This is a genomic window from Pseudomonas sp. QC2 (assembly GCF_002859085.1).
GTDB lineage: Bacteria > Pseudomonadota > Gammaproteobacteria > Pseudomonadales > Pseudomonadaceae > Aquipseudomonas > Aquipseudomonas petroselini.
The window spans coordinates 112,389-168,746 of the sequence record NZ_PKKS01000018.1; the positions used below are offsets into that span (position 1 = coordinate 112,389).

Below are 56,358 nucleotides of genomic sequence, written 5' to 3' on the forward strand. Positions count from 1 at the left end.
GGTTTTCTTCGCCATCAGGTCGGCCAGCAAACGACCGGAACCACACGCCATGGTCCAACCGAGGGTGCCATGGCCGGTATTCAGGAACAGGTTCTTGAATGGGGTGGCACCGACAATCGGCGTGCCGTCGGGTGTGGTCGGGCGCAGGCCGGTCCAAAAGGTGGCTGCGGACAGATCGCCGCCCTGAGGATAAAGGTCGTTGACGATCATCTCCAGGGTTTCGCGCCGACGCGGGTTAAGCGACAGGTCAAAACCGGCTATTTCAGCCATGCCACCGACGCGAATGCGGTTGTCGAAGCGGGTGATTGCGACCTTGTAGGTCTCGTCGAGGATGGTCGACGTCGGCGCCATCGCCGAATGAGTAATCGGCACGGTCAGCGAGTAACCCTTGAGCGGGTATACCGGTGCCTTGATTCCCAGCGGCTTGAGCAGCTTCGGCGAGTAGCTGCCGAGGGCCAGCACGTAGCGGTCGGCGGTTTCCAGCTTGCCGTCGATCCACACGCCGTTGATGCGGTCGCCCGCGTAGTCGAGGCGCTGGATGTCTTGTTCAAAGCGGAATTCAACGCCCAATTGCTTGCACATATCGGCCAGGCGGGTGGTGAACATCTGGCAGTCACCCGTCTGGTCGTTGGGCAATCGCAGGGCACCGGCGAGGATATCGGTCACACTGGCCAGGGCCGGCTCAACGCGGGCAATGCCGGCGCGGTCGAGCAGCTCGAACGGCACACCGGATTCCTTCAACACGGCGATGTCTTTAGCGGCACCGTCGAGCTGAGCCTGTGTGCGGAAGAGTTGGGTAGTCCCGAGGCTGCGGCCTTCGTAGGCAATGCCGGTCTCGGTGCGCAATTCGTCGAGGCAGTCACGGCTGTACTCGGACAGGCGCACCATCCGCTCCTTGTTCACCGCGTAACGGCTGGCGGTGCAGTTGCGCAGCATCTGCGCCATCCACAGGTATTGGTCGATATCGGCGGTGGCCTTGATCGCCAGCGGCGCGTGACGCTGCAGCAGCCATTTGATGGCCTTGAGCGGCACGCCCGGTGCAGCCCATGGCGAGGCGTAGCCTGGGGACACCTGGCCGGCGTTGGCGAAACTGGTTTCCATGGCAGCGGCGGGTTGACGGTCGACGACGACCACTTCAAACCCGGCCCGCGCCAAATAGTAGGCACTGGTCACCCCAATGACACCGCTACCCAAGACCAGAACGCGCATTTTTATATCCTCATCGCGGGCATGGCCGCTGACGTGTGTTATTCGAGCAATGATGAGCGCAGTGTAAAAAACAATTGCCAGTGCATTTCACTATATAACTGCCTATATTTGGCGACAATTCTCGGCAAAAACCCTTTTCACAGAGGCGTATCCCCTATGCGTACCAACACCCAGACCAAGCGCGAGCTGGACAAGATTGATCGCAACATCCTGCGCATCCTGCAAACCGATGGACGTATTTCGTTCACGGAGTTGGGGGAAAAGGTCGGGCTGTCGACCACGCCGTGTACCGAGCGCGTGCGTCGGCTGGAGCGTGAAGGGATCATCATGGGCTACAACGCGCGGCTCAACCCCCAGCATTTAAAGGGCAGTTTGCTGGTATTTGTCGAGATCAGCCTCGATTACAAATCCGGCGACACCTTTGAAGAGTTCCGTCGTGCGGTGCTGAAACTGCCGCACGTGCTGGAATGCCACTTGGTGTCGGGGGACTTCGACTACCTGGTGAAGGCGCGGATTTCCGAGATGGCCTCGTACCGCAAATTGCTTGGCGATATCCTGCTCAAACTGCCCCATGTGCGGGAATCGAAGAGCTATATCGTGATGGAAGAGGTGAAGGAGAGCCTGAACCTGCCGATCCCGGATTGAATCGAGCACAACCGTTAGACGAGTACCTGCCGGGTGCTGGCCATGTATTCATGGATCTGTTTTTCCACCCGCGGGTGAATCAGCTCAACAGGCCCACGCCCATTGGGGCACGGCAGGGTCTTTGTCGTGCCGAACAGCCTGCAGATCAGCGGACGCTCGTCATACACGGTGCAACCATTGGGCCCCAGGTGCACGCAATTCAACTCGTCCATGGCCGCGTCCTGCTCGGCCGCCGTCTTACGCGGCAGGCGCGACATTTCCTCGGGCGAAGTCGTCACTGGCCCACAGCAATCGTGGCAACCGGGAACGCACTCGAACGAAGGAATCTGCCTGCGCAGCGCGCTGACTTTCTGGCTGTTGCAACTCATCGAAACACGTACCGAACGGCGAATAGACGTGGATTCTGCCGCAAAACGCCCTGCGCAGACAGCTTCGTCCGACCGCTGTATCCTGCGTCAAATTTTCCAAACAGGGATTTTCCCCATGACCGCCAGCGCCCGGCACACCACTTCCTACTACGCGGCCAGCAGCGTGCCGCACCCCGATTACCCGGTACTGACCGGCGAGAACACAGCGGATGTGTGCGTGGTAGGCGGTGGTTTTTCCGGGCTCAACACGGCTTTGGAGCTGGCCGAACGCGGTTTCAGCGTGGTGTTGCTGGAAGCGCGCAAAGTCGGCTGGGGCGCCAGCGGGCGTAACGGCGGCCAGTTGATTCGCGGCGTGGGCCACGGCCTGGACCAGTTCGCCAACGTGATCGGGACCGAGGGCGTGCGCGAGATGAAGCTGATGGGCCTGGAAGCCGTGGAGATCGTGCGCGAGCGCGTCGAGCGCTTTCAGATCCCTTGCGACCTGACCTGGGGTTACTGCGACCTCGCCAACAAACCTCGCGACCTGCAAGGCCTGGCCGAAGATGCCGCAGAACTGCGCGGCCTCGGCTATCGCCATGAAGTGCGCCTGCTGCAGGCCAGCGAGATGAGCAGCGTAATCGGCTCCGCCCGCTACGTGGGCGGTATGATCGACATGGGCTCCGGCCACTTGCACCCGCTCAACCTGGCCCTCGGCGAAGCCGCTGCAGCGCAGCAATTAGGCGTTAAGTTGTTCGAACAGTCCGAAGTCACGCGCATCGACTACGGCCCCGAGGTCAACGTGCATACCGCTCAGGGCAATGTACGCGCCAAGACCCTGGTACTCGCCTGCAATGCCTACCTCAATGACCTCAACCCACACCTGAGCGGCAAAGTGCTGCCCGCCGGCAGCTACATCATCGCCACTGAGCCGTTGAGCGAAGCCCAGGCCGCCAACCTGCTGCCACAGAACATGGCGGTGTGCGACCAGCGCGTCACGGTGGACTACTTCCGACTGTCTGCCGACCGCCGATTGCTGTTCGGCGGCGCGTGCCACTATTCCGGTCGCGACCCCAAGGACATCGGCGCGTATATGCGTCCGAAGATGCTGCAGGTGTTCCCGCAACTGGCCGATGTAAAAATCGATTACCAATGGGGCGGCATGATCGGCATCGGCGCCAACCGCCTACCGCAGATTGGTCGACTGGCCGACCAACCCAACGTGTATTACGCCCAGGCCTACGCCGGCCATGGCCTCAACGCCACGCACCTGGCGGGCAAGCTGCTGGCCGAAGCCATCAGTGGCCAACAACAGGCGCGCTTTGATCTGTTCGCCCAGGTGCCGCACCTCACCTTCCCCGGCGGCAAGCACCTGCGCTCGCCACTGCTGGCATTGGGGATGCTCTGGCACAGGCTCAAAGAGCGGGTGTGAATCAACTGCGCCAGAACGGTTTCACCCCTTCCTGGCGCGCCTGCTCCTCGGTCAGCCCGACGTCACGCAACTGCTCGCGGGTCAGGTGCAGCAACGCCCTGCGCGTGTGACGGCGGTGCCAGAACAGGCTCCAGCGGCTGATATCCCGCGGCGCCGTCACGCGCGCTTGCCCTGCCTCCAACTCCTGACTGTGTAACGCCAGCCGCACATCGCTCATACCGCTCATGGTGTTGCCCCTCGATTGCTTGTTGCTACGAGTAACAAGCATGAGCGCAGGGGCAAAAGCATTACAGATTCAACTTAACCTTATTAAATCCATACAGACACTGCCTGCGGACGCCTGAATCCTGTATTTTCCCCCTATCTGTACTGGTCCCTCGGGAGCGACCGCCATGACCCTCTACGTCAACCTTGCCGAACTGCTGGGTACACGCATCGAACAAGGCTTCTACCGCCCCGGCGATCGATTGCCTTCCGTACGGGCCCTGAGCGTGGAGCACGGGGTCAGCCTGAGCACCGTGCAACAGGCTTATCGATTGCTGGAAGACAATGGCCTGGCGATGCCCAAACCCAAGTCTGGCTATTTTGTGCCGGTCGGCCGAGCGCTGCCGGCCCTGCCCGAAATCGGTCGACCCGCCCAGCGCCCGGTGGAGATATCGCAATGGGACCAAGTGCTGGAGCTGATTCGCGCCGTCCCCCGCAAAGACGTCATACAGATGGGCCGTGGCATGCCGGACGTATTGTCACCTACGATCAAGCCTCTGCTGCGCAGCCTGGCCCGTGTAAGCCGGCGCCAGGACTTGCCGGGGCTGTACTACGACAACATCATGGGCTGTATGGAATTGCGCGAACAAATTGCGCGACTGTCATTGGATTCCGGCTGCCAACTGACCGCCGACGATATCGTCATCACCACCGGCTGCCATGAGGCGCTGTCCGCCAGCATCCATGCCATTTGCGAGCCGGGTGATATCGTCGCGGTGGATTCACCGAGCTTCCACGGCGCCATGCAGACCCTCAAAGGGCTGGGCATGAAAGCCCTGGAAATCCCTACCGACCCCATCACCGGCATCAGCCTCGAAGCCCTGGAGCTGGCACTGGAACAGTGGCCGATCAAGGTCATCCAGCTCACGCCCAACTGCAACAACCCCTTGGGCTACATCATGCCGGAAGCGCGCAAACGTGCGCTGCTGACCTTGGCCCAGCGCTTTGACGTGGCGATCATCGAAGATGACGTATACGGCGAACTGGCCTACAGCTACCCACGCCCGCGCACCATCAAGTCCTTCGACGAAGACGGCCGAGTATTGTTGTGCAGTTCGTTCTCGAAAACCCTGGCGCCCGGATTGCGCATCGGCTGGGTTGCTCCCGGCCGCTACCTGGAGCGGGTGCTGCACATGAAGTACATCAGCACCGGATCAACCGCCACGCAGCCGCAGATCGCAATAGCCGAATTCCTCAAAGGCGGCCACTTCGAGCCCCATTTGCGGCGGATGCGCACGCAATACCAGCGTAATCGCGACTTGATGCTTGACTGGGTCAGCCGTTATTTCCCGGCAGGTACGCGGGCGAGTCGCCCCCAGGGCAGTTTCATGCTGTGGATCGAACTGCCGGAAGGCTTTGATACGTTGAAGCTCAACCGTGTGCTGATGGAACAAGGCGTGCAGGTGGCCGTAGGCAGCATCTTTTCCGCATCGGGCAAGTACCGCAACTGCCTGCGCATGAACTACGCTGCCAAGCCAACCGCACAGATTGAAGAAGCCGTGCGCAAGGTCGGTGCCGCCGCCAGCAAAATGCTCGCTGAGGTAGCCGACTGACCTTTCGCGGGAAATTGCCGTCATATGCCGACAACCGCCCTGATCTGGAAGCAACTCCCTTGATGATTCAACGGCTATTACCGTTTTTCCTGTTGGGAGCCCTGGCCCTGGGTGGCTGCGCCACTGTGAGCGTACCGCGCATCCCCAGCGACGCCCTGCCCGCCGCGCAATCGTCGTTCGGCCGGTCGATCCAGGCCCAGGCCGCGCCCTATCAAGGGCGCTCCGGTTTTCGCCTGCTGCCCAACAGCAGCGAGGCGTTCATGGCACGTGCCGAGCTGATCCGTAACGCCCAGACCAGCCTCGACCTGCAGTACTACATCGTGCACGACGGCATCAGCACCCGCATGCTGGTGGACGAACTGCTCAAGGCCGCTGACCGCGGCGTGCGCGTGCGTATCCTGCTGGACGACACCACCAGTGATGGCCTGGACCAGATCATCGCCACCCTCGCCGCCCACCCCAAGATCGAGATTCGCCTGTTCAACCCGCTGCACCTAGGGCGCAGCACCGGCGCGACACGGGCCATGGGCCGCTTGTTCAACCTGTCGCTGCAGCATCGGCGCATGCACAACAAGCTGTGGTTGGCGGACAACAGCGTGGCCATCGTCGGCGGGCGCAACCTGGGGGATGAATATTTCGACGCCGAGCCCAACCTGAACTTCACCGACATCGACATGCTCAGCGTAGGGCCGGTGGCTGAGCAGCTCGGCCACAGCTTCGACCAGTACTGGAACAGTGCCCTGAGCAAGCCCATTGATGACTTCGTGTCTATTGCGCCGACCCGAGGCGACCTGGCCGCCGCACGCGTGCAACTGGAAGCCTCGCTGGCCGAGTCGCGCCAGCAGAATCACGCGCTGTACAACCGCTTGCGCACCTACCAGACCCAACCGCGCATGGACATCTGGCGCCGCGAGCTGATCTGGGCCTGGAACCAGGCGCTCTGGGATGCGCCGAGCAAGGTGCTGTCCAAGGCCGACCCAGACCCTCGGCTGCTGCTCACGACGCAACTGGCGCCGGAACTCGAAGGGGTCAACCACGAGCTGATCATGATCTCAGCCTACTTCGTGCCGGGGCAACCGGGGCTGGTGTACCTGACCGGGCGCGCCGACGCCGGCGTGTCGGTCAGCCTGCTGACTAACGCGCTCGAAGCCACCGACGTGCCGGCTGTGCACGGCGGTTACGCGCCCTACCGCAAGGCCCTGCTGGAACATGGCGTGAAGCTCTATGAGCTGCGCCGCCAACCCGGGGACGGCGGCGGCAGCGGCCCACACCTGTTTCGACGCGGTACCTTCCGTGGTTCGGACTCCAGCTTGCACAGCAAGGCGATGATTTTTGATCGGACGAAATCGTTTATCGGCTCCTTCAACTTCGACCCGCGCTCGGTGCTGTGGAACACCGAAGTGGGTGTGCTGGTCGACAGCCCGGAGCTGGCGGAACACGTGCGTAACCTGGCGCTGCAAGGCATGGCCCCGGCCTTGAGCTATGAGGCGAAATTGCAGGATGGCCAGATCGTGTGGGTCACCGAGGACAACGGCCAATTGCACACCCTGACCCGCGAGCCGGGCAACTGGTGGCGGCGGTTCAATGCGTGGTTCGCCACCAGCGTTGGCCTCGAGCGGATGCTTTAAGAAAGACGAAGCCCCACACGCGATTGCATGTCAGGTCAGGCTGGCTGTGCTGCGCCGAAGGCGCCTTGGCGCAGCAACAGCACCACCAGCCCCAGCGCGCCCGCCGCCATCAGCCACGGCAGCGCATGGCCGCTGACCCACTGGCTGCCGGCACCGGCAACCAACGGGCCGATCAGGCAGCCGATACCCCACAACTGCGCCACATGGGCATTGGCACGCACCAGCGCATCGTCACGGTAACGCTCGCCGATCAGGATCAGCGACAGGGTGAACAAACCGCCGGCACTGGCGCCGAACAGCACCCACACCGGCCAGATCAACGGCGTGTGCATCAACGGCGCAATGGCCAGGCTCGATGCCAGCAACAGCAGCGCACAGCCCAGGAACAACGTGCGTCGCGGCAGGTAGTCGGCCAGCGCACCGATGGGCAGTTGCAGCAGCGCATCGCCGACCACCACCGTGCTGACCATGGCCAGGGCAACTTCGGCGGTGAAGCCTTGCTGCAGGCAATACACCGGCAGCAACGTGAGGATCATCGCCTCGAATGCGGCGAACAGCGCCACCGCCCAGGCAATCGCGGGCAGGCTCAGGCAGAAGCGCCACAGTTGCGCGAAGGTCACGCTGAAGGACTCGGCGCTCGGTGCGCCGGAGCGTCCCAGCAGCAACAGCGGCGCCACCATCAGCAGGGCTACGCCCACCCAGAAACCATAATCATGGTCGGTACCGATCAGGCCCAGCAGCAACGGGCCCGACAGTTGGCTCAAGGCATAACTGCAGCCATACAGGGCCACCAGCCGGCCGCGCCACTGCTCCACTACCAATTGGTTTATCCAGCTTTCGCCGAGGATAAATACGATGGTGAGGATCACGCCGATCATCAGCCGCAACACCAGCCAGACCGGATAGCTGGGCAGGATCGCCAACAAGCCGATGGACACCGCGCCCGCCCACAGGCACAGGCGCATGAGGTTGGCCGTGCCGAGCCAGGAGGCCATGCGACTGGAGACCTTGGCGCCCAGCAGCACACCAAACGCGGGCATAGCCGCCATCACACCAATGGCAAAGCTGCCGTAGCCCCAGCTTTCAAGGCGCAGGGACACCAGCGGCATGCTGACACCCAGCGCCAGGCCGACGCTGAGTACCGAGGCCAGGACGGCGAAATAAGTCGCCCAACGCATTGCCACGCTCCTGTGGATAAGTTTTCGGGCTTGCAAAACGAACTGTAGGAGCGAGCTTGCGTGGGAGTCAGGCTTGCCCGCGATGCAGGCACCTAAGCGTGTCAGGCACACCTAGGTGATGCTATCGCAGGCAAGCCAGCCCCACACAAGCTCGCTCCTACAGGGGATCAGCGGTGTGGCTTAGAGCTTGATCCAGGTCGACTTCAGCTCGGTGTACTTGTCGAACGCATGCAGCGACTTGTCGCGACCGTTACCCGATTGCTTGAAGCCACCAAACGGCGCAGTCATGTCGCCGCCGTCATATTGGTTGACCCACACGCTACCGGCGCGCAGGGCCTTGGCGGTCAGGTGCGCCTTGGAGATATCGGCTGTCCACACGGCGGCGGCCAAGCCATAGACGGTGTCGTTGGCGATCTTGACCGCTTCCTCGGCGCTGTCGAAGGTGATCACCGACAGGACGGGACCAAAGATCTCTTCCTGGGCGATCTTCATCGCATTGGTCACGCCGTCGAAAATCGTCGGCTCGACATAAGTACCGCCGGTTTCTTCCAAGGTGCGCTTGCCACCGGCGACCAACTTGGCGCCATCGGCATGCCCGGCTTCGATGTACGAGAGCACGGTGTTCATCTGCTGGGTGTCCACCAACGCGCCGACGTTAGTGGCCGGGTCCAGCGGGTTGCCTGGCTTCCAGCCCTTGAGGGCCTCGATCACCAGTGGCAGGAATTTATCCTTGATGGAACGCTCCACCAGCAGGCGCGAACCGGCGGTGCAGACTTCGCCCTGGTTGAAGGCGATAGCGCCGGCGGCGGACTCGGCGGCGGCTTGCAGGTCCGGTGCATCGGCAAACACGATGTTGGGGCTCTTGCCGCCCGCTTCCAGCCATACACGCTTCATGTTCGACTCGCCGGAGCGGATCAACAGTTGCTTGGCGATCTTGGTCGAACCGGTGAACACCAGGGTGTCGACGTCCATGTGCAGCGCCAGCGCGTTGCCCACGGTGTGGCCGTAGCCCGGCAGCACGTTGAACACACCTTTTGGAATACCGGCCTCAACGGCCAGGGCCGCGATACGGATGGCGGTCAGTGGGGATTTTTCGGACGGTTTGAGGATCACCGAGTTACCGGTGGACAGCGCCGGGCCGAGTTTCCAGCAGGCCATCATCAGTGGGAAGTTCCACGGCACGATGGCGCCGACGACGCCGACCGGCTCACGGGTCACCAGGCCCAGTTGGTCGTGCGGAGTGGCGGCGACTTCGTCGTAGATTTTGTCGATGGCTTCGCCGCTCCAGCTCAGGGCATTCGCCGCGCCGGGTACGTCGATGTTCAGGGAGTCGCTGATCGGCTTGCCCATGTCCAGGGTTTCAAGCAGCGCCAGCTCTTCGGCATTGGCCTTGAGCAACGCGGCGAAACGGATCATGGTGGCTTTGCGTTTGGCCGGCGCCAGGCGCGACCACACACCGGAGTTGAACGTGGCACGCGCGTTTTCAACGGCGCGCTGGGCGTCGACGGCGTCACAGCTGGCAACAGTGGCCAGCAGGCGACCATCGACCGGGCTGATGCACTCGAAGGTGTCACCGGAAACAGCGGCGGTGTACTCGCCATTAATGTAGGCGCGGCCTTCGATCTTCAGATCCTTGGCGCGTTGTTCCCAGTCGGCACGGGTCAGGGTGGTCATGCGAGTGTCCTCCTCTTATGGAATACAAGGGCCAGGCGATGTGCCCCGGCAGCCTCAAAGAATGCGTGCCCCGCCAGCCAGCTGTTCGGCTCAAGGCAGCTGCCACCCTAAACCAGCGGCTGGGGATGTTTCAATATATTTGACATAACGTAGGAAAACGCCCTTGCGATGTTCATTTTAATAAACATAGACTTTGGGCTCTCCAACCGCAGGCCAGACGGGACACGCACATGAGCATCCAGGACATCGTCGACTTCAGCCAAGCCAGCACCGCCCCAGACCGCTACCGCCCCGCCGCCGAAAAAATCCTCAAGGGTGATCCCGAGCAAACGATCTACAACCACTACAACAGCCCGTGCGGCCAGATGAGCGCCGGGGTGTGGGAAGGTGAGGTCGGGCAATGGAAGGTCAACTACACCGAGCATGAGTACTGCGAGATTGTGCAAGGTGTGTCCGTGCTACGTGATGCCGACGGCAATGCCAAGACCTTGCGCGCGGGTGATCGCTTCGTGATCCCCGCCGGCTTCAGCGGCACCTGGGAAGTGCTGGAGCCTTGCCGCAAGATCTACGTGGTGTTCGAACAGAAAGCCTGACCGGCAAATCGCAGGCAAAAAAAAGCCCGGATCGTGAGATACGGGCTTTTTTTCACAAGGAGGAAAATCAATTACTTGATTTTGCCTTCTTTGTAGATCACGTGCTTGCGAACGCGCGGGTCGAACATTTTCTTTTCGAGCTTGTCCGGGGTAGTACGCTTGTTCTTGTCGGTAGTGTAGAAGTGACCAGTACCGGCGCTAGAGATCATTCGAATCAATTCACGCATGATAGAGCTCCTTAGATCTTGCCAGCGGCACGGATTTCGGCCAGCACGACAGTGATGCCACGCTTGTCGATAATGCGCATGCCTTTAGCGGATACGCGCAGACGGACGAAACGTTTCTCTTCTTCAACCCAGAAGCGGTGATGCTGCAGGTTCGGCAGGAAACGACGACGGGTTTTGTTATTTGCGTGGGAAATGTTATTCCCAGTCACCGGACCCTTACCGGTAACTTGACAGACTCTCGACATGCCTCAGCCCTCTAAAACCACATGCCCAACCCGGCATGGGTTGGCCGCTTAATCTCTCAGTCATTTGGCGCCAGGCGCCGCGTTTCTTTAGGGTCTTACCGGCTACACCTACAAGCGAAGGAACCGGGCCCCTAGAAAAGAGCGCTGCTTTATACCAGAAAGACCCCAGTGCAACAACAGCCCGCGTGTTTTTACTGGCGTAAATCTTGGCGACAGACGCCTGAACCGCTGCCAGGAGGGGCCGCTGTCATAGCCGACCGCTCGTCGCACAGAATGATTTACAGCGCGCGCGAACACCGTGAAGTGCTCGACGAAACGCGATGAGGCGCCATCAAAACAGCATTTGGGGCAAAAGCACAGCCAAAAATGGGCTAGTCATTTACCTATCAGACCACTACGGTAGGACTTTTCCAGACTGCACTCGCAGATGGGCCTTCGATCTGCAAAGGAAACCGAACATGCGCCTCGCTGCCCTACCGCTATTGCTAGCCCCTCTATTCATCGCCCCGCTGGCCTCTGCCGCCAGCAATTTGAGCGTCTGCACCGAGGCCAGCCCCGAAGGGTTCGATGTGGTGCAATACAACTCGCTGACCACCACCAACGCCTCGGCCGATGTGCTGATGAACCGCTTGGTGGACTATGACGCGACCAGCGGCAAACTGGTGCCCAGCCTGGCAGACAGTTGGGACGTCTCGCCGGATGGCCTGACCTATACCTTCAAGCTGCACCCGGATGTGAAATTCCATCGCACCGATTACTTCACCCCAAGCCGCACCCTGACCGCCGAAGACGTGCGCTTCAGCTTCGAGCGCATGCTCGACCCGGCCAACCCATGGCACAAGATCGCCCAGAGTGGCTTCCCCCACGCGCAGTCGCTGCAACTGCCGACGCTGGTGAAGAAAATCGACGCCCTCGACCCGCTCACCGTGAGCTTCACCCTGGACCATGCCGACTCCACCTTCCTCGCCGCCCTGAGCATGGGTTTTGCCTCGATCTACCCGGCGGAATACGCCGATAAACTGCTCAAGGCTGGCACGCCGGAAAAGCTCAACAGCCAACCGATCGGCACCGGTCCGTTCATCTTCAGCCGTTTCCAGAAAGACGCCGTGGTGCGTTACAAAGCCAACCCGGACTACTTCGCCGGCAAACCGGCTGTGGATAACTTGATCTTCGCCATCACCCCGGACGCCAACGTGCGCCTGCAGAAGCTGCACCGTGATGAATGCCAGATTGCCCTGTCGCCCAAGCCGCTGGACGTGGGCGAGGCCGAAAAAGACCCGGCGCTCAAGGTCGAGAAAACCGCTGCCTTCATGACCGCCTTCGTGGCCATCAACAGCCAGCACCCGCCCCTGGACAAACCTGAAGTGCGCCAGGCGATCAACCTGGCCTTCGACAAGGGCAGCTACCTCAAAGCCGTGTTTGAAGGGACCGCCGAGGCCGCCAATGGCCCTTACCCGCCCAACACCTGGAGCTACGCCAAGGACTTGCCCGGTTACCCGCAGGACCTTGCCAAGGCCAAGGCACTGCTGGATCGCGCCGGTCTGAAGGAGGGTTTCAAGACCACCCTCTGGACCCGCCCCACCGGCAGCCTGCTGAACCCCAACCCGAACCTCGGTGCCCAACTGCTGCAGGCTGACCTGGCCAAGGTCGGCATCCAGGCCGAGATCCGTGTGATCGAATGGGGCGAGCTGATCCGCCGCGCCAAAGCCGGCGAACACGACCTGCTGTTCATGGGCTGGGCCGGCGACAACGGTGACCCGGATAACTTCCTGACCCCGCAGTTCTCGTGCGCGGCAGTGAAATCCGGCACCAACTTCGCCCGCTACTGCGACCCAACGCTGGACAAGCTGATCAGCGCCGGCAAGACCACCAGCGAGCAAGGGGTGCGCAGCAAGCTCTACCAGCAGGCCCAGGCGCAGATCCAGCAGCAGGCACTGTGGCTGCCGCTCGCGCACCCTACGGCGTTTGCCCTGGCTCGGAAGAATGTCGAGGGCTACCAGGTGAGCCCATTCGGGCGCCAGGATTTCTCGAAGGTCAGCGTCAAGCCCTAAGCTGCACGCTGCAAGCCCACTTGAGGCTTGCAGCTTCACCCGTTCATTTGCTGCCTCTACAGCCACCCATATTCCGCCATCGACAACGGGTCGCCGTCCCCTACGATGATGTGATCGAGGACTCGCACATCCACCACTTCCAAGGCCTTTTGCAGCAACTTGGTCAATTTTCGATCAGCTGCGCTCGGCTCAAGGCTGCCGGAAGGATGGTTATGGCAAAGGATCAGCGCCGCCGCATTATAGGCCAGGGCGCGCTTGACCACCTGCCGGGGGTAAACCATCGCCGCGTCGATGGTGCCTTGGGACAAGGCCTCGAAACCCAGCACCCTGTGCCTTGAATCAAGGAACAGACAGCCGAAGATTTCGTGGGGCTCGTGCCGCAGCATGGCTTTGAGGTAATCGCGCACGGCCTTCGGGCTCTCCAGCACCGAGTCATGTCGCAGGCGTTCGGCCATGTGCCGCTTGGCCATTTCCAGTACCGCCTGCAACTGGGCAAACTTCGCCGGCCCCAAGCCCAATTGTTGGTTGAACAGTGCCTGACTGGCCTCCAACAACGGGCGCAAGCCGCCGAATTGCGCCAACAGATGGCGCGCCAGGTCCACTGCGCTCCTGCCGGAAACCCCTGTACGCAAGAAGATCGCCAGCAGCTCGGCATCCGACAGACTCGCCGCGCCCCATTCCAAAAGCTTTTCTCGCGGCCGCTCCGCCGCCGGCCAATCGCGAATACTCATCCCTGCTCCCTCTCCCTATACGCCATGTGCACCGCTGTTGACTCGCGGACGCTGTGTTATCGTAGGCCCTCTTTTTTGCATGTGATTTCCCCTGGGGAGGGGGCATCGCAGGCGTCACTGAACTGGCATCACTGAACTGGAAAGGCAAACCAATGCAGCGTCTGTATCGGAAACGCATCGTTCTCGGCGTTGGCGGCGGCATTGCCGCCTACAAGAGCGCAGAGCTGGTCCGCAGGCTCCTGGACCAGGGCGCCGAAGTGCGCGTGGTCATGACGCGCGGCGGCAGTGAGTTCATTACTCCACTGACCATGCAGGCGTTGTCCGGGCACCCGGTTCACCTGGACCTGCTGGACCCCGCGGCCGAAGCCGCCATGGGCCATATCGAGCTGGCCAAATGGGCCGACCTGGTGCTGATCGCCCCGGCCACCGCCGACCTGATCGCGCGACTGGCCCAAGGCATTGCCGATGACCTGCTGACCACCCTGGTACTGGCCACCGACGCCACCGTCGCCATCGCCCCGGCCATGAACCAGGCCATGTGGCGCGACCCGGCCACCCAGGCCAACACTCAACTCCTGCAAAGCCGTGGCCTCAAGGTGTTCGGCCCGGCATCCGGCAGCCAAGCCTGCGGCGACGTCGGCATGGGCCGGATGCTCGAAGCCACCGACCTGGCGCTGTGCGCCGCCGAGTGCTTCCAGCACCTGGCCCTGACCGGCAAGCACGTGCTGATCACCGCCGGCCCGACCCAGGAAAACATCGACCCGGTGCGCTACATCACCAACCATAGCTCAGGAAAAATGGGCTTCGCCTTGGCCGAAGCGGCGGTCGAGGCAGGCGCACGTGTCACCTTGATCACCGGCCCGGTGCATTTGCCGACCCCTGATCGGGTGACGCGAATCGACGTAGTCAGCGCCCGCGACATGCTGGCGGCCTGTGAGGCCGCTATTCCGTGCGACCTGTTTATCGCCTCGGCAGCGGTTGCGGACTACCGCCCGGAAGTCGTCGCCCCGCAAAAACTCAAGAAAGACCCTACAAGCGGTGATGGCCTGCTCCTGCAAATGGTGCGCAACCCAGACATCCTGGCCACCATCGCCACGCGTCCGGACCGTCCGTTCAGTGTCGGCTTCGCCGCCGAGACTGAGCATTTGCTGGATTACGCCGCACGCAAATTGAAAGACAAAAACCTCGACCTGATCGTGGCCAATGATGTCGCCAACCCGAGCATCGGCTTCAACAGCGAGGAAAACGCCTGCAGCGTGATCGACCGCGAGCTGCACGCCACCCTTTTCGCCCAGACCAGCAAGGGCAAGATTGCCCGCCAACTGATCTCTTTTATCGCCCAACGGCTGAACCAGGTTTAATTTCCATGCACGCTTTGCAAGCCAAGATCCTCGATCCACGCATCGGCAACGAATTCCCACTGCCGGCCTACGCCACACCGGGCTCCGCCGGCCTCGACCTGCGCGCCATGCTCAAGGAAGACACCGTGCTTGAGCCGGGCCAGACCCTGCTGATTCCGACCGGCCTGTCGATCTACGTTGGCGACCCTGGCTTGGCGGCGCTGATCCTGCCGCGCTCCGGCCTGGGCCACAAACACGGCATCGTGCTGGGCAACCTGGTGGGCCTGATCGACTCGGACTACCAGGGCGAGCTGATGGTGTCGTGCTGGAACCGTGGCCAGACCGCGTTCAACATCGCCGTCGGCGAGCGAATCGCCCAGCTGGTACTGGTACCGGTGGTGCAGGCGCACTTTGAACTGGTAGAAGAGTTTGATGAGACCCAGCGTGGCGCAGGCGGCTTTGGGCATTCCGGCAGTCACTGACTAAGCTGAATCTGGCCGGGCGTCGTTGCCCGGCCCGACGCCACCGCAAGGCTTTTCAGGACGAAGAATGCGCGGACTTTATCAGCGATATTTCCCCATAGAAATCAATGCATTACGTAAGCAGCAGGACAAAGCCAGCACGCTGCTGGCACTTTTGCACCACGAACTCTCTGCCGAAAACACCGTCATACCCTTCAGTTTGAGCCTGCCGGTCAGCCACATTAAGGCCAGCCTTGCCCCCTTCAGATGGAGTTTCCCCCCGCGATGAGTACCGCAGCCCGAGTAGTCCCGACATTCCCCGACAGCATCTTTCGCGCCTACGACATCCGTGGCGTGGTGCCTAAGACGCTGACTGCCGAAACCGCCTACTGGATTGGCCGCGCCATCGGCTCACAGAGCCTGGCCCAGGATGAGCCCAATGTGTCGGTCGGCCGTGACGGTCGCCTGTCCGGCCCGGAGTTGGTGGAACAACTGATCCAGGGCCTGGCCGACAGCGGTTGCCATGTGAGTGATGTCGGCCTGGTGCCGACCCCAGCGCTGTACTACGCAGCCAACGTACTGGCCGGCAAGTCCGGGGTGATGCTCACGGGCAGCCATAACCCATCGGACTACAACGGCTTCAAGATCGTTATCGCTGGCGACACCCTGGCCAACGAACAGATCCAGGCCCTGCACAACCGCCTGAAAACCAACGACCTGACCAGCGGTAAGGGCACCATCACCAAAGTCGACATCTTGCAGCGCTACTCTGACGAAATCACCCGTGACGTCAAACTTGAGCGCCGCCTGAAAGTGGTGGTGGACTGCGGCAACGGCGCGGCCGGCGTGATCGCCCCGCAGCTGCTCGGAGCCCTGAACTGCGAAGTGATCCCCTTGTTCTGCGAGGTCGACGGCAACTTCCCCAACCACCACCCGGATCCGGGCAAGCCTGAAAACCTGGTTGACCTGATCGCCAAGGTCAAGGAAACCGGGGCTGACGTCGGCCTGGCCTTTGACGGCGACGGCGACCGCGTGGGGGTGGTGACTGAAACCGGTGAAATCGTATTCCCGGACCGCCTGCTGATGCTGTTTGCCCGCGACGTGGTAGCGCGTAACCCAGGCGCCGAGATCATCTTCGACGTGAAGTGCACCCGCCGCCTCACGCCGCTGATCAAGGAATACGGTGGTCGCCCGCTAATGTGGAAGACCGGTCACTCGTTGATCAAAAAGAAAATGAAAGAAACCGGCGCGCTGTTGGCCGGCGAAATGAGTGGTCACGTGTTCTTCAAGGAGCGCTGGTTCGGCTTTGACGACGGCATTTACAGTGCCGCACGCTTGCTGGAGATCCTCAGCAAGGAAAAATCCACCGCCGAAGAGCTGTTCCAGACCTTCCCGAACGATATTTCTACGCCAGAGATCAATATCCATGTGACCGAGGAGAGCAAATTCAGCATCATTGACGCACTGCACGATGCGCAATGGGGCGAAGGCGCCAACCTGACCACCATTGATGGTGTGCGAGTCGATTACGCCAAAGGCTGGGGCCTGGTTCGCGCGTCCAACACCACACCGGTGCTGGTCCTGCGTTTCGAGGCGGATACCGAGGCTGAGTTGCAGCGCATCAAGGACGTGTTCCACGCCCAGTTGAAACGTGTTGCCCCTGATCTCCAATTACCGTTCTGATTTTTTACCGGAGCCCTGAATGACCCTCGAACGCGAAGCCGCTGCCAATACCGCCAAGGTCCTTTCCGAAGCGTTGCCTTACATTCGACGCTACGTCGGCAAGACGCTGGTGATCAAGTACGGCGGCAATGCCATGGAAAGCGACGAGCTGAAAACCGGCTTTGCCCGCGACATCGTGTTGATGAAAGCCGTGGGGATCAACCCGGTAGTTGTCCACGGTGGCGGCCCGCAAATCGGCGACCTGCTCAAGCGTTTGTCGATCGAGAGTCACTTCATCGATGGCATGCGCGTCACTGACGCGCAGACCATGGACGTGGTGGAGATGGTCCTCGGCGGCCAGGTCAACAAGGACATCGTCAACCTGATCAACCGCCACGGCGGCAGCGCCATCGGCCTGACCGGCAAGGATGCGGAGCTGATCCGTGCGAAAAAACTGACCGTGACCCGTCAGACGCCGGAAATGACCCAGCCGGAAATCATCGACATCGGCCAGGTAGGCGAAGTGATCGGTATCAATACCGACCTGCTGAACCTGCTGGTCAAGGGCGACTTCATTCCCGTGATCGCACCGATCGGCGTGGGCGCCAATGGCGAGTCCTACAACATTAACGCCGACTTGGTAGCCGGCAAGGTGGCTGAAGCGCTGAAGGCTGAAAAGCTGATGCTGCTGACCAACATCGCCGGCTTGATGGACAAGGAAGGCAAGGTATTGACCGGCCTGACGACCCAACAGGTCGACGAGCTGATCGCCGACGGCACCATCTACGGTGGCATGCTGCCGAAGATCCGTTGCGCGCTGGAAGCGGTGCAAGGCGGCGTGGGCAGCTCGTTGATCCTCGACGGCCGGGTGCCGAATGCGATCCTGCTGGAAATCTTCACCGATACCGGTGTGGGCACCCTGATCAGTAACCGCAAGCGTCCTTAAACGCCACACACAAAAAGGCCCTGCTCAATCTGATTGAGCAGGGCTTTTTTATACAGGCGATTAACTTGAGCCTTGCGGTGATCCAAATGTGGGAGGGGGCTTGCTCCCGATAGCGGTGGGTCAGTGCTGAAAAATACCAACTGATACACCGCCATCGGGAGCAAGCCCCCTCCCACACTAGCCCTCACACACAAGGGGGCTCTGTGTCAGACGCCGAACTGCTCGCGGTATGCACGCACCGCCGGCAAATGCTGCTTGAGCTGCGGGTCATCTTCCAGGAACTGCAGCACCTGGTTCAGCGACACGATGCTCACCACCGGAATACCGAAATCACGCTCCACTTCCTGGATCGCCGACAACTCACCGTTGCCACGTTCCTGGCGGTTCAGCGCGATCAACACGCCGGCAGCTTTGGCGCCGTCCTGGGAGGCGATGATCTGCATCACCTCACGGATGGCGGTGCCAGCGGTGATCACGTCGTCGATGATCAGCACGTCGCCGGTCAGCGGTGCGCCCACCAGGCTCCCGCCTTCGCCATGGGCCTTGGCCTCCTTGCGGTTGAAGCACCACGGCAGGTCCTGCCCGTGATGTTCAGCCAGGGCCACGGCTGTCGCGGCGGCCAGGGGAATGCCCTTGTAGGCTGGGCCAAACAACACATCAAAGGAAATACCGCTTTCAACGATGGCTGCCGCATAGAAACGACCCAGCTGAGCCAGGGCCGAACCGGAGTTGAACAAGCCCGCATTGAAGAAGTACGGGCTGGTGCGCCCGGACTTGAGGGTGAACTCACCGAAGCGCAAAACGCCGCGATCGATGGCAAAACGAATGAAATCGCGTTGATACGCCTGCATGAAAAAAGCCTCAGATACCACGGATTTAGCTAATTAGGTAGACGGCGTGTATCATACACGCACGCGATTTTTGGGGCCATTTATGCGGATCATCAGTGTGAACGTTAATGGTATTCAGGCTGCAGTCGAGCGTGGTTTGCTCAGTTGGCTGCAAGCCCAGAATGCCGACGTCATCTGCCTGCAGGATACCCGCGCCTCCGCCTTTGAACTGGACGACCCAGCCTTCCAACTGGATGGCTACTTCCTTTATGCCTGCGATGCCGAAGTGCCCACCCAAGGTGGCGTGGCTTTGTATTCGCGGTTGCAACCCAAGGCGGTCATCAGCGGCCTCGGCTTCGAGACAGCCGACCGCTACGGGCGCTACCTGCAAGCCGATTTCGATAAGGTCAGCATCGCGACCTTGCTGCTCCCTTCGGGGCAGAACGGCGATGAAGACTTGAACCAGAAGTTCAAGCTAATGGACGATTTCGCCCGTTACCTGGACAAACAGCGGCGCAAACGTCGCGAGTACATTTATTGTGGCTCGCTGTACGTGGCGCAACAGAAGCTGGATATCAAGAACTGGCGCGACAGCCAGCAATCTCCAGGCTTCCTGGCGCCGGAACGCGCCTGGATGGACGAGATTGTCGGCAACATGGGCTATGTCGACGCGCTGCGCGAAGTCAGCCGCGAAGGCGACCAGTACAGCTGGTGGCCGGATAACGAACAGGCTGAGATGCTCAACCTGGGCTGGCGTTTCGACTACCAGTTGCTGACCCCCGGCCTGCGCCGGTTCGTTCGCAGCGCACGCCTGCCGCGCCAGCCACGCTTCTCGCAGCACGCGCCGCTGATCGTGGACTACGACTGGACATTGACCATCTGAGGTCTTTTTCCAGGCACAAAAAAACCGACATCGCTGTCGGTTTTTTTGTGCCTGTTCATTATTTGATCACGCGCCAAGTCAGCGGATAGCGATAGGCGATCCCCTTGTTGGCCTTGATGCTACCAATGATGGTCAGCACCACCGTGGCGATCGCCAGGGCGAACATCAGGAAAAAGCCAATCACCGCGAAGGCCAGCACGATGCAAGCTATCCAGGCGATGGCCACGGTGATCTGGAAGTTCAGGGCTTCCTTGCCCTGATCATCAATGAACGGGTCCACTTCTTTCTTCATCTGCCACAGGATCAGCGGCCCCACGACACTGCCGAAGGGGAACACAAACCCCAGAAACGCCGCGAGATGGCACAACATTGCCCCCTGGCGCACTTCGTAGGAAGGCGTAGGCACTGGCATCTGGTTGTCATTCATGGCGTTTCTCCTTGAGGCCGACTCAGTCAGCCAGGGCGGCGTTCTGCAGTTCGAAAATCTCGGTCATGCCTTTCTGGGCCAGGGCCAGCATGGCGTTCAGGTCGGCCGGCTGGAATGGCGCACCTTCGGCAGTGCCCTGCACTTCGATGAAACCACCGGTGCTGGTCATGACCACGTTCAGGTCGGTCTCGGCGGCCGAGTCTTCCAGGTAGTCCAGGTCCAGCACTGGCTCGCCCTGGTACATGCCTACCGATACGGCAGCGATCATCTGCTTGAGCGGGTCGCCCGCTTTCAGGCCGCCGCGCTTCTTGATCACTTTCAGTGCGTCGACCAAGGCCACCATGGCGCCGGTGATGGACGCGGTACGGGTGCCGCCGTCGGCCTGGATCACATCGCAGTCGACGTAGAGGGTCACGTCGCCCAGCTTGGACATGTCCAGGGCTGCGCGCAGGGAACGGCCGATCAAACGCTGGATTTCCAGGGTGCGACCGCCTTGCTTGCCACGGCTGGCTTCACGCTGGTTACGCTCGCCGGTGGCGCGCGGCAGCATGCCGTACTCGGCGGTCAACCAACCCTGGCCCTGGCCTTTAAGGAACCGCGGTACGCCGTTTTCAACGCTGACGGTGCAGATAACCTTGGTATCGCCAAACTCGACCAGTACAGACCCCTCGGCGTGTTTGGTGTAGTTGCGGGTGATGCGGATCGAGCGGAGCTGATCGGCAGCGCGACCACTTGGACGTTTCATAGGGAGACACCTGTACTGAGGACGAAAAACTGCCGAGCATTATAGAGCCGTGAACCGGTTCGGGGCACTGCTAAAAAATCCGGTTACGAATGCTCGGTTTGGGCGCGCTCCTCCCACTGCGCTACAATCCTGCGCCTTCTTAACCATCAGCCCGTGTTTGCGGGACTGCAACGCGAGGTACCTCCATGGTGCACAGCATGACCGCCTTCGCACGCGTCGAAAAAGCCGGCGTACAAGGCACCCTGAGCTGGGAACTGCGCTCGGTCAACAGCCGCTACCTGGAGCCGCACCTGCGCCTGCCGGAGTCATTCCGCGACCTCGAAGGCGCCGTGCGTGAAGCGCTGCGCCAGGGCATTTCCCGCGGCAAGCTGGAATGCACCCTGCGCTTTACCGAAGAAACCACCGGCAAGCCGCTGCAGGTCGACCGCGACCGTGCCGCGCAACTGGTGGCCGCCGCTGAAACCATCGCTGGCCTGATCAAGCAGCCGGCCGCGCTCAACCCTCTGGAAGTGCTGGCCTGGCCCGGTGTACTGGTGGCCGACGCCACCGACCCGCAGGCCCTCAATGCCGAAGCCCTGGCCCTGTTCAACCAGGGCCTCAAGGAGCTCAAGGCCGGCCGCGAGCGCGAAGGCGCCGAGCTGGCACGCCTGATCAACGAGCGCCTGACCTCCATCGAAGAAGACGTGGTCACCCTGCGTGAGCTGGTCCCGCAGATGCTTGCCACCCAGCGCCAGAAGGTGCTCGACCGCTTCGCCGACATGAAGGCCGACCTTGACCCGACACGCCTGGAGCAGGAAATGGTCCTGCTGGCGCAGAAGAGCGACGTCGCCGAAGAACTCGACCGCCTGAGCACCCACATCCTTGAAGTGCGCCGCGTGCTCAAGTCCGGCGGTGCCGCCGGTCGGCGCCTGGACTTCTTGATGCAGGAACTCAACCGCGAAGCCAATACACTGGGCTCCAAGGCTTTCGATCCGCGCAGCACCACGGCGGCGGTCAACCTCAAAGTGTTGATCGAGCAGATGCGCGAACAAGTACAGAATATTGAGTAAGGCAACCTCCATGACCCACAGCACCGGCACCCTTTACATCATTTCCGCCCCTTCGGGCGCGGGCAAGAGCAGCCTGGTCAAGGCCCTGACCGACGCTGACGAGCAGATCCGCATCTCGGTCTCCCACACCACCCGCGCCATGCGCCCGGGTGAGGTGAACGGCGTGCACTATCACTTCGTCGAGCGCACCGAGTTCGTCAAGATGATCGAACATGGCGACTTCCTCGAGCGCGCCGAAGTGTTCGGCAACCTCTACGGCACGTCGCAGAGCCACTTGCAGCAGACTCTGGACGAAGGCCACGACCTGATCCTGGAAATCGACTGGCAGGGCGCCGAACAAGTGCGCCAGTTGATGCCCAAGGCGCGTTCGATCTTCATCCTGCCGCCGTCCCTGGAGGCGTTGCACCAGCGCTTGACCAACCGTGGCCAGGACAGTGACGAGATCATCGAAGGCCGCATGCGTGAAGCCGTCAGCGAAATGAGCCACTACGTCGACTACGACTACCTGATCATCAACGACGATTTTGCCCATGCACTGGATGATTTGAAGGCGATTTTCCGCACCAATCAGCTCCAGCAAAAACGCCAACAGCAGCGTTTCGGCAAATTACTCGCCGAATTGCTCGGCTGATTGGCTCTTCCCAAAACCGCTGCAAGGGCTTTACATTGGCGCTTGTAGCGGTTTTGCGAGGGCCTGCGAAAAATCAGCGCTTCCCTAAACGCTGGTGATTTTTTAAACTGTTTAGTCCGCTCGCCCAACCGGGCAGCGCGCATCTTGCATTCGCTCCGAGGAATACCATGGCCCGCGTAACCGTTGAAGACTGCCTAGAACACGTGGATAACCGCTTTGAGCTGGTCATGCTCTCTACCAAGCGTGCCCGTCAACTGGCCACTGGCGGCAAAGAGCCGTTGGTCCAGTGGGAAAACGACAAGCCTACCGTTGTAGCCCTGCGTGAAATCGCTGAAGGCCTGATGAGCTACGAGTTCATCGCCAACGCTGAAATCGTTGAAGACGAACCGCTGTTTGCAGCGTTCGAGGACGAGTCCAACGAGGCCGTCTAAGCCTATGCCTGGTCGACGTAGCACGGCGCGGGGTCACAGCCAACGGCAGGAGTTCATCCTTTGCCGAGCATAGACGCCCTCGCCGATCGCTTATCGACCTACCTCGGCCCAGACCAGGTCAACCTGGTCCGCCGAGCGTATTTCTACGCCGAACAAGCCCACGACGGCCAACGCCGCCGCAGTGGCGAGGCGTATGTCACCCATCCTCTTGCGGTGGCAAATATTCTGGCCGACATGCACATGGACCATCAGAGCCTGATGGCCGCGATGCTGCATGACGTGATCGAAGACACCGGCATCGCCAAGGAAGCGCTCAGCGCGCAATTTGGCGAAACCGTGGCCGAACTGGTCGACGGGGTCAGCAAACTGACCCAGATGAACTTCGAGACCAAGGCCGAAGCCCAGGCGGAAAACTTCCAGAAGATGGCCATGGCCATGGCACGCGACATCCGCGTGATCCTGGTCAAGCTGGCCGACCGGCTGCACAACATGCGCACGCTGGAAGTGCTGTCCGGCGAAAAACGTCGGCGCATCGCCAAGGAAACCCTGGAAATCTACGCGCCCATCGCCAACCGGCTGGGCATGCACGCCATTCGTATCGAATTCGAAGACCTCGGTTTCAAGGCCATGCACCCGATGCGTTCGGCGCGCATCTACCAGGCGGTCAAGCGCGCACGGGGCAACCGCAAGGAAATCGTCAACAAGATCGAAGAGTCGCTGAGCCATTGCCTGGCGATCGACGAGATCGAGGGCGAAGTCAGCGGCCGACAAAAACACATCTACGGCATCTACAAAAAGATGCGCGGCAAGCGCCGGGCCTTCAACGAGATCATGGACGTGTACGCGTTCCGGATCATCGTCGACAAGGTCGACACCTGCTACCGTGTGCTGGGCGCTGTGCATAATTTGTACAAACCCCTGCCGGGCCGCTTTAAGGACTACATCGCGATTCCCAAGGCCAACGGCTACCAGTCGCTGCATACCACGCTGTTCGGTATGCACGGGGTGCCGATCGAGATCCAGATCCGCACCCGCGAAATGGAAGAGATGGCCAACAACGGCATCGCCGCCCATTGGCTGTACAAATCCAGCGGCGACGAGCAGCCCAAGGGCACTCATGCTCGCGCCCGCCAGTGGGTCAAGGGCGTGCTGGAAATGCAGCAACGTGCCGGCAATTCCCTGGAATTCATCGAAAGCGTGAAGATCGACCTGTTCCCGGACGAGGTCTACGTGTTCACGCCCAAAGGTCGGATCATGGAGCTGCCCAAAGGCTCCACCGCTGTCGACTTTGCCTACGCCGTGCACACCGACGTGGGCAACAGCTGCATCGCCTGTCGGATCAATCGCCGTCTCGCACCGCTGTCCGAACCACTGCAAAGCGGCTCCACGGTCGAGATCGTCAGCGCTCCAGGCGCTCGCCCGAACCCGGCGTGGCTCAACTTTGTGGTTACCGGCAAGGCGCGTACGCACATCCGTCACGCCTTGAAACTGCAGCGCCGTTCCGAGTCCATCAGCCTGGGCGAACGCCTGCTGAACAAGGTGCTCAACGGTTTCGACAGTGCGTTGGACAAGATCCCGCAAGAGCGCGTGCAAGCGATGCTCCACGAGTACCGCCAGGAAACCATCGAGGACCTGCTGGAAGATATCGGCCTGGGCAACCGCATGGCTTATGTCGTCGCACGCCGCCTGCTCGGCGAAGGCGAACAGCTGCCAAGCCCGGAAGGCCCGCTGGCGATTCGCGGCACCGAGGGCCTGGTGCTCAGCTACGCCAAGTGCTGCACGCCGATCCCAGGCGACCCGATTGTCGGCCACTTGTCGGCGGGCAAAGGCATGGTGGTGCACCTGGACAACTGCCGCAACATCACCGAAATCCGTCACAACCCGGAAAAATGCATCCAGCTGTCCTGGGCCAAGGACGTCACCGGCGAATTCAACGTCGAGCTGCGGGTGGAGCTCGAACACCAGCGCGGCCTGATCGCCCTGCTCGCCAGCAGCGTCAATGCGGCCGACGGCAATATCGAGAAAATCAGCATGGACGAGCGCGATGGCCGCATCAGCGTGGTCCAGCTTGTGGTCAGCGTCCACGACCGCGTGCACCTGGCCCGCGTGATCAAGAAACTGCGTGCCTTGACCGGGGTCATCCGCATCACCCGCATGCGCGCATAGCGCTTCAGCGAGCCCACTTATTACAAGGAGTCATTCATGACCAAGACTGTTATCACCAGCGACAAAGCCCCTGCTGCCATCGGCACTTACTCCCAGGCGATCAAGGCGGGCAACACCGTCTACATGTCCGGCCAGATCCCATTGGACCCAAAGACCATGGAACTGGTGGAAGGCTTCGAAGCACAGACCGTACAGGTCTTCGAAAACCTCAAGTCGGTTGCTGAAGCCGCTGGCGGTTCGTTCAAAGACATCGTCAAGCTGAACATCTTCCTCACCGACCTGAGCCACTTCGCCAAGGTCAACGAGATCATGGGCAAGTACTTCGAACAGCCCTACCCAGCCCGCGCCGCCATCGGTGTTGCCGCCCTGCCTAAGGGTGCACAGGTTGAGATGGACGCCATTCTGGTCATCGAGTAAAACACCCGGCGCAGCCCGCACAGGCTGCGCCGACTTCGTTTCGAAAGGATTTCATGATGCGCAAAGCGCTTGTAGCCTCATCAATGCTCGCCCTGTTGCTTAGCGGCTGCGCCAGCAACCCTGCGGACCTGGATGTGAGCGGCACCTGGATCAACCAGGCCGCCATCGATGCGGCAGCCAAGGGCGGCCCTTTGCGTGAAGCCTTGCAGAGCTTTGGCCCGAACCTCGAGTGGGAGGTCAATTCCAAGGCCTCGCAAGCGCGCTATTACAACGGTTTTGAAGTGGCCGAAGGCAAGTTGCTGGGTGAAAAATCCGGCGCCTGGAGCGTGGACTTCTACGGCAGTTCCGCCACCGAACTCAAGCGCAAAGGCAAGCAACTGCTGCAAGTGGCCAACGACAACGAGCCTGAACAGCTGTTTGCCCGCGCCAAAGAGCCCGCGCCGGACGGTGCGCCCATTGGCGCCAACTTCGAACGCGCGCTGTACGCGGCCTACATGGGCGGCGACTGGAAGATCGCCGACGGCTTCGGCAGCGGCGCCATCGTACAGTTCCAGGCCGACGGCAAGGTCGCGGGCCTGCCGAATGTCGATCGGTACTCGCTGTGCCTGGCGGGTGACTGCGCCTCAATGAGCGGCGGCTACGACAGTATCTGGCTGCAACTGAATGGCCAGGGCAACCCGTGGATTTTCGTGCGCAAAGGCAAGCAACTGGAGATTTTCCAGGCGGTGAATACCGCGCAGGCCGACGAAGTACCGCAGTTCACCCCCGGCCCCCGTCAATGGCTGCTGGTAAAACAATAGCCGCCATGCCGCAAATCCAAATGTGGGAGGGGGCTTGCCCCCGATTGCAGTACATCAGCTAATACAACTGTGGCTGACACTCCGCTATCGGGGGCAAGCCCCCTCCCACATTTTTTGACTGCGTTTCAGCCCTTGAGGATCGCAGCATAGCCTTCGCGATAAGTCGGGTAGGCCGGCGTCCAACCCAACGCTTTCGCCCGGGCATTGCTGCACTGCTTGCTGCCCGCCCGCCGCACACTGGCGTCCTCAGCCCACTCGGTCACCCCAAGGAATTCGCGCAACCAGCCCACCACTTCGGCCAGTGGCGCGGGCGCATCGTCAACGCCGATGTAGACCTTGTCCAACGCGCCGCCGCTTTCCACGTGCCGCAACAAAAACGCCAGCAAACCCGCTGCGTCCTCCGCGTGAATGCGGTTGCCATATAAAGGTGGGTCGACTGCTACACGGTAGCCTTGGCGGACCTGGGTCAACAGCCATTCGCGGCCCGGACCGTAGATGCCGGTCAGGCGGACAATGCTGGCCGGGATGCCGCTGTTAAGCGCCACTTGCTCGGCCTCCAACATCACTTGCCCGGAATACCCCTTCGCCTGAGTCTCCGACGTTTCGTCGACCCACTCGCCATTCTGCTGCCCGTAGACGCTGCTGCTGGAGACAAACAGCAGGTGCTTGGGCTCCTGGCCATAGTCGCCCAACCACTCCAGTACATGTTTCAGCCCTTGTACGTAAGCGGCGCGATAACCGGCTTCGTCGTGATCCGTCGCGGCGGCGCAGTACACCAGGTAATCCACCCCGCCGATCGGCCAGGTGTCAGGGCAATCTTTCTTGAACAGGTCGCCGGCGATGCCAATCACGCCGTCGGGAAGCCGCGAAACATCGCGGCGCAGGCCATGCACCTCCCATCCGGAGGCGAGCAACTGGCTGGCCAGCCGACTCCCCACATCGCCACAACCCGCAATCACAACCGAAGGCGCTGACATCACAAAACTCCCTACTGAAAGGTCTAGGTTAGCCTTCGCAGATGACCGTCGGCCAGAAAAAGGGCAAATAAAGTTACTGTATTACTTCTGTTAACAAGAATTACTTGCAATAATAACCGCCCATTTGTCCTCGACCCCTGGGTCTGGAAGGACGATCACTCATTTTTTTACTCAGGTCCGGCCAGCATGACACGTAATACAACCCCCGCTTCGCCAACCAAGCGTCACAGCCCATCCCGCGCCTGGCGCGCGATTGCTGCGCTGCTGTTCAGCGTACTGCTGGCACCGACCGCCGCCTTCGCTGATGCCACCGCCCCCGCTACCCCGCCTGCAGCCGCAGCACCGGCAGCGCCTGCTACAGCGCCCGCTGCCACCGACCCGGCCCAGGCTGCTGATCCAGCCTCCGCCGACGACACCGGTGTGGTGCTGGAAGAAGACAACACCCTGGGCATGGCCCACGACCTGTCGCCATGGGGCATGTACCAGAACGCTGACGTGGTGGTGAAAGCCGTCATGATCGGCCTGGCCATCGCCTCGATCATCACCTGGACCATCTGGATCGCCAAAGGCTTCGAGCTGCTGGGCGCCAAACGCCGTCTGCGTAACGAAATCGTCCACCTGAAAAAGGCCACCACCCTCAAGGAAGCCAGCGAAAGCGCGACCAAGAAAGGCACCCTGGCCAACACGCTGGTGCACGACGCGCTGGAAGAAATGCGCCTGTCGGCCAACGCCCGCGAAAAAGAAGGCATCAAGGAACGTGTGGCCTTCCGCCTGGAGCGCCTGGTGGCGGCCTGCGGTCGTAACATGAGCAGCGGCACCGGCGTGCTGGCGACCATTGGTTCCACCGCGCCCTTCGTCGGCCTGTTCGGTACCGTGTGGGGCATCATGAACAGCTTCATCGGCATCGCTAAAACCCAGACCACCAACCTCGCCGTCGTTGCCCCCGGCATCGCCGAAGCCCTGCTGGCGACCGCCCTGGGCCTGGTTGCCGCGATTCCTGCGGTGGTGATCTACAACGTCTTTGCCCGTTCGATTGCCGGCTATAAGGCCCAGGTATCGGACGCGTCGGCGGAAGTCCTGCTGCTGGTCAGCCGCGACCTCGATCACCTGCCTACCGAGCGCAGCTCGCAACCGCACATGGTGAAAGTGGGGTAATCGGCCATGGGCCTGCATTTGAATCAAGGCGACGACGAACTCGTCGAGAACCACGAAATCAACGTCACGCCGTTTATCGACGTGATGCTGGTGCTGCTGATCATCTTCATGGTGGCGGCACCGCTGGCCACCGTGGACATCAAGGTTGACCTGCCCGCGTCCAGCGCCAAGCCGGCACCGCGACCAGAGAAACCGATCTTCCTCAGCGTCAAGGCGGACCAACGCCTGTTCCTGGGCGAAGAGGAAGTCAAGGCTGAAACCCTGGGGCCGGTGCTCGACGCCAAGACCCAAGGCAAAAAAGACACGACGATCTTCTTCCAAGCCGACAAGGGCGTGGACTACGGCGACCTGATGAGCGTGATGGATGCCCTGCGGGCAGCCGGCTACCTCAAGGTAGGCCTGGTCGGACTTGAGACGGCAGCCAAGAAATGATCACGACGCGCCACAAACTGACGCGTTATGGCACCAGCCTCGCCGTCGTACTGGGCGTGCATGCCATCGCGATTGCTATCGCGCTTCATTGGTCGGCGCCGCGCACGGTGCAGTTGCCACCGGCTGCCATGGTCATCGACCTGGCCCCGATGCCAGCGCCACCACCGCCGGCACCGCCCAAAGTGGTAACGCCGCCGCAACCGCCTGCACCGGTAGAAGAGCTGCCCCTGCCGAAACTGGCCGAGGCCCCCAAGCCGACAATCCAGGTGCCCAAGCCGGTCAAGCCCAAGCCTAAACCGCAGCCGCCCAAGCCGGTGGAGAAGAAGATCGAGCCGCCCAAGGAGAAACCCTCCGAGGACCCGCCGAGCGACGCTCCGCCGACCCAAGCGCCGGCTGAAAAATCGGCCCAACCGGTACCTGGCCCGTCGCCACAACAGATCGCCGCCAAAGCGTCCTGGGAAGGCACCCTGCTGGCACACTTGCAGAAGTACAAGAAATACCCGCCAGGTGCCCAGGCCCGTGGCAAGGAAGGCTTGAACCGCCTGAAGTTCGTGGTGGATGCCGACGGTAACGTGCTGTCCTACGAGTTGGTCGGCCGCTCCGGCAACGCCGACCTGGACCGTGCCACGCTGGACATGATCCGTCGCGCCCAGCCGCTGCCCAAGCCGCCGGCGGACATGCTCAAAGGTGGCAGCATCGAGATCGTTGCACCGTTCGTGTACAACATCGAGAAACGCCGCCGCTAAAGGCACACAGGAAGCAATGTGGGAAGGGGCTTGCCCCTCCCACATTTTGGTTTCATCGCACAAGAAAATTCCCGACTACTCCCCGCTCAATCCCTACCAAACTTCTGATAACGTGCGTCTATCGATTGCAGCCGGTATGCTTGGCCCGCAACCTCATGGACGCCCGCTATGACTCTTACAGAATTACGCTACATCGTTACCCTCGCCCAAGAGCAGCATTTCGGCCACGCGGCTGAGCGTTGCCACGTCAGCCAGCCGACGCTGTCGGTGGGCGTGAAAAAGCTTGAAGACGAACTCGGTGTGCTGATTTTCGAGCGCAGCAAGAGCGCCGTGCGCCTCACCCCGGTGGGTGAAGGTATTGTGGCCCAGGCACAGAAGGTGCTGGAGCAAGCACAGAGTATTCGCGAGCTGGCTCAGGCGGGCAAGAACCAGCTGACCGCACCGCTGAAAGTCGGCGCCATCTACACCGTCGGCCCGTACCTGTTCCCGCACCTGATTCCGCAACTGCACCGCGTCGCGCCGCAGATGCCGCTGTATATCGAAGAAAACTTCACCCACGTGCTGCGCGACAAACTGCGCAACGGCGAGCTGGACGCAATCATCATCGCCCTGCCGTTCAATGAAGCCGACGTGCTGACCCTGCCGCTCTACGACGAGCCGTTCTACGTGCTGATGCCGGCCTCCCACCCGTGGACGCAGAAAGACACCATCGACGCCGGCCTGCTCAACGACAAGAGCCTGCTGCTGCTCGGCGAAGGTCACTGCTTCCGCGACCAGGTCCTCGAAGCCTGCCCCACCCTGACCAAAGGCAACGACGGCGCCAAGCACACCACCGTGGAATCCAGCTCCCTGGAAACCATTCGGCACATGGTCGCGTCGGGCCTGGGCATCTCGATCCTGCCGCTGTCGGCGGTGGACAGCCATCACTACGCCCCCGGCGTGATTGAAGTGCGCCCACTCACGCCGCCAGTGCCGTTCCGCACCGTGGCGATCGCCTGGCGCGCCAGCTTCCCACGGCCAAAAGCCATTGAGATCCTCGCCGACTCGATCCGCCTGTGTTCGGTGGCCAAGCCGCCTGCTGCGAGTTAAGCAAGGGTATGACAGAGCTGTCGCAGGTGTCGGTGACGGCACTCAAGGGTGTCGGTGAAGCCATGGCCGAGAAGCTGGCCAAGGTCGGCCTGGAGAACCTCCAGGACGTGCTGTTCCACCTGCCCTTGCGCTATCAGGACCGCACCCGCGTAGTGCCCATCGGCCAGTTACGCCCTGGGCAGGATGCGGTGGTCGAAGGCACCGTCAGCGGTGCCGACGTGGTCATGGGCAAACGCCGCAGCTTGGTCGTGCGGCTTCAGGACGGTACCGGCGGCCTCAGCCTGCGCTTCTACCATTTCAGCAACGCGCAGAAGGAAGGCCTCAAGCGCGGCACCCGTGTGCGCTGCTACGGCGAAGCGCGGCCCGGTGCGTCAGGCCTGGAGATCTATCACCCGGAATACCGCGCCATCACCGGGGATGAACCGCCGCCGGTCGACACCACGCTCACCCCGATCTACCCGCTCACCGAAGGCCTGACCCAGCAACGCCTGCGCCAGCTGTGCATGCAGACGCTGACGCTGCTCGGCCCGAAAAGCCTGCCCGACTGGCTGCCTGAGGAACTGGCTCGCGACTATCAATTGGCGCCGCTGGACGATGCGATTCGCTACCTGCATCACCCGCCCGCCGACGCCGATGTCGACGAACTGGCCCTCGGTCATCACTGGGCCCAGCACCGCCTGGCCTTCGAAGAGCTGCTGACCCATCAACTGTCCCAGCAACGCCTGCGCGAAAGCATGCGTTCCCTGCGCGCGCCAGCGATGCCCAAGGCCACGCGGCTGCCCGCGCAGTACCTGGCCAACCTCGGTTTTGCCCCGACCGGCGCCCAGCAGCGCGTGGGTAACGAGATCGCCTATGACCTCAGCCAGAAAGAACCGATGCTGCGCCTGATCCAGGGCGACGTCGGCGCGGGCAAAACCGTGGTCGCCGCCCTCGCCGCGCTGCAAGCGCTGGAAGCCGGTTACCAGGTGGCGCTGATGGCGCCGACCGAGATCCTGGCCGAGCAACACTTCATCACCTTCAAGCGCTGGCTCGAACCGCTGGGCCTGAAAGTCGCCTGGTTGGCCGGCAAGCTCAAAGGCAAGAACCGCGCAGCCGCACTCGAACAGATCGCCGGCGGCGCACCGATGGTGGTGGGCACCCACGCGCTGTTCCAGGACGAGGTGCAGTTCAAGAGCCTGGCCCTGGTGATCATCGACGAACAGCACCGCTTCGGCGTGCAGCAGCGCCTGGCCCTGCGCCAGAAAGGCGTGGGCGGGCGCATGAACCCGCACCAGTTGATCATGACCGCCACACCGATCCCGCGCACGCTGGCCATGAGCGCCTACGCCGACCTCGACACCTCGATCCTCGACGAACTGCCGCCTGGCCGTACGCCCGTCAACACCGTACTGGTCACCGACACCCGGCGTGTCGAAGTGATCGAACGCGTGCGCGGCGCCTGTGCCGAAGGTCGCCAGGCCTACTGGGTCTGTACGCTGATCGAAGAGTCCGAAGAGCTGACCTGCCAGGCCGCCGAAACCACCTACGAAGACCTGACCAGCGCCCTCGGCGAGCTTAAGGTCGGGCTGATCCACGGGCGCATGAAGCCTGCGGAAAAGGCCGCGGTAATGGCCGAGTTCAAGGCCGGCAATCTGCAACTGCTGGTGGCCACCACGGTGATCGAAGTAGGCGTGGACGTGCCCAACGCCAGCCTGATGATCATCGAAAACCCCGAGCGCCTCGGCCTGGCGCAGTTGCACCAGTTGCGCGGACGTGTCGGCCGGGGCAGCGCGGCCAGCCATTGTGTGCTGCTCTACCACCCGCCACTGTCGCAGATCGGTCGTCAGCGCCTGGGCATCATGCGCGAAACCAACGACGGTTTTGTCATCGCCGAAAAGGACCTCGAACTGCGCGGGCCCGGCGAAATGCTCGGCACCCGCCAGACCGGCCTGCTGCAATTCAAGGTCGCCGACCTGATGCGCGACGCCGATTTGCTGCCCGCCGTACGCGATGCCGCGCAAGCCTTGCTCGAACGTTGGCCGGAGCATGTCAGCCCGTTGCTGAATCGCTGGTTGCGCCATGGGCAGCAATACGGCCAAGTGTGACGCCTGACTCACTTAACCGACCAACATAGGTAGCAAGCTGGTTATACTCCAATGACTGTAAGAAATTGGATCAGGCCATGTCAGAAGTTGCCCTCGCCACAGCCCCACTGACCGCCCCGCCGGTCATTCGGGCTCTGCTCGCAAAACTCGCCATCCCCTATACGGAAGTCGCGGATCTACCGGGCCTGAATCCTGCGCGAAAGGTCCAGGCTGTGTTGCTGGAAGATGCGGTGGGCGCACTGATGGTGCTGTTCCCGCAGAACCAGTTGCTCGACCTCAACCGCCTCACCGAACTGACCGGTCGCCGCCTCATTGCCGTGTCGCCGGAGCGTGTCGCGCGCATGCTGGGCAAGCATGACCTGAGCCTGCTGCCAGGCCTGCCGCCCCTCACCAGCTCACCGTGCCTGTACGAAGGCAGCCTGCTCAATGAGCCGAACCTGCTGGTGCATTCGGGCGAAGCCGGGCTGCTGCTGGAAATCGCCAGCGACGACTTCAAGACCATGCTGACCAAGGCCAGCGCCGCTCAATTCGGCGAGCCGCTGAGCAACATTCGCCCGAACCTCGACCGCCCAAACGACGACCGCGAGGAAATCACCCAGGCGATGCAAGCGTTCACCGCGCGCCGCATCCAGCAACGCCTGGAAGCGACCATCGAGATTCCACCGCTGGCCGACACCGCGCAGAAGATCATCAAGTTGCGCGTCGACCCCAATGCCACCATCGATGACATCACCGGCGTGGTCGAGACCGACCCGTCCCTGGCCGCGCAAGTGGTGAGCTGGGCCGCGTCGCCCTACTACGCGTCGCCGGGCAAGATCCGCTCGGTGGAAGATGCCATCGTGCGCGTGCTGGGCTTTGACCTGGTGATCAACCTGGCGCTGGGCCTGGCCCTGGGCAAAACCCTGAGCCTGCCCAAGGACCACCCACACCAGGCCACGCCATACTGGCACCAGTCCATCTACACCGCCGCCGTGATCGAAGGCCTGACCCGCGCCATGCCCCGCGCCCAGCGCCCGGAAGCCGGCCTGACCTACCTGGCCGGTCTGCTGCACAACTTCGGTTACCTGCTGCTGGCCCACGTGTTCCCGCCGCACTTCTCGCTGATCTGCCGCCACCTGGAGGTCAACCCGCACCTGTGCCACAGCTATGTCGAGCAACACTTGCTGGGCATCAGCCGCGAGCAGATCGGTGCCTGGTTGATGCGCTACTGGGACATGCCGGACGAACTGTCCACCGCCCTGCGCTTCCAGCACGACCCGACCTACGACGGGCAATATGCTGAGTATCCGAACCTGGTGTGCTTGGCGGTGCGCTTGTTGCGCAGCCGGGGAATTGGCTCCGGGCCGGACGAGGCGATTCCGGACGCGCTGCTTGAGCGCCTGGGCTTGAGCCGTGACAAGGCTGAGGAAGTGGTGGGCAAAGTGCTGGATGCTGAAGTGCTGTTGCGCGAGTTGGCGTCCCAGTTCAGCCAGGGCTGAATCGGTAGCGTGTTAGGCCACTATCGGGGCAAGCCCCCTCCCACAGGTTGATCTGCGAGCACAGTCAAGTGTGGGAGGGGGCTGCCCCCGATGAATCCACCTCGGTCTACTTCTTTTTCTTCGGCTTCAAATACTTGGTCAACCCCTGGAACCAGATCACCAGCGCCGGGTTGCCCTTGATCTGGATCGACTTGTCCTGAATCCCCGTCATGAACGCCAGTTGCTTGTTCTTCGCCTGCATCGTGGCGAAGCCGTAGGCGGCGTCCTTGAACGCGATAGCAAACGCCGGCGCCGGGTGAACACCCGAGCGACTGGTGATGCGTTGGTCTTTGACGATGAAGTGACGGGCAACCTTGCCGTCGAGGGTCTGCAGCTGGAAGGCCAGGTCTTTGTCACCCAGTTGCTGCTGGAAGGCAGGATTGGTGCGGCTGGCTTTGCCCATCATCAGGCCCAGCACCCACAGGAGAAGACGAAATTTCATGCACACGGCCTCGGTGTAATTATTGAGTGGCCGCAGCAGTTTAACGATTTGCAAAAAGAACGCCACCGATCTAGCGCATTAGCGGAAGATCGGCTGGCGTTTGACGCTTATAGCAGCATTTTACTTAAACGTTTGGGCAAGGTACCGGCGCCCAGTCGGCCAGGTTCGGATCGCGGCAGCTGCCTTCGAGCTGAGCTTTACCGGCGCTGGCGACCTTCTTGCTTTCATCTTGCTTGGTCTGGGCGGTCTGGAAGGTCTTCTCGGTGCTCACCGCTTCTGTTGGTACGGTTGGAAGAACCGGCTTTTTAGGCGGTTTGGTGCCTGTGCCTTTCTTCTTGCCCGATGTCACAGCGGGGGTTACATCGGCCTTGGCCACGGTGACCACGTCGGTACGCTGTACGCCAACCTGTTGCAGGTCTTTCTCGTAGGCCTGGGTGTAGTTGTTCAGGTCTTCGGCGGCTTTACCGTTGACCGCAACGATCAGGTCATTGGATTCCTTCAGGCCCGAGACGATTTCCGCCAGGCGCTTGCGGCCTTCGGTGTCGTTGACGGTCTTGGCTTTGCGATCAGCCACCAACTTGGTGAACGCGCTCTGGTAGCACTGCTGGGACGCCTTGGCGTACGCAGTGCTGCGGTCGATGTCAGAGGCGCTTTTGTTCACGTCAGCCGCATACGAGGCAATACGCTGGTTGTCATCGGCGATCTGCTTCTGACGTTCGGTGTAGTAACCCGCCGCGCCGCCGGCCAACGCGCCGCCTGCAGCACCGATGGCGGCGTTACGGCCACGTTTTTCCTTGTCGCCGGTGAGGGCGCCCAGCAGTGCACCGCCGGCAGCGCCGATGGCCGCACCGGTCACGACCGACTTGGTCATGTCCGAATCAGTCGCGCGCAGGTGCTGCACCGGCTCGTAGCAGTTCGGGTAGTACTCGACCTTGGCGCTCGACGTGACCTTGGAGGCCGGCGACGTGGCGCAACCGGTCAGCACAGTGCTGAAACCGGCTGCGATCAGCAGCAAGTGACGCTTGGAAACCGCCTTACGGGAAAAAAGCATAAGTGTGTTCTCGTTTAAGTTTGACTTGCCCAGCACGGCTCACCGCCGCCTGAGTCCCTTCCAAGCTCGCCATACAGCCAGCGATCATCGCTGACCGCTCGCTGCGAGCAATTCCTTCAAGATCGTCGCCGGGTCGGCCCGCTGTTGCTTGCGGTAGTTGCCGACATGGCGAACGAACAGTGTTGCGCGCGTCACCAGGCTCTTGCCGAGCACAGGCTTGCGATCCAACTCTTCCTTGATCCGTTGAAACTGCGCCTGGATCACCGCATCGGTGTAACGCGTGCCGGTGGCCAGGTTGTCGATATAAATCGCCACCGCGCCATCAAGCGCACTGCGACCATTGGCGATGGCCATGTCGAACAGCTGCGCGCTGGCCTCGTCCTTGTTGTCCAGGGCCTGCTGGCGACTCTTCTGCAGGTTGGCCAGGCGGATGTTGTAGTTGGCGATGGTCTCGGCCACCAGCGCGGCCGACTGAATCAGGTTGCCCGCCGCTTCTTCACGTTGCTGGGCGATCAGCGAGACATTGCGCTTGAGCTCTTCGTTGACCAGCCCCAGCTCAGCTTGCAGCTTGGGATCGACACTGGCGGCGATGATGCTGTCCAGGCGCTTGGTCGGGTCCTGGGCGTCGTCGATGGCGTCGGTCAGCAAGGCCAGGCGGCCCTCTTTCTGCCACTGCGCGAACAGCTCCTTGTAGCGCGAACGCGGTGCCGACAGCGCACCAATCGCCACGCGGAAACCCGTGGTCTCGTTGCTTTGCTCGGTGCCGTCGGCGGCAAACAGCGGGTACTCGCGGCGCATGCCGGTGAACAGCGTGCCCTCGCCTTCCAGGTAGTTGCCGCCCTTGACCACAAAGCCGCCGTAGGTGCCCTGACGGCGCCCCGCGTGGACCAATTGGAAGGACTCCTGGACCATTTCGGCCGCGTTGCCGATCACATCGAACAGGCCGATCGGGTTGGGCAATTTGGTGCCGATGGGCATCAGGCGCGCAGCCTGGCCAGTGCCGCCGGCCACTTGGTTGAACACGGCGTAATCGCCGAGCGGGCCGTCACTGTCACTGCCTTCGACGCGGCGGGGGAACAGGCGCCCTTCCAGGTCCTGGCGGCTGACCGCATGGCCACCGCGCGCGGCGAATTCCCACTCCACTTCGGTGGGCAGGCGCACAAAGCCCAAGCCGCCGTCATCCGCCGACGAGCCACGACCGCTGACCGGCAGCAACTCACGGTGGTATTTCATCAACCAGGCGCTGTACACCGCCGAAAAGCGCTCGGCTTCAAAGCGCGACAGCTTGACCTTGGGCAAGCGCCCGGCCATGCCGGTCGGCGCATCGCACGCCGGTGCCGGTTCGCCGCTGGCCAGCGACTGTGCCTGCGACATCACTTGGGCGTACTGGCGGGCGGTCACTTCGTACTTGCCGATGAAGTACAGCATCGGCTTGAGCGGGGTCTTGGCGTCGGTCTTCGGCATCAGCGGCGCGATGACTTTGTTCCAGTCTTTGGGCAAGTCCTTGAGGGTGAACTGGCCGTTGATGAAGTCACGGCGGTAGCCGGAAATAAACGACTGCTGATAGCCCGCCTCGCCTTCGGCAAAGGGGTAGCCGAGGCTGATCTCGCGGTCATCCAGGGTGCCCTGGGCCAACACGTAGGCGTAGCGGAACACCATGTTGCCTTCGCACGGCAGCGGCAGGCTGACGTCGCCTTCCAACGGTTTGGGGTTGTCGAGCTTGTCACTCGCCTCATCGGCCCAGGCCATCGAGGCCAGGGTCAGCGCCACGCAGGCGCCCAGTAACTTATACATCTCTGATTCCTTCAGAAGCCTGGATCCGCGCCACTCGCCAGCCACCACAGGCCGCCGCCACGGCGCTGACGCCCATGACTGCAACCAGGGCCAGGCCGTAATGACGCGCCAACAGATGGCTGGCGTATTCGCCCGGCACCTGCACAAATAACTGATTCAACGCCGCCTCGGCCACGCCATACAGGCCGGCACTGAGCACGGCAGCAAAACCTGCGCTGTACAGCGCCTGCACCACCACAAACAGCAACAGCCCACCCGTCGAGAACCCCAACAGGCGCAACACCGACAATTCCCGACGCTTGCGCGCCACAGCCGCGAGGGCCCCGGCAAAGATCGCCGCAAACGCACCCGCCACCGCCAAACCGCCAATCATCCAAAACACGATCGACAGGTTGCGGCTCAACGACTGCACCTGGGCGATGGTCTGGGCCTGGGTCGACACCAACAGGTTCTGACCGGCGAAAAACACCCGCAGCGGTTCCACATCGACGAGGTGACGGGCGTACAGGCGGAACGCCGGGTACACACGCTGCTCGGTCACACCAACCGCCTCCCCGACCCAGCCCAGCGCCGGTACTGCGCGACCATCACGGTAATCTTCTGCTGCTTCCAGCAATTTCAAATCGGCAAACAACCCGTCACGGGCGAAGGCCTCCAGCGGCAGTACCGCCAGCACCTGCAAGCGCGTGCGCTGGGCTTCCACGCGCCCCGCCACTTGCCGGGCAAAACTGGTTTCCAGCCAATCCCCGGGCCGCGCCGCCAGCTTCTCGGCGGCGGTGTGACTTAGCACGATCTGGTCCAGGCCCCGAGGCAACGGCAAGCCGTTCAACAACGGATCGCCCGACGCCGTCGGCAGCATCTCCAAGCTCAACGAGCCCACCTGCGCTGTTGCCGCAATCTGCCGCGTGCGCGGTACGGCAAACGCTACATCGCTGCGCTGGCCGAGCTGCTCGATAAAGGCGCTGCTGAATCGACCACCGCCCAGCGGAATAATTTCACGGGTGGCGGGGTCAGTCTCCAAACGTTCGGTCAAACTGCTAACCAGTCCAAATTTCAGGCCGAATAACACCAGCAACGGGGCGATCACAGCGACCAATGCCAGCACCGAACAGGCCGACAGCCACGCGTCGTTGCGGTAATCCTGCCAGGCGAGCGACGCGACCAAGCCGATGCGCATCAGCACGCCTCCCCGAGGGTCGCGGTGACGCCGCCGTCGGTGTCGCGACGGCAACTGATGCGCCGCACCTGCAAGCCACTGGCGCGGGCCAATGGTTCGTCATGGGTGGCGATCACACACGCGGCGCGGTGCTCACGAGCCTGGGCCAGCAGCGCCTGCATCACGCGCTCGGCGTTCAGCGGGTCAAGGGACGCGGTGGGTTCATCCGCCAGCACCAGCTGCGGCGCATGGGCCAGGGCGCGGGCGCAGCTGACGCGCTGGCGCTGCCCCACCGACAACGCGGCCGGTTTCTTGGCCAACTGGTCACTGATTTCCAGTTGCTCGGCCAGGCGCAACACGCTGCCGTCGTCCTTCAATCCCAGCAGTTGCCGGGACAAGGCGATGTTGTCGCGCACGTCGAGAAACCCCAGCAGGCCACCGGTCTGCAGCACATACCCCAGATGCTGGCTACGCAGCGCGGCCAACGTGGACTGCTGCTCGCCGCGCCACAACCCGGCGATGTCGTGCTGATGGAAATCGAACTGCCCGACCTGGTCCGGCGCCAAGACCAGCGCCAGCAGGTCCAGCAACGTGCTTTTGCCGCAACCGCTGGGCCCGACAATCGCCAATTGCTCACCCACGCGCAGCGTCAACGCCGGGATCACCAAGCGATAGCGCTGGCTACCGACGCCCCGGCTCTTGTGCACCGCGCTCAGGTTCAGCATCACGGCAACGTCGACAGCGGCACGCGGTACAACGCGTCGCCCGGCTCGGCATCGCCGAAACGGACCCAGTTGGCCACGTCATTGTGGAAGGTTTCATAGAGGCGGATCTTCGAATCCAGCTCGTCGATAAAGTCTTCCTGCTCGGCCACGCTCAACGACAACCACAAGTCCTGGGTCATGTTCAGCGACTTGCTGCGGTACGGCAGGCCTTCCAGGTATTCGCCAAGAATGCCGCCGTCGGCCAGGTTGCCGCCCTTGCGCAGGGCCTGCGGGTCGCGGCTCATGTAGGCCGAGGCGCTGGCGATTTCCTGGAAGAAGTCCTTGGGCGAAGTCTGGGTCTTGCGCGCCGCGTCGACGATCAGCTTCAACGACTGTTGCAGGTCGTTGAGCTGCAATTTGGTCAGCATCACGCACACCTGGAACGCCGGCAGTGCCGGGTTGGTCAGGTCGCGGTCGGCGGTCCAGGCGCTGACCAGTTGCGGCGCCTGGCTCGCGGCTTTGCGACCGAGGAAATCCATGTGCATGGCGTAGCCGACGGCTGCGGATTTATCCGCCAAGGTGGGCGCGGAACTCAACAACGGCACTGGCTGCGGCGTATTGCTGCGTACCTGATGAACAAGGTTGGCGAACACCGTGCCGATTTCGTCCACACGCTCGCCCAATTTACGCACGTCGCCACCCGGCACCGGCGTGTAGAGGTCGCCGATCTGCGGGTTGGCGTCGGCGGTAAGGATGCGGTACTGGCTCTCGGCACCGGCATGGGTTTTCTTGCCGGCGTCGGTGCGCAGGTGCAGGGCGTAGATCTTGATCTGCTTGCCCAGCGCCGCCTGGCGCACTTCGGCTTCGTTCATCTGGGTGGCGGCAAACGGGTCGTTCTTGCGCAGCGCGCCAGCGTCGGTAACCAGCAGGATAATGCGCCCGCCGTAGCCGGACCAATCCATGCCATCCACCGCCTGCATCACCCCGGCGAACGCGTCTTCGTTGAACGAATGGCTGGACACCGTGGACGCCTTGACCTGGCGCGCCATGTCGAGGAAGCGTTGCGGGTCGCGGCCCTGGTCGAGGCTGATCAGGGTCTTGGCCACGTACTCCAGGCCTGGGGTTTTCTTGATACTGCTGCGAAAGCCCACCATGCCGAAACTGACACTGTCCAACTCGCCACGCTCGGCGATGCGGGTTTGCAGTTCGTGCACCACGTCGCGAATCTGGTCGATGTAGGGCTGCATCGACACGGTGGTGTCGACCACCAACACCACGGCGGTACGGAAGGCATCGGCGTTGGCCTTGATCACCGGCGTCGAGGGCTTGGCGGCCGCGCTGCTGCCGGGGTCGATGGAGGCCACATTGAGCAACTGCACCGGCTGGCCGTTTTCGTCAAAGCTCTCTTTGGAATCGAAGATCGGCAACAGGTAGAACTGATTCTGCGGCACCGCGCTGGCCGTCGGTTCCAGGGCCAGTATCTGGCTGTTGTCTTCGCTGTTTTTCTGCGCCTTGGCCAGCACGCCTTTGGCGGCGGCTGGGTCGGCCAACAACTTCTCTACTTCGCCGGATTGGCGCAGGAACATCACGGGCGCCCGGCCCGAACGTTCGGTGAACTTGAGCACCAGGCTCTGTTTCCAGTCGCTGACGTGTGACGCCGGCAACCAACCGTCGCTGCGCCCATCGGTGGCGGCACCGACGCGTACCCACGGGCTGCCGTCAACGTCCTTGCGTTGGTAGACATAGAGCACGGAAAACGCCGGCAGGGCTTTGCCCGGCGCGCTGCCTGCGTCAGAGGAAAGCTTGGCGCCCGGCTTACTCAGGACGCGCTGGAACAGTGTCTTCTTACCTGCCATCAATAACGGACGCTGGCCGCCGTCGACGTCAGGAACAGGCGGCGCCACCGTCGGCACCACCGCAGCCGGCGGCTTGGCGACGGGCTTATCGCTACCGCTCAACCACCAGTAACTGGCACCACCGATGGCCAAGGCCACCGCCACCGCAACCGCCGCCAGCGCCATCACCGGCCCACGGCGCTGCTCGGACACGGCGTTGTGTTGCGTCGGTGTCACCACCGGCTGGCGCGCGACAGGTTGCGGCTGTGGTTTATCGGTCGGAATATCGATAGTGACCGGGGTCATGCCCGCCAGGTCGAAGCTCAGCGGGATGGGCAGCGGCCGCACCAAGGTGGCCTCCGGCGACTCCGCCGGCAGGTTATCCAGGGCCTGCAACAACGCCGCTGCATCCGGGAACCGTTCCGCCGGGTCCTTGGCCAACAGCTTGCGCAGCACCTCCTGGTAGCGACCGTGGTGCACCGGCAGTTCCGGCAATGGCTCAGTCAGGTGCGCCAATGCCGTGGACAGCGCGTCGGTGCCGCTATACGGCAGCTTGCCGACGAGAATTTCATACAGCACCACACCCAACGCGTACAGGTCGGCACGGCCGTCGATCTCCTGGCCCCGCGCCTGTTCCGGGCTCATGTAGCTCGGCGTGCCCACGGCAAACCCGGCCTGGGTGAACTGGGTGCGGTCGTCCAGCGACTTGGCGATACCAAAGTCGGACAGCACCGCCGTGCCATCAGCGCGAAACAGAATGTTCGCCGGTTTCACATCGCGGTGCACCAGCCCTTGGGCATGCGCATAGCCCAGCGCCGAGGCGATCTGGCGAATCAGCGTCACGCCCTGCTCCGGCGTCAACCCAGCGGCGATGCGCTCCTTGAGCGTACCGTTGGGCAGGTATTCCATGGCCATGTAATACAGCTCACCGACGTTGCCGATGTCATGGATGGTCACCGTGTGCGGGTGCGACAAGCGCGCCAGGGTCTTACCCTCGCGCAGGAAGCGTTCGCAGAAGCTCGGGTCGGCCGCCAGCGCCGCCGCCATCACCTTCAACGCCACCTTGCGCTCCAGCGAGCGCTGGGTCGCCAGGTACACGCTGGCCATCGCGCCTTCGCCGATCTCGCCTTCGATGTCGTAGCCGGGGATGACGATGTTCATGGCGATACCTTCACGACGATGGCGGTGATGTTGTCCGGCGCGCCCCGGTTGAGCCCCAGGTGCACCAGGCTGCGCACGATTTCATCCGGTGCGTCATGGCTGAGCACTTCGCGGATCTCATGGTCTTCGACGGTCTTGTTCAAGCCGTCGCTGCACAGCAGGTAGCTGTCACCGGGGGCAATCAGCAGGTCGACCACCGCCAGGTCCAAGTGCGCCTCCACGCCAATGGCGCGGGTGACGATATTGGCGCGTGGGTGGACGCGGGCGTCGGCTTCGCTGAGCAGGCCGCTGTCTTGCAGGTCCTGGACGTAGCTGTGGTCGCGTGAGATGCCTTCGAGCACACCGTCGCGCAAGCGGTACAAGCGACTGTCGCCGGCCCACAGGCACACGCCGCGCAGGCCTCGGGCGGCCAACAGCACCACGGTACTGCCCATCATGGACACGCCACGGTGGGCGGTTTCTTCGCGCACGGCTGCGTTGATGCGGATCAGGTCGTTGCGCAGCGCCGCCGTGTATTCATCCAGCGAGCGCCCCACCGGCACGCTGCGCAGGCTGTCGACGATCAGGCTGCTCACATAGTCCCCCGCCGCATGCCCGCCCATGCCGTCGGCCACCACCCACAGACGATTTTCCGGCAGGTCCAGGCAGGCGTCTTCGTTGACCTGGCGGACCATGCCCACATGGCTTTTGCTCGCGGATTTGTACGTCGACCCCATCTACACCACACCTTCTTGTCCGAGCAAAAACTGCGCAAAATCGCTGGCGACAGGCAGGCCCTGACACCGCAACAAACCTGGGGAAATCGCCTGCGAGCCCCGGCCCCACCACAGGCTCGCGCCGTCGCAGGCCAGTTCGGCGAGCGCGGTCATGCGCTGGTGCGGTTCGGTGGCGGCCACCCGTTGCAGACCGGCGAAACGGCTGTCCTGCGCGCGTAGCTCGCTCGCCGGGAAACCCAGGCTATCGAGACCGTCATTGAAGCCTTCGAAGGTGGCACCGGTATCCAGGGTGCTGAGCAACAGCGCTTCGGCCTGCTCGAACCAGCTGTCCGGCCCGCCCACCAGCGAGGCCGGGTTGGAGGCGTGATCGAGCAAGGCCACCACCGCCAGCGGAAAGTAGCGGCCGACCCGATCGATGCTCGGCATCACCACGCCCGCCGCCGCGTCCGGCCCACACACACCGGGCGCCAGTACGAAGCGCCACAGCGGGCTGACCAGGTACGTGTTGAGCCAATCACCGCCGAGGCTGTTTTGGCTGGCAAGCAAACCCGCCGCCAGCCAGCTGTCCCACGGGCCGATAAAACTCTGGGGCAAGGCGCGGCTGACAAAATCGCCGCGGCTGGCCAACTTGCCGTAGAAACCCAGCGCCGTCATAGCCGCTCCGGCAGGCTGAAGCCGCTGAGCACGCGGCTCTTGAACGGGTTGAAGGCACTGTTGGCGCGCAGCTCGTAGGCGATGCTCGCACCGTCGACGCGCAGGCGCAGGTTGAAACGGTCCGGCGAATTACCGGCGGTGAGGTCCGATTGCTCGAGCAAGCGGAACCAGGCCCACGGCCCGTCCAGGGTCACGCCCGAACGGCCACTGGCCGATGGCGGCATGATCGAAATGCGCACCACGCCAATGCTGCCAGGGTTCGGCCATTGCATCGCCACCGGGCGGCTGGGGCCGTGGTCGTAGCTCAATTGCTGGCCGTCGAGGTCAAGCAAAAACTGCGTGATAGTCGGGTCCATCGACACCGGCTTGAGTTCGAACCGCACAATCGGCTGGGTCCCCCCGGCGCGGAAGAACGCATCGCGGATCGTCGCCGCACGCTGGAAGGTTTGCAGCACACCCGGTGCAATCCCGAGTTTCTGTGCGGCGCCCGGTTGCCAGCGCCAGGTCTGCGCGGAGGTGTCCACGTAGGGCTGCAGGTATTTGCGGAAGTAGTTGTCCATCACCCCGCCCACCCCGAAGAACTGGCCGAAGTCATCCAGAGTGGCATCCCGCGCACTGCCCGGCGACATCGGGTAACGCCCGGCCAGCGACTGGCGATACACGTTGACCACTTCACTGACCCAGGCCGCGTTCAACTGGTTACGCACGCCGCCCATCATGCTGTTGGTGGTGGAGTTGACCACCGACTTGACCATGCCCTGCACCAACGGCGGCTGGCGCTCGGCATTCAGGCTGACCCGCGTGGCCGCAGCCGCCGCCTGGTTCTTTGCCTCGCCGAGCAACGCATCGCCGCTGGCACCTACCATGGCGCTGACCTGCACATACAGCGCATTCATGTCGGTGAGCAGGCCATCGATGGCCGCCGGCTCGCCTTCGTTCTTGCTGACGATGCTGTTGAGTTCGGCGAAGTGCGCGGTCACCGGATCATCCGCCGCGACGGGCGTATTGGCGGTCGGTTGCTCCTGGCCGAGCAGGCTGCCCAGGCGCTCCTTGAGTTTGTCGACGCCCCCTTCCACCGGCACACCTTTGGCGGCCAGCTGGCGTTCTTCGGCTTGCAGATCGGTTTCCTTGGCCACGGCCACCAGCAGTTTTTTCAGCGGCGAGGTCGGGCCGGAAATCACCCGCAGCACGTCGGCCGCCTGGGCCACGCTGGTGATCGGCACGAAGTCGATGTCCGCGAGCAAGGCATCCCACTGGCGCTGGTAATCCTGGAAATACAGGCGGCGCACGTCGGCGGCCAGGCTCACCACGTTCTGTTGGTCGGCCTGTTCGTGGCCCAACACCCACTGCTCTTCGGCGAGGGTGCCGGTCTGGTTCAGGCTGCTCAGCAGGAACGCCTGGCGATAGCCTTTGGCGGTGAAGAAACCACTCAATGGCTCGCCCAGCGGCTTGCCGCTTTTGCGGCTGAACACCAGCGCTGCGTCACGACCGGCGGCTTCGTTGATGCGAAAGTCCGGGATGCCTTCGGGCAGTTTCTGGCGCTTGACCCGGTCGTAGACGCGCTGGGCCACCGGCAGTTGTTGCAACTGGCGACGCAGGTCATCGATCAAACGTGGGTCGAGGCGTGCGCTCGGCGGATGGCGCTCGAACAGCGCCTGCAAATGCCCGGCCAGGGCCTGCCGTTGGTCCGCCGGCAGATCGCGGGGCAGGTTGCGGTCCCAGTCGAGGGCGATCCAGGCCTTGATGAAGTCCGGGTCGTAATGCTCGGTGTCAGCGAGCATCAGGTAAGCCTTGAGGCCTTCGTAGAGGAAGTCGGAATTGCCGCCACCGTGCAGTTGTTCTTCGATGCGCGTCACCAGGCGCGGCGCGAACACCGCGATCAACAGCTTGCGGTAAACACTGGCGGATTCGGCTTCAAGCATGTCGCCCTGGTACAGCCCGAGGCCTTCGGACCAGCTGGGCGAGTCGCCCGCCAGGTTCTTAACGGCGTTGAGCAACGGCAGCACGGCGAGGACGTCGCGCTGCGCCGGGCTCAGGTTCTGCACGGTCTGGCCCAGTGGCGCGACCTTTTGGTCGACCTGGGCGATATACGCCTGGTTGGCGCGGTAACTCACCCACCACAGGCCGCTGACCACCACGACCAGCGCCACGGTGGCGGCCAGCACACCACGTGCAATCCATTTGCGCCGACGCTCGACCTTCGGGTTCACCCCCACCAGGCCACGCTCGGCAAACGCTACCGCAGTGAAGAGTTTTTCGATGAAATAACTGCGCCCGGTGCCACTCTGGCGCGCCAGGTGCTGGCGGTCCAGGTTCATGCTCTGGGCCATCGCACCGATCAGACGGTCAATCGGGCTGCCTTCCTGGGTACCGCTGGTGAAGTACACGCCGCGCAGCAACACGCGCTCTTCAAAGGCATTGGGTTTGAACACGCCTTCGAGGAAGCTTTGCAGGCAATCCTTCAACGCACCGAACTGCTGCGGGAAGCCGTAGATCAGGTCGCGCCGCGCGGGGTCGCGTTCCTGTTGCAGGCGCTCCACCAGGCGTTCGTTGAGGCGCTGCTCCAGGCCGGCGAACTCACTTTGCAGATGCGCCAGCGGGCTGTCGGTGTTCTTGCCGTCGTCCAAGGCAAAGGTCATGCCCCACACCTGGGCGCGCTCTTCCTTGCTGAGGTTGTCGAAGAACTCCATGAAGCCCGGCACCAGGTCGAGCTTGGTCAGCATCAGGTAGATCGGGAAGCGCACGCCCAGTTGGGTGTACAGCTCCTGAATACGCAAGCGGATGGCGGCGGCATGGGCGGCGCGTTCGGCGTCGGTGCCCAGCAACAGGTCCGACAGGCTGATGGCGATAAAGGCGCCATCGATCGGGCGGCGCGAGCGCTGCTTTTTCAGCAGGTCGAGGAAGCCCAGCCACGCGGCTTTATCCACCGTGGAGTTGCTGTCCTGAGTGGTGTAGCGGCCGGCGGTGTCGAGCAACACGGCTTGATCGGTGAACCACCAGTCGCAGTTGCGCGTACCGCCGACGCCGCGCACGGCACCGGCGCCCAGCTGCGCAGCCAGCGGAAAATGCAGCCCGGAGTTGACCAGCGCCGTGGTCTTGCCCGAACCCGGCGGGCCGATGATCACGTACCACGGCAGCTCGTAGAGGTTGCGGCGTTCATCGCCACCCAGCTTGGCTTTTTTCAGCAGCGCCAGGGCCTCGTCCATGCGCTGGCGCAGGGTGGTGAGTTCTTCGGCGGTGGCGGTGCTGTTAGGGTCGGCCGGGGTTTGCGCGGCCAGGCTGCGCATCACTTCGGCGGCCTGGCGGCGGGCCTGGATGATGCGGAACACACGGTAGGCAATCCATACCGCAAACACCAGGATGATCAGCGCCCAACGGCGCCCTTCCGGCACCAGCACATCGAGCAACGGCCCGACAAACCAGATGATCAGGCTCAGGGCGATCAGGCCCAGCACGGGGATCACCCAGCGAATCATGAAACTGAAAAACGCCTTCACTCGACGCCCTCCGCCAATACGGTGATTTCAACCCGACGATTGCGGGCACGGCCTTCGGCGGTGGCGTTGGTCGCCACCGGCTCGGTGTCGCTGCGGCCCTCAGCGCTGAAGCGGTCTGCCTGGCCGGTCTTGGCCGCGAGGATGTCCAGCACCGACTTGGCCCGCGCTTCGGACAGCGCCCAGTTGGACGGGAAACGCAGCGTGGCAATCGGGCGGTTGTCACTGTGCCCGGTCACCCGCACTTGGCCCTTGACCTTGCGGATGGCGTCGGCGATGCGCAGCATCAGCGGCTGGTAGTCATCGACGATGCTGGAGCTGGCGGACGCAAACAGCTCATCGCCACGGATGGTGACCACCGAACGGTCGACCGCATCTTCCACGGCAACGCGCCCCGCCTTGATGTCTTCCACCAGGAAGCCGGCCAGACGTGGGCGCTCGATGACTTTAGGCTGCGCCACCGGACGGTCGATGGCCTGCACCGGGATCTCACCCAGGGCATGGATATTCTTGAACACCGGCTCGGCATCCGACGCCAGCTTCAAACGCAAACCAAACAGCAACGCCAGCAGGAGCGCGACGCCGATGGCCACGGCGATCCACGGCGGCATGAATTGCGCCAGGCGATCACGGGCCACGGTCACGCCGCGCCAGTGCGGCGACAGCTCACGCTCGTGTTCACCACGCGCACTGCGAATGGCCGCGGCGGTGCGCTCGCGCAGGGCTTCCAAGTGGCTGCGACCGTCGTTCATCACGCGGTAGCGGCCTTCGAAACCCAGGCACATGCACAGGTACAACAACTCCAGCAGGTACAGGCGTTCCCGCGGGCTTTGCAGGCAGTGGTCGAGCAACTGGAAGACTTTTTCGCCACCCCAGGCTTCGTTGTGCACGGTGATCAGCAGGCTCTGCTTGCCCCAATCACTGGTGCTGCCCCAAGGCGTGCTCAATACCGCTTCATCCAGCGCGGTGCACAGCGCGTAACGGGCCAGCAGCACTTCGTTGCGGGCGATACCGGCCGCTTCGGCGCGCTCTTCGAACTGGCGCAAGTAAGCCAACAACTGTGCGCGCAGACTGGCCGGTGCCGGGTGGGCGATGGTGTTGCGCAGGCGCGTCAGCAGCGCCAGCAAGGGGCCGGCGGCGCTTTCCAGCGGGTTGAGGCCCTGGCTCTTGCCGGTGAGCATCGGCGCGGCCGGCATGGCCAGCGGCGAAGGTTCGGCACGCACCGGTTCCGGCGCCCGGCCACCCGGACGCGGCATGAACTGAGTGCGGTCATCATCATTGGGATGCATCGCGGATTATCCTCGGATCGCCCAGAAGGCCAGGTTCAAGCCCGGGAACTGCCCGGCGATATGGAAGGCAAAACCGCCGGAGTTGCCCAACTGTTGCCAGGCCTCGCTGCCGCGATCCAGCTCGTAATAGGTCGAGCCGGCGTGGTACGGCAGTTGGCGTGGCGCCACCGGCAGAGGCAACAGGCTGATGCCCGGCAGTTGCAGGTTGACCAGGTCGCGGATGTGCTCCACCGAGCCGACTTTGCTCTGCTGGCCGAAGCGCGCACGCAGGGTTTCACCGGGCACGTCGGCCCGCACCACGAGGATGAAGCTGGCGTTGTCGAGCAGGGTCTTGTCGGCCAGCATCGCCACGTGCACGCCGTAGGCTTTCTCGACAATCGGGATCGGCGTGGCCTTGCTGTCGATCAGCATCGACAGCGCTTCACGCAACGCCGCCATCACCGGGGCAAAGCTCAGGGCCAAGTCGTCGTGCTGGTACTGCGGGTATTCCTGCGGGCGACGGCCCGAGGTGGAGAAGGTCGAGAACTCGCCGGCCAGGCTGACCAACTCACTGAAGAAACGCTCCGGGTGCAGCGGGCTCAACTGGCTCAAATGCTGGATCAGCGGTTGGGCACGGTTGACCAGTTGCAGCAGCATGAAGTCGGCAATCTCCGACGCGCCACCGGCGCCCGAGGCAACTACGCGGCCAGCCAAGGCCTCGCCGCGCTGGTGCAGCAGGCCGAGCAGTTCACTGCGAAACGCCGTCAGCGGCTTGCTCGCGGCGACGTCCAGCACCGGCGGAATGTAAGTGTCGTCGAGCACCAGCGCACGGTCGGCGCGCTTTTCCTTGATGCGCACCAAGCCCACGGCGGCGTAATCGCTGATGCCATCCTGGGCAGTCAGCAGACGTAGGGCGCGGGAACCCACGGCCACCGGGGCGCGATTTTCGAACGGGGCGTTGTCGTCGCGCACTTCGCGGACCTGGCTCACGTAACGCGCCGCTTCCAGGGCTTCGCCTTCATCCACGGTATCGCGGGCGCCGGCACGCTTGAGCGGCAGCGCCAGGTACACCAGGCCGTCGCGCAGGTTGTCGTCAATATTCAACGGGCTCGGTGCCAGGTCGTCCTGGGGGATGTTGAACGGCGTACCGTCCGGCAGCAGGCCGCGCGCCGATACGATCGCCAGCTTGCCCTGGGCCAGCAGGCCCTGGTCGATCAGCAGCTCGGAAAACCCCCAGGCGCCGGCGGACAACGGGCGGCTGCGGGCGTCGATCAGGTTTTCCAGGTAACGGTCATGCTGCTGGAAGTGCTGCGTTCCGATGAACATGCCTTCCGACCAGACCACGCGATTGTTCCAGGACATGGGGGCTCCGATTGCTTCTTATTGGGCAGGGCTGGATGGGGTGACCACGACGTCGGCGCGCACGGCGCGTACATCGAGGCTGATCTGGTATTCGGTGTATTGGCGCGCGGGCACGTTGATCACCGTGCGCCATTGCGCACGGTCCAACTCGCGATAGCCCACCAAGAGCCCGATCTGGCGCGTGGACGGGTCGAGGTCGCGCTGGATGCTCAGTTGCTCGCCGGGTTGCACCATCACTTCGTCCTGGTCCAGCAGGTCCAGGCCCAGGGTCGATTGCGCCCGGTCAGCCAGGGCGAAGTAATCGGAACGGGCGAAGGTGGCGGCGTTTTTCAGTTCGAAGATGCGCACCCGCACCGGCGCGGCCTGGCCGTTGGCGCCGGGGTTAAGCCCGCTGATCGCGTGGAAGTGCAGCTCGACGGCGGCCGTATCCGCTTCAGCCTCGGCGGCGGTTTCGGGTTTGGCGGCGTCTTTGGCACACGCCGTCAGCAAAAGCAGTGTGGCAATTGCGAGTAAAAACCTGGGAATCATCCTGCGTCCTCAATGACGTACTTAGCTATCCGTTGATCCATGTGTCGCGGCGCGGTGTTACCGACGCTGTCGTGCGCTGTGCTCTTCGTAGGCTCGGCTGAATTCGCGGCCGAACAGGTCCTGGAAGTCTTCCTGGGCCTCGCGGGAAATATTGCTGTAGAGCTCGGTGAACTGCTGCCAGTACTGGGCCTGGCGCGAGCCATTGAAAATGCTCGACAGCCCGCCGGGCTTGCCCATGCGTTCCTCCAGCTGGGCCGGCTCAAAGCGACTGAGCAAGTGCTTGATCGCCGCTTCCACACCGGCCATCACCGCCAACTGGTGGGCACGCAGGTCGTTGAAACTGTCGCGCACGGCGAGATCCGGCGCCATAAACGCCTGGTTGCCGTGACGAAGCAAGAGCAGTAACGCTTCGTCGGCGTTCGGGGCGAATTTCAACGGGTTGTTTTCCGCCGGCTGGATCATCGTCTGCTGCATGCGGAACTCGCCCTTGAGGCTGGCGCGGGCACGCAACACGTCGATCAGGCCTTCGACCATCAGGCGGTAGCTGCGGCCGATGCTTTCCATCTGTGCCTCGGCCTGGGCTTTGTCCAGGCGCAGTTGGTCCAGGCCCGCGCCACGCAGGAAGGCTTGCAGCAGGTCGGGTTGTTGGCTGTCTGCCACGGGGAGCACGGGCTCGACCACGGGAGGCGGCTGGATGATCGGCGGTGGAGGTGGCGGCGGCGGCGCAGCGCTGGCAACAGGCGCAGGCGTATCGCCAAACAGGTCCCAGTCTTCGGGAATCACCGAGCCCGACACCGCGGGCGGCTCGGCCGCGGGCACGACGACCGGTGCCGGTGGGCGAAAGTCGTGCTGCTCGGAAGGCACGTGGTCCGGCACGGTCGGTGGCGGTACGGCGGTGGGGCTGAGGAAATCAAACAGGTCCGGCAGCGTGTCCATCGACGAAGCGCCCTGGAACTGCGGTGCAATCGCTGGCGTGGGGACTGGCGTGGGCTTGCTCACCACGGCGCCCATCAGCGCTTCAAAGCTGTTCGGTGAATCGCCGGCAAAGGCCTGGCTATCAACGGCTTGCACATTGAAGTCGATACGCGCCTGGATCTCGTAATCGCCGATACGGATCAGCTCGCCGTCTTGCAGTGGCTCGCTATTACCCCGGCGCATACGAATACCGGCGTTCACTAACTCCACACCGTTAGTGCTGTTATCGGTTAAATAATAACGGCCATCTTTGTATTGAATAATGCAGTGTTGCGAAGACACCAACCGCTCAGGATCAGGCAATACCCAGTCATTATCCGAGCTGCGGCCGATAGCCATCGCGCCCTGATTCATGGACTTTTCCGAGCACTGCCCAGGGGTAATCTTGTGATAACTAGTGATAGTCAAACACAGCGACATCTTGCCTCCTTGCTGATACTTCGCGCGCGGTCGACTCCCAGGACAACGGTTCCCGAGAATCCCCATCAGGTCGTGCAATCGACCCTCTACAACCTGCTTTTCCAGCATGATCGCTGATCTTAACTGGGCTCTATGACAAAAATCCTGTCCCGGTGCGTCGTTCGACCCACCAGTCGCGCAGGTTGTTAAGCACCGCACATCTGTCACAGAGGGCGAATAGCTTACCTTGACAAGGCCTAACTACTACACCAAAAATGCACAACTTCTTGAATACCAGTGATGGCACATTAGTGGCATCTTGCATATATGACCAAGAAAACATGCAAAGTTCCTCGCGCAACTAATGCATGAATTGCCCGCCATCTAACGGGCCGATAGGGAGATCGATTTCAGTGGATGTGCCGTTGCTGCTCACCGCCGTTTCCGCGACTTCGCCATGTGGCGAAGACATGGAATATGACGCGCAATTTTTGCAATTGGAGCGTGATGCCAAGGGCCAACCCGAGCGCAGCATGGGCGACGCCATCCTGCCCGCCGAGCCGCCGGAATGGCGCAGCATCCAGCAGCAAAGCCTCGATCTGCTGGCGCGCAGCAAAGACCTGCGCATCACCCATTTCCTGCTGCAAAGCGCCCTCGCCCTCCAAGGCGTGACCGGCCTGGCCGAAGCGCTGACGCTGATCGACGCCCTGCTGCGCGATTACTGGGCCGACCTGCATCCGCGCCTGGACGCCGACGACGATAACGACCCCACCGTACGCATCAACGCCCTCACCGGCTTGACCTGCGACACCAACATTCGCTTGCTGCGCGAAAGCATCCTCACGCGCTCACGCACCTTCGGCCCCGTGACCCTGCGCGCGGCACTCAACGCCAGCGGCCTGTTGAGCTTCCCCGATGAACAACTCGGCGCCCAGCAACTCACCGCCGCGTTCCTCGACAGCGACCCCGAGCAACTGCAAGCCACCCGTGACGCCCTGATTGCGGCGCGTGCGGCGTGTGAAGCCATCGAACAACACGTCAACGACCAGGTCGGTTCCGCCCAGGGCGTGGACCTGAGTGCCTTGAAGCAACCGCTCAAGCAGGCGTTGCAGATACTCAATCAAGCGGTGCCAGGCACCGCCGGCAGCAGCGAACCCGAGGCCGTCAGTGACGACAATGCCCCCTCGGTCGACTTCGCCGCCGCCCCCGCGGCACCGCGCCCCGTTGGCGATATCGCCAGCCGCGACGATGTGCTGCGCAGCCTCGACAAGATCCTTGCGTACTACACCCGGCACGAGCCTTCGAGCCCGCTGCCGGTGCTGTTGAACCGGGCGAAGAATCTGGTGCACGCCGACTTTGCGGCCATCGTGCGCAATCTGATTCCCGACGGCATGTCCCAATTTGAAAACCTGCGTGGCCCGGACGGCGAGTAAGCCGCCCGACTGTGCAGTAACAACACCGTCGCTCAAGCGACCAGGAGCAGCAACGTGGCGAAGCAAAGTTCTCAGAAATTCATCGCGCGCAACCGCGCGCCTCGAGTGCAGATCGAGTACGACGTCGAGCTCTACGGCGCCGAGAAAAAGGTCCAGCTGCCCTTCGTGATGGGTGTGATGGCCGACCTCGCCGGCAAGCCTGCCGAGCCGTTGGCGCCGGTGGCCGACCGCAAGTTCCTTGAAGTCGACGTCGATAACTTCGACTCGCGCCTCAAGGCCATGCAGCCGCGCGTGGCGTTCCACGTACCGAACGAACTGACCGGCGAAGGCAACCTGAGCCTGGACATCACCTTCGAAAGCATGGACGACTTCAGCCCGGCCGCCGTGGCCCGCAAGGTCGATTCGCTGAACCAACTGCTCGAAGCCCGCACCCAGCTGGCCAACCTGCTGACCTACATGGACGGCAAGACGGGCGCTGAAGAAATTATCATGAAGGCGATCAAGGACCCGGCACTGCTCCAGGCACTTGCCAGCGCGCCCAAGCCTGCAGGGGACCAGTAATCATGACTGACAATACCGCCCGCGAAGGCACCCAGATCCTGGGTACCCAGACCGAAGAAGCCAGCGAGTTCGCGAACCTGCTGCTGCAAGAATTCAAGCCCAAGACCGAGCGTGCCCGCGAAGCCGTGGAAACCGCCGTGCGCACCTTGGCCGAACAGGCCCTGGCGCAAACCGACCTGGTGTCCAATGACGCGATCAAGTCGATCGAATCGATCATTGCCGCCATCGACGCCAAGCTGACCGCCCAGGTCAACCAGATCATCCACCACCCGGATTTCCAGCAGCTGGAAAGCGCCTGGCGTGGCCTGCACTACTTGGTCAACAACACCGAAAGCGATGAGCAGCTGAAGATCCGCGTGCTCAACATCTCCAAGCCGGACCTGCACAAGACCCTGAAGAAATTCAAGGGCACCGCGTGGGACCAGAGCCCGATCTTCAAGAAGATGTACGAAGAAGAATACGGCCAGTTCGGCGGCGAGCCGTACGGCTGCCTGGTGGGCGACTACTACTTCGACCAGTCGCCACCCGACGTGGAGCTGCTGGGCGAGCTGTCGAAAGTCTGCGCCGCCATGCACTCCCCGTTCATCGCTGCGGCCTCGCCGACCGTGATGGGCATGGGCTCGTGGCAGGAGCTGTCGAACCCGCGCGACTTGACCAAGATCTTCACCACCCCGGAATACGCAGGCTGGCGCTCGCTGCGTGAATCGGAAGACTCGCGCTACATCGGCCTGACCATGCCGCGCTTCCTCGCGCGCCTGCCGTACGGCGCCAAGACTGACCCGGTGGAAGCCTTCGCCTTCGAAGAAAACACCGACGGTGCCGACAGCTCCAAGTACACCTGGGCCAACGCCGCGTACGCGATGGCCGTGAACATCAACCGTTCGTTCAAGCACTACGGCTGGTGCTCGCGCATCCGTGGTATCGAGTCCGGCGGCGAAGTGGAAAACCTGCCGGCGCACACGTTCCCTACCGATGACGGTGGCGTGGACATGAAGTGCCCGACCGAAATCGCCATCAGCGACCGCCGTGAAGCGGAACTGGCGAAGAACGGTTTCATGCCTCTGCTGCACAAGAAAAACACCGACTTCGCCGCGTTCATTGGCGCGCAGTCGCTGCAGAAACCGGCCGAATACGATGACCCGGACGCCACCGCCAACGCCAACCTGGCCGCGCGCCTGCCGTACCTGTTCGCCACCTGCCGTTTCGCCCACTACTTGAAGTGCATCGTGCGCGACAAGATCGGCTCCTTCAAAGAGAAGGACGAGATGCAGCGCTGGTTGCAGGACTGGATCCTCAACTACGTGGACGGTGACCCGGCGCACTCCACCGAAACCACCAAGGCCCAGCACCCATTGGCGGCTGCCGAAGTGATCGTGGAAGAAGTCGAAGGCAACCCGGGGTACTACAACTCCAAGTTCTACCTGCGCCCGCACTACCAGCTCGAAGGGCTGACCGTGTCGCTGCGTTTGGTATCGAAGCTGCCTTCGGCCAAGAGTGCATAACCAACTGGCTCTTCTGTGGGAGGGGGCTTGCCCCCGATGGCATCTACTCGGTCTGACTGAAAGTCCGCGTCGCCTGCATCGGGGGCAAGCCCCCTCCCACACAAAAGCAATGCTCCATTGGGCATAACCAAATATCGTGGCCCACGCCACACAGGGAGAAAACATGGCTGTTGATATTTTCATCAAGATCGGCGACATCAAGGGCGAGTCCATGGACAAGGCCCACAAGGACGAGATCGACGTGCTGAACTGGAGCTGGGGCATGGCCCAGTCCGGCAACATGCACGTGGGCGGTGGTGGCGGCGCGGGCAAGGTGAATATCCAGGACCTGTCGCTGACCAAGTACGTCGACAAGGCTTCGCCGAACCTGATGATGCACTGCGCCAGCGGCAAGCACATCGACAAGGTCAAACTGACCGTGCGCAAGGCCGGCGGTGAAAGCCAGGTCGAGTACATGGTGATCAACCTGGAAGAAGTGCTGGTCACCTCGCTGAGCACCGGCGGTTCGGGTGGCGATGACCGCCTGACCGAAAACGTCACCCTGAACTTTGCCCAAGTGATGGTCGACTACCAGCCGCAGAAAGCCGATGGCACCAAAGACGGCGGCGCGATCAAGTTTGGCTGGAACATCCGTTCCAACACCAAGCGCTGATAGCTCTGGTGGCCGTGGTTCCCCACCACGGCCCCAGAAACCTGCCCCGCTCAACAACTGTCCCTCTCACAACCCGTCCGTGGAGCTGCTTTGGTGGTAACTGAAATCG

53 protein-coding genes and 1 pseudogene (2 of these 54 running past the window's edge) are annotated in these 56,358 nt (G+C 62.5%); 29 read left to right on the forward strand and 25 right to left on the reverse strand.

What is annotated here, in order from left to right; genetic code table 11:
- A protein-coding gene (gene dadA / locus QCBJ_RS16475) for a D-amino acid dehydrogenase (protein ID WP_102061202.1) crosses the window boundary here: on the reverse strand, window positions 1–1,209 show its 5' portion. 93 nt of this gene lie to the left of the window's left edge; only the first 1,209 of its 1,302 coding nucleotides appear in the window; its start codon is at window positions 1,207–1,209; its stop codon lies beyond the left edge, outside the window.
- 156 nt (window positions 1,210–1,365) lie between these two features.
- Here dadA and QCBJ_RS16480 point away from each other — a divergent pair, with 156 nt between their 5' ends.
- Window positions 1,366–1,854, forward strand: a complete 489-nt coding sequence (locus QCBJ_RS16480; protein WP_003176896.1) for an Lrp/AsnC ligand binding domain-containing protein — start codon at window positions 1,366–1,368, stop codon at window positions 1,852–1,854.
- A 14-nt stretch (window positions 1,855–1,868) separates the two neighbouring features.
- Here QCBJ_RS16480 and QCBJ_RS16485 read toward each other — a convergent pair whose 3' ends face one another.
- A complete protein-coding gene (locus QCBJ_RS16485) occupies window positions 1,869–2,222 on the reverse strand; it encodes a YkgJ family cysteine cluster protein (protein WP_099586006.1) in 354 nt (117 codons plus the stop codon).
- Between the two features lie 115 nt (window positions 2,223–2,337).
- Between QCBJ_RS16485 and QCBJ_RS16490 the strand changes: the two genes are divergently transcribed.
- Window positions 2,338–3,630: an FAD-binding oxidoreductase gene (locus tag QCBJ_RS16490; RefSeq protein ID WP_102061203.1), complete on the forward strand. Its 1,293-nt coding sequence runs from the start codon at window positions 2,338–2,340 to the stop codon at window positions 3,628–3,630.
- A gap of 1 nt (window position 3,631) precedes the next feature.
- Here the strand turns inward: QCBJ_RS16490 and QCBJ_RS16495 are convergent, their stop codons facing one another.
- The gene (locus QCBJ_RS16495; protein WP_046034861.1) at window positions 3,632–3,856 is read right to left on the reverse strand and encodes a DUF1127 domain-containing protein; all 225 of its coding nucleotides are present in this window, start codon (window positions 3,854–3,856) and stop codon (window positions 3,632–3,634) included.
- A gap of 166 nt (window positions 3,857–4,022) precedes the next feature.
- Between QCBJ_RS16495 and QCBJ_RS16500 the strand changes: the two genes are divergently transcribed.
- Together QCBJ_RS16500 and QCBJ_RS16505 are read left to right on the forward strand one after the other, a co-directional pair.
- Entirely contained in the window at window positions 4,023–5,447 is a 1,425-nt protein-coding gene (locus tag QCBJ_RS16500) for a PLP-dependent aminotransferase family protein (protein WP_064053255.1), read from the forward strand.
- A 62-nt stretch (window positions 5,448–5,509) separates the two neighbouring features.
- Window positions 5,510–7,075: a phospholipase D family protein gene (locus tag QCBJ_RS16505; protein ID WP_102061204.1), complete on the forward strand. Its 1,566-nt coding sequence runs from the start codon at window positions 5,510–5,512 to the stop codon at window positions 7,073–7,075.
- Window positions 7,076–7,110: 35 nt separating this feature from the next.
- On the opposite strand, the gene QCBJ_RS16510 is transcribed toward QCBJ_RS16505, so the two are convergent.
- Together QCBJ_RS16510 and QCBJ_RS16515 are read right to left on the reverse strand one after the other, a co-directional pair.
- Complete coding sequence (locus QCBJ_RS16510) at window positions 7,111–8,253, reverse strand: MFS transporter (protein ID WP_015886525.1); 1,143 nt, start codon at window positions 8,251–8,253, stop codon at window positions 7,111–7,113.
- A gap of 180 nt (window positions 8,254–8,433) precedes the next feature.
- On the reverse strand, window positions 8,434–9,927 hold the full coding sequence (locus tag QCBJ_RS16515; RefSeq protein WP_015886526.1) for an aldehyde dehydrogenase: 1,494 nt from the start codon (window positions 9,925–9,927) through the stop codon (window positions 8,434–8,436).
- 230 nt (window positions 9,928–10,157) lie between these two features.
- Between QCBJ_RS16515 and QCBJ_RS16520 the strand changes: the two genes are divergently transcribed.
- Window positions 10,158–10,520, forward strand: coding sequence for a cupin domain-containing protein (locus QCBJ_RS16520; protein WP_015886527.1), 363 nt, complete (start codon window positions 10,158–10,160; stop codon window positions 10,518–10,520).
- Window positions 10,521–10,591: 71 nt separating this feature from the next.
- Here QCBJ_RS16520 and rpmG read toward each other — a convergent pair whose 3' ends face one another.
- Both rpmG and rpmB read right to left on the reverse strand, forming a co-directional pair.
- Window positions 10,592–10,747 carry a 50S ribosomal protein L33 gene (rpmG, locus tag QCBJ_RS16525; protein ID WP_003176906.1) on the reverse strand — a complete coding sequence of 52 codons (156 nt, stop codon included), beginning with the start codon at window positions 10,745–10,747 and terminating at the stop codon, window positions 10,592–10,594.
- Window positions 10,748–10,758: 11 nt separating this feature from the next.
- Window positions 10,759–10,992: a 50S ribosomal protein L28 gene (gene rpmB / locus QCBJ_RS16530; protein WP_003176907.1), complete on the reverse strand. Its 234-nt coding sequence runs from the start codon at window positions 10,990–10,992 to the stop codon at window positions 10,759–10,761.
- Window positions 10,993–11,450: 458 nt separating this feature from the next.
- Between rpmB and QCBJ_RS16535 the strand changes: the two genes are divergently transcribed.
- On the forward strand, window positions 11,451–13,043 hold the full coding sequence (locus tag QCBJ_RS16535; protein WP_102061205.1) for an ABC transporter substrate-binding protein: 1,593 nt from the start codon (window positions 11,451–11,453) through the stop codon (window positions 13,041–13,043).
- Window positions 13,044–13,099: 56 nt separating this feature from the next.
- Here the strand turns inward: QCBJ_RS16535 and radC are convergent, their stop codons facing one another.
- On the reverse strand, window positions 13,100–13,774 hold the full coding sequence (radC, locus tag QCBJ_RS16540) for a DNA repair protein RadC (protein WP_015886529.1): 675 nt from the start codon (window positions 13,772–13,774) through the stop codon (window positions 13,100–13,102).
- A 152-nt stretch (window positions 13,775–13,926) separates the two neighbouring features.
- On the opposite strand from radC, the gene coaBC reads away from it, so the two are divergent.
- The 5 genes and pseudogenes from coaBC (at window position 13,927) to argB (ending at window position 18,183) form a co-directional block, all read left to right on the forward strand.
- The gene (gene coaBC, locus QCBJ_RS16545) at window positions 13,927–15,135 is read left to right on the forward strand and encodes a bifunctional phosphopantothenoylcysteine decarboxylase/phosphopantothenate--cysteine ligase CoaBC (RefSeq protein WP_015886530.1); all 1,209 of its coding nucleotides are present in this window, start codon (window positions 13,927–13,929) and stop codon (window positions 15,133–15,135) included.
- Between the two features lie 5 nt (window positions 15,136–15,140).
- Complete coding sequence (dut, locus tag QCBJ_RS16550) at window positions 15,141–15,596, forward strand: dUTP diphosphatase (RefSeq protein ID WP_010207501.1); 456 nt, start codon at window positions 15,141–15,143, stop codon at window positions 15,594–15,596.
- A gap of 67 nt (window positions 15,597–15,663) precedes the next feature.
- Window positions 15,664–15,864, forward strand: coding sequence for a hypothetical protein (locus tag QCBJ_RS16555; RefSeq protein WP_102061206.1), 201 nt, complete (start codon window positions 15,664–15,666; stop codon window positions 15,862–15,864).
- Window positions 15,837–17,258 (forward strand): annotated as a pseudogene (locus QCBJ_RS16560) (phosphomannomutase/phosphoglucomutase); the annotation flags it as partial. The gene QCBJ_RS16555 and the pseudogene QCBJ_RS16560, both read left to right, overlap by 28 nt.
- A gap of 19 nt (window positions 17,259–17,277) precedes the next feature.
- Window positions 17,278–18,183, forward strand: coding sequence for an acetylglutamate kinase (argB, locus tag QCBJ_RS16565; RefSeq protein WP_015886532.1), 906 nt, complete (start codon window positions 17,278–17,280; stop codon window positions 18,181–18,183).
- Between the two features lie 206 nt (window positions 18,184–18,389).
- On the opposite strand, the gene pyrE is transcribed toward argB, so the two are convergent.
- Window positions 18,390–19,034: an orotate phosphoribosyltransferase gene (gene pyrE / locus QCBJ_RS16575; RefSeq protein ID WP_003195489.1), complete on the reverse strand. Its 645-nt coding sequence runs from the start codon at window positions 19,032–19,034 to the stop codon at window positions 18,390–18,392.
- Window positions 19,035–19,116: 82 nt separating this feature from the next.
- On the opposite strand from pyrE, the gene QCBJ_RS16580 reads away from it, so the two are divergent.
- Complete coding sequence (locus tag QCBJ_RS16580) at window positions 19,117–19,896, forward strand: exodeoxyribonuclease III (protein WP_003195493.1); 780 nt, start codon at window positions 19,117–19,119, stop codon at window positions 19,894–19,896.
- Between the two features lie 58 nt (window positions 19,897–19,954).
- On the opposite strand, the gene QCBJ_RS16585 is transcribed toward QCBJ_RS16580, so the two are convergent.
- Window positions 19,955–20,323: a DUF4870 domain-containing protein gene (locus tag QCBJ_RS16585; protein WP_046034853.1), complete on the reverse strand. Its 369-nt coding sequence runs from the start codon at window positions 20,321–20,323 to the stop codon at window positions 19,955–19,957.
- A gap of 22 nt (window positions 20,324–20,345) precedes the next feature.
- The gene (gene rph / locus QCBJ_RS16590) at window positions 20,346–21,068 is read right to left on the reverse strand and encodes a ribonuclease PH (protein ID WP_010207511.1); all 723 of its coding nucleotides are present in this window, start codon (window positions 21,066–21,068) and stop codon (window positions 20,346–20,348) included.
- A 185-nt stretch (window positions 21,069–21,253) separates the two neighbouring features.
- Between rph and QCBJ_RS16595 the strand changes: the two genes are divergently transcribed.
- The 6 genes from QCBJ_RS16595 (at window position 21,254) to QCBJ_RS16620 (ending at window position 26,562) form a co-directional block, all read left to right on the forward strand.
- Entirely contained in the window at window positions 21,254–22,117 is an 864-nt protein-coding gene (locus QCBJ_RS16595; protein WP_064053246.1) for a YicC/YloC family endoribonuclease, read from the forward strand.
- A 10-nt stretch (window positions 22,118–22,127) separates the two neighbouring features.
- Window positions 22,128–22,748 carry a guanylate kinase gene (gmk, locus tag QCBJ_RS16600; RefSeq protein WP_010168203.1) on the forward strand — a complete coding sequence of 207 codons (621 nt, stop codon included), beginning with the start codon at window positions 22,128–22,130 and terminating at the stop codon, window positions 22,746–22,748.
- A gap of 167 nt (window positions 22,749–22,915) precedes the next feature.
- Complete coding sequence (gene rpoZ / locus QCBJ_RS16605) at window positions 22,916–23,179, forward strand: DNA-directed RNA polymerase subunit omega (protein WP_003176920.1); 264 nt, start codon at window positions 22,916–22,918, stop codon at window positions 23,177–23,179.
- Between the two features lie 60 nt (window positions 23,180–23,239).
- Complete coding sequence (gene spoT, locus QCBJ_RS16610) at window positions 23,240–25,345, forward strand: bifunctional GTP diphosphokinase/guanosine-3',5'-bis pyrophosphate 3'-pyrophosphohydrolase (protein WP_015886535.1); 2,106 nt, start codon at window positions 23,240–23,242, stop codon at window positions 25,343–25,345.
- Between the two features lie 36 nt (window positions 25,346–25,381).
- Complete coding sequence (locus tag QCBJ_RS16615; protein ID WP_003176922.1) at window positions 25,382–25,762, forward strand: RidA family protein; 381 nt, start codon at window positions 25,382–25,384, stop codon at window positions 25,760–25,762.
- 56 nt (window positions 25,763–25,818) lie between these two features.
- A complete protein-coding gene (locus QCBJ_RS16620) occupies window positions 25,819–26,562 on the forward strand; it encodes a hypothetical protein (RefSeq protein ID WP_093542663.1) in 744 nt (247 codons plus the stop codon).
- 125 nt (window positions 26,563–26,687) lie between these two features.
- On the opposite strand, the gene QCBJ_RS16625 is transcribed toward QCBJ_RS16620, so the two are convergent.
- Window positions 26,688–27,539, reverse strand: a complete 852-nt coding sequence (locus QCBJ_RS16625; protein WP_102061209.1) for an SDR family oxidoreductase — start codon at window positions 27,537–27,539, stop codon at window positions 26,688–26,690.
- Window positions 27,540–27,725: 186 nt separating this feature from the next.
- Between QCBJ_RS16625 and exbB the strand changes: the two genes are divergently transcribed.
- From exbB to QCBJ_RS16655, 6 genes are all read left to right on the forward strand, one after another.
- Window positions 27,726–28,694, forward strand: coding sequence for a tonB-system energizer ExbB (gene exbB, locus QCBJ_RS16630; protein ID WP_046034851.1), 969 nt, complete (start codon window positions 27,726–27,728; stop codon window positions 28,692–28,694).
- Between the two features lie 6 nt (window positions 28,695–28,700).
- Complete coding sequence (gene exbD, locus QCBJ_RS16635; protein ID WP_003195519.1) at window positions 28,701–29,126, forward strand: TonB system transport protein ExbD; 426 nt, start codon at window positions 28,701–28,703, stop codon at window positions 29,124–29,126.
- Entirely contained in the window at window positions 29,123–29,872 is a 750-nt protein-coding gene (locus tag QCBJ_RS16640) for an energy transducer TonB (RefSeq protein ID WP_015886539.1), read from the forward strand. Before exbD ends, QCBJ_RS16640 begins: the two co-directional genes overlap by 4 nt.
- Before the next feature lie 168 nt (window positions 29,873–30,040).
- Complete coding sequence (locus QCBJ_RS16645; RefSeq protein WP_015886540.1) at window positions 30,041–30,961, forward strand: hydrogen peroxide-inducible genes activator; 921 nt, start codon at window positions 30,041–30,043, stop codon at window positions 30,959–30,961.
- 8 nt (window positions 30,962–30,969) lie between these two features.
- Window positions 30,970–33,045 (forward strand): ATP-dependent DNA helicase RecG, encoded by a 2,076-nt coding sequence (gene recG / locus QCBJ_RS16650; protein WP_102061269.1) that lies wholly within the window; start codon window positions 30,970–30,972, stop codon window positions 33,043–33,045.
- A gap of 77 nt (window positions 33,046–33,122) precedes the next feature.
- Window positions 33,123–34,523 (forward strand): aminoacyl-tRNA deacylase and HDOD domain-containing protein, encoded by a 1,401-nt coding sequence (locus tag QCBJ_RS16655; RefSeq protein ID WP_015886542.1) that lies wholly within the window; start codon window positions 33,123–33,125, stop codon window positions 34,521–34,523.
- A gap of 106 nt (window positions 34,524–34,629) precedes the next feature.
- Here the strand turns inward: QCBJ_RS16655 and QCBJ_RS16660 are convergent, their stop codons facing one another.
- The 13 genes from QCBJ_RS16660 to tagH form a co-directional block, all read right to left on the reverse strand.
- Window positions 34,630–35,004 (reverse strand): hypothetical protein, encoded by a 375-nt coding sequence (locus QCBJ_RS16660; protein WP_003195530.1) that lies wholly within the window; start codon window positions 35,002–35,004, stop codon window positions 34,630–34,632.
- 124 nt (window positions 35,005–35,128) lie between these two features.
- On the reverse strand, window positions 35,129–36,055 hold the full coding sequence (gene tagQ / locus QCBJ_RS16665) for a type VI secretion system-associated lipoprotein TagQ (RefSeq protein ID WP_102061210.1): 927 nt from the start codon (window positions 36,053–36,055) through the stop codon (window positions 35,129–35,131).
- An 84-nt stretch (window positions 36,056–36,139) separates the two neighbouring features.
- Window positions 36,140–37,849, reverse strand: a complete 1,710-nt coding sequence (locus QCBJ_RS16670) for an SUMF1/EgtB/PvdO family nonheme iron enzyme (RefSeq protein WP_102061211.1) — start codon at window positions 37,847–37,849, stop codon at window positions 36,140–36,142.
- Window positions 37,842–39,026, reverse strand: coding sequence for an ABC transporter permease (locus QCBJ_RS16675; protein WP_046034848.1), 1,185 nt, complete (start codon window positions 39,024–39,026; stop codon window positions 37,842–37,844). Before QCBJ_RS16675 ends, QCBJ_RS16670 begins: the two co-directional genes overlap by 8 nt.
- Window positions 39,026–39,730: an ABC transporter ATP-binding protein gene (locus QCBJ_RS16680; RefSeq protein WP_093542667.1), complete on the reverse strand. Its 705-nt coding sequence runs from the start codon at window positions 39,728–39,730 to the stop codon at window positions 39,026–39,028. Before QCBJ_RS16680 ends, QCBJ_RS16675 begins: the two co-directional genes overlap by 1 nt.
- Window positions 39,730–42,705, reverse strand: coding sequence for a serine/threonine-protein kinase (locus QCBJ_RS16685; protein ID WP_102061212.1), 2,976 nt, complete (start codon window positions 42,703–42,705; stop codon window positions 39,730–39,732). Before QCBJ_RS16685 ends, QCBJ_RS16680 begins: the two co-directional genes overlap by 1 nt.
- Window positions 42,702–43,421: a PP2C family serine/threonine-protein phosphatase gene (locus QCBJ_RS16690; protein WP_015886549.1), complete on the reverse strand. Its 720-nt coding sequence runs from the start codon at window positions 43,419–43,421 to the stop codon at window positions 42,702–42,704. Before QCBJ_RS16690 ends, QCBJ_RS16685 begins: the two co-directional genes overlap by 4 nt.
- Complete coding sequence (gene tagF / locus QCBJ_RS16695) at window positions 43,422–44,075, reverse strand: type VI secretion system-associated protein TagF (protein ID WP_102061213.1); 654 nt, start codon at window positions 44,073–44,075, stop codon at window positions 43,422–43,424.
- Window positions 44,072–47,572: a type VI secretion system membrane subunit TssM gene (tssM, locus tag QCBJ_RS16700; RefSeq protein WP_064053236.1), complete on the reverse strand. Its 3,501-nt coding sequence runs from the start codon at window positions 47,570–47,572 to the stop codon at window positions 44,072–44,074. Before tssM ends, tagF begins: the two co-directional genes overlap by 4 nt.
- Window positions 47,569–48,858 (reverse strand): DotU family type VI secretion system protein, encoded by a 1,290-nt coding sequence (locus QCBJ_RS16705; protein WP_015886552.1) that lies wholly within the window; start codon window positions 48,856–48,858, stop codon window positions 47,569–47,571. Before QCBJ_RS16705 ends, tssM begins: the two co-directional genes overlap by 4 nt.
- 6 nt (window positions 48,859–48,864) lie before the next feature.
- Window positions 48,865–50,199 carry a type VI secretion system baseplate subunit TssK gene (gene tssK / locus QCBJ_RS16710; protein WP_015886553.1) on the reverse strand — a complete coding sequence of 445 codons (1,335 nt, stop codon included), beginning with the start codon at window positions 50,197–50,199 and terminating at the stop codon, window positions 48,865–48,867.
- 18 nt (window positions 50,200–50,217) lie between these two features.
- On the reverse strand, window positions 50,218–50,727 hold the full coding sequence (tssJ, locus tag QCBJ_RS16715; protein ID WP_015886554.1) for a type VI secretion system lipoprotein TssJ: 510 nt from the start codon (window positions 50,725–50,727) through the stop codon (window positions 50,218–50,220).
- A gap of 57 nt (window positions 50,728–50,784) precedes the next feature.
- Window positions 50,785–52,122, reverse strand: a complete 1,338-nt coding sequence (gene tagH, locus QCBJ_RS16720; RefSeq protein ID WP_102061214.1) for a type VI secretion system-associated FHA domain protein TagH — start codon at window positions 52,120–52,122, stop codon at window positions 50,785–50,787.
- A 392-nt stretch (window positions 52,123–52,514) separates the two neighbouring features.
- Between tagH and tssA the strand changes: the two genes are divergently transcribed.
- The 5 genes from tssA to tssE form a co-directional block, all read left to right on the forward strand.
- Complete coding sequence (gene tssA / locus QCBJ_RS16725) at window positions 52,515–53,534, forward strand: type VI secretion system protein TssA (RefSeq protein ID WP_015886556.1); 1,020 nt, start codon at window positions 52,515–52,517, stop codon at window positions 53,532–53,534.
- A 54-nt stretch (window positions 53,535–53,588) separates the two neighbouring features.
- Entirely contained in the window at window positions 53,589–54,095 is a 507-nt protein-coding gene (tssB, locus tag QCBJ_RS16730; protein ID WP_010207547.1) for a type VI secretion system contractile sheath small subunit, read from the forward strand.
- 2 nt (window positions 54,096–54,097) lie between these two features.
- A complete protein-coding gene (gene tssC, locus QCBJ_RS16735; RefSeq protein ID WP_015886557.1) occupies window positions 54,098–55,597 on the forward strand; it encodes a type VI secretion system contractile sheath large subunit in 1,500 nt (499 codons plus the stop codon).
- 163 nt (window positions 55,598–55,760) lie between these two features.
- Entirely contained in the window at window positions 55,761–56,249 is a 489-nt protein-coding gene (locus tag QCBJ_RS16740; RefSeq protein ID WP_015886558.1) for a type VI secretion system tube protein Hcp, read from the forward strand.
- Window positions 56,250–56,342: 93 nt separating this feature from the next.
- Window positions 56,343–56,358: the start of a type VI secretion system baseplate subunit TssE gene (tssE, locus tag QCBJ_RS16745; protein WP_005792513.1), read on the forward strand. 500 nt of this gene lie beyond the right edge of the window; only the first 16 of its 516 coding nucleotides appear in the window; it begins with the start codon at window positions 56,343–56,345; its stop codon lies beyond the right edge, outside the window.

What these genes read in the sequence shown, in the direction of transcription:
- QCBJ_RS16555 (WP_102061206.1), top strand. Translation starts at nt 15,664, where the DNA reads ATGCGCGGACTTTATCAGCGATATTTCCCCATAGAAATCAATGCATTA.
- tssK (WP_015886553.1), bottom strand. Translation starts at nt 50,199, where the DNA reads ATGTCCTGGAACAATCGCGTGGTCTGGTCGGAAGGCATGTTCATCGGA.
- tssJ (WP_015886554.1), bottom strand. Translation starts at nt 50,727, where the DNA reads ATGATTCCCAGGTTTTTACTCGCAATTGCCACACTGCTTTTGCTGACG.
- QCBJ_RS16485 (WP_099586006.1), bottom strand. Translation starts at nt 2,222, where the DNA reads ATGAGTTGCAACAGCCAGAAAGTCAGCGCGCTGCGCAGGCAGATTCCT.
- QCBJ_RS16615 (WP_003176922.1), top strand. Translation starts at nt 25,382, where the DNA reads ATGACCAAGACTGTTATCACCAGCGACAAAGCCCCTGCTGCCATCGGC.
- QCBJ_RS16655 (WP_015886542.1), top strand. Translation starts at nt 33,123, where the DNA reads ATGTCAGAAGTTGCCCTCGCCACAGCCCCACTGACCGCCCCGCCGGTC.
- QCBJ_RS16480 (WP_003176896.1), top strand. Translation starts at nt 1,366, where the DNA reads ATGCGTACCAACACCCAGACCAAGCGCGAGCTGGACAAGATTGATCGC.
- coaBC (WP_015886530.1), top strand. Translation starts at nt 13,927, where the DNA reads ATGCAGCGTCTGTATCGGAAACGCATCGTTCTCGGCGTTGGCGGCGGC.
- QCBJ_RS16660 (WP_003195530.1), bottom strand. Translation starts at nt 35,004, where the DNA reads ATGAAATTTCGTCTTCTCCTGTGGGTGCTGGGCCTGATGATGGGCAAA.
- QCBJ_RS16580 (WP_003195493.1), top strand. Translation starts at nt 19,117, where the DNA reads ATGCGGATCATCAGTGTGAACGTTAATGGTATTCAGGCTGCAGTCGAG.
- QCBJ_RS16495 (WP_046034861.1), bottom strand. Translation starts at nt 3,856, where the DNA reads ATGAGCGGTATGAGCGATGTGCGGCTGGCGTTACACAGTCAGGAGTTG.
- rpmG (WP_003176906.1), bottom strand. Translation starts at nt 10,747, where the DNA reads ATGCGTGAATTGATTCGAATGATCTCTAGCGCCGGTACTGGTCACTTC.
- tagQ (WP_102061210.1), bottom strand. Translation starts at nt 36,055, where the DNA reads ATGCTTTTTTCCCGTAAGGCGGTTTCCAAGCGTCACTTGCTGCTGATC.
- exbD (WP_003195519.1), top strand. Translation starts at nt 28,701, where the DNA reads ATGGGCCTGCATTTGAATCAAGGCGACGACGAACTCGTCGAGAACCAC.
- rpmB (WP_003176907.1), bottom strand. Translation starts at nt 10,992, where the DNA reads ATGTCGAGAGTCTGTCAAGTTACCGGTAAGGGTCCGGTGACTGGGAAT.
- gmk (WP_010168203.1), top strand. Translation starts at nt 22,128, where the DNA reads ATGACCCACAGCACCGGCACCCTTTACATCATTTCCGCCCCTTCGGGC.
- tagF (WP_102061213.1), bottom strand. Translation starts at nt 44,075, where the DNA reads ATGACGGCGCTGGGTTTCTACGGCAAGTTGGCCAGCCGCGGCGATTTT.
- QCBJ_RS16515 (WP_015886526.1), bottom strand. Translation starts at nt 9,927, where the DNA reads ATGACCACCCTGACCCGTGCCGACTGGGAACAACGCGCCAAGGATCTG.
- QCBJ_RS16520 (WP_015886527.1), top strand. Translation starts at nt 10,158, where the DNA reads ATGAGCATCCAGGACATCGTCGACTTCAGCCAAGCCAGCACCGCCCCA.
- QCBJ_RS16705 (WP_015886552.1), bottom strand. Translation starts at nt 48,858, where the DNA reads ATGCATCCCAATGATGATGACCGCACTCAGTTCATGCCGCGTCCGGGT.
- QCBJ_RS16640 (WP_015886539.1), top strand. Translation starts at nt 29,123, where the DNA reads ATGATCACGACGCGCCACAAACTGACGCGTTATGGCACCAGCCTCGCC.
- argB (WP_015886532.1), top strand. Translation starts at nt 17,278, where the DNA reads ATGACCCTCGAACGCGAAGCCGCTGCCAATACCGCCAAGGTCCTTTCC.
- tssC (WP_015886557.1), top strand. Translation starts at nt 54,098, where the DNA reads ATGACTGACAATACCGCCCGCGAAGGCACCCAGATCCTGGGTACCCAG.
- QCBJ_RS16645 (WP_015886540.1), top strand. Translation starts at nt 30,041, where the DNA reads ATGACTCTTACAGAATTACGCTACATCGTTACCCTCGCCCAAGAGCAG.
- QCBJ_RS16585 (WP_046034853.1), bottom strand. Translation starts at nt 20,323, where the DNA reads ATGAATGACAACCAGATGCCAGTGCCTACGCCTTCCTACGAAGTGCGC.
- exbB (WP_046034851.1), top strand. Translation starts at nt 27,726, where the DNA reads ATGACACGTAATACAACCCCCGCTTCGCCAACCAAGCGTCACAGCCCA.
- QCBJ_RS16535 (WP_102061205.1), top strand. Translation starts at nt 11,451, where the DNA reads ATGCGCCTCGCTGCCCTACCGCTATTGCTAGCCCCTCTATTCATCGCC.
- dut (WP_010207501.1), top strand. Translation starts at nt 15,141, where the DNA reads ATGCACGCTTTGCAAGCCAAGATCCTCGATCCACGCATCGGCAACGAA.
- recG (WP_102061269.1), top strand. Translation starts at nt 30,970, where the DNA reads ATGACAGAGCTGTCGCAGGTGTCGGTGACGGCACTCAAGGGTGTCGGT.
- QCBJ_RS16690 (WP_015886549.1), bottom strand. Translation starts at nt 43,421, where the DNA reads ATGGGGTCGACGTACAAATCCGCGAGCAAAAGCCATGTGGGCATGGTC.
- QCBJ_RS16595 (WP_064053246.1), top strand. Translation starts at nt 21,254, where the DNA reads ATGGTGCACAGCATGACCGCCTTCGCACGCGTCGAAAAAGCCGGCGTA.
- QCBJ_RS16680 (WP_093542667.1), bottom strand. Translation starts at nt 39,730, where the DNA reads ATGCTGAACCTGAGCGCGGTGCACAAGAGCCGGGGCGTCGGTAGCCAG.
- QCBJ_RS16620 (WP_093542663.1), top strand. Translation starts at nt 25,819, where the DNA reads ATGCGCAAAGCGCTTGTAGCCTCATCAATGCTCGCCCTGTTGCTTAGC.
- pyrE (WP_003195489.1), bottom strand. Translation starts at nt 19,034, where the DNA reads ATGCAGGCGTATCAACGCGATTTCATTCGTTTTGCCATCGATCGCGGC.
- rph (WP_010207511.1), bottom strand. Translation starts at nt 21,068, where the DNA reads ATGAAACGTCCAAGTGGTCGCGCTGCCGATCAGCTCCGCTCGATCCGC.
- tagH (WP_102061214.1), bottom strand. Translation starts at nt 52,122, where the DNA reads ATGTCGCTGTGTTTGACTATCACTAGTTATCACAAGATTACCCCTGGG.
- QCBJ_RS16510 (WP_015886525.1), bottom strand. Translation starts at nt 8,253, where the DNA reads ATGCGTTGGGCGACTTATTTCGCCGTCCTGGCCTCGGTACTCAGCGTC.
- QCBJ_RS16670 (WP_102061211.1), bottom strand. Translation starts at nt 37,849, where the DNA reads ATGTATAAGTTACTGGGCGCCTGCGTGGCGCTGACCCTGGCCTCGATG.
- QCBJ_RS16500 (WP_064053255.1), top strand. Translation starts at nt 4,023, where the DNA reads ATGACCCTCTACGTCAACCTTGCCGAACTGCTGGGTACACGCATCGAA.
- QCBJ_RS16675 (WP_046034848.1), bottom strand. Translation starts at nt 39,026, where the DNA reads ATGCGCATCGGCTTGGTCGCGTCGCTCGCCTGGCAGGATTACCGCAAC.
- QCBJ_RS16740 (WP_015886558.1), top strand. Translation starts at nt 55,761, where the DNA reads ATGGCTGTTGATATTTTCATCAAGATCGGCGACATCAAGGGCGAGTCC.
- QCBJ_RS16505 (WP_102061204.1), top strand. Translation starts at nt 5,510, where the DNA reads ATGATTCAACGGCTATTACCGTTTTTCCTGTTGGGAGCCCTGGCCCTG.
- QCBJ_RS16625 (WP_102061209.1), bottom strand. Translation starts at nt 27,539, where the DNA reads ATGTCAGCGCCTTCGGTTGTGATTGCGGGTTGTGGCGATGTGGGGAGT.
- radC (WP_015886529.1), bottom strand. Translation starts at nt 13,774, where the DNA reads ATGAGTATTCGCGATTGGCCGGCGGCGGAGCGGCCGCGAGAAAAGCTT.
- QCBJ_RS16490 (WP_102061203.1), top strand. Translation starts at nt 2,338, where the DNA reads ATGACCGCCAGCGCCCGGCACACCACTTCCTACTACGCGGCCAGCAGC.
- QCBJ_RS16685 (WP_102061212.1), bottom strand. Translation starts at nt 42,705, where the DNA reads ATGAACATCGTCATCCCCGGCTACGACATCGAAGGCGAGATCGGCGAA.
- rpoZ (WP_003176920.1), top strand. Translation starts at nt 22,916, where the DNA reads ATGGCCCGCGTAACCGTTGAAGACTGCCTAGAACACGTGGATAACCGC.